Source organism: Paenibacillus sp. FSL H8-0548 (assembly GCF_038630985.1).
Lineage (GTDB): Bacteria > Bacillota > Bacilli > Paenibacillales > Paenibacillaceae > Pristimantibacillus.
Genome location: NZ_CP152049.1, coordinates 2,543,686 through 2,601,356, shown reverse-complemented (window position 1 = coordinate 2,601,356; position 57,671 = coordinate 2,543,686). Strand labels below are relative to the sequence as shown.

At 46.1% G+C, this 57,671-nt stretch carries 41 protein-coding genes (2 of these 41 only partly in view); 10 read left to right on the top strand and 31 right to left on the bottom strand.

Annotation, left to right across the window (positions count from 1 at the left end; translation table 11 throughout):
• The 6 genes from MHI37_RS10795 to MHI37_RS10770 all read right to left on the bottom strand — a co-directional run.
• On the bottom strand, positions 1 to 1,356 hold the 5' portion of the coding sequence (locus tag MHI37_RS10795) for an AraC family transcriptional regulator (protein WP_076334974.1). It extends 591 nt beyond the left edge of the window; 1,356 of the gene's 1,947 nt are visible here — the first part of the coding sequence; the start codon lies at positions 1,354 to 1,356; its stop codon lies beyond the left edge, outside the window.
• A gap of 176 nt (positions 1,357 to 1,532) precedes the next feature.
• Positions 1,533 to 3,128, bottom strand: a complete 1,596-nt coding sequence (locus MHI37_RS10790; RefSeq protein ID WP_076334973.1) for an AraC family transcriptional regulator — start codon at positions 3,126 to 3,128, stop codon at positions 1,533 to 1,535.
• Between the two features lie 56 nt (positions 3,129 to 3,184).
• Positions 3,185 to 4,174: an iron ABC transporter permease gene (locus tag MHI37_RS10785; RefSeq protein ID WP_076334972.1), complete on the bottom strand. Its 990-nt coding sequence runs from the start codon at positions 4,172 to 4,174 to the stop codon at positions 3,185 to 3,187.
• Complete coding sequence (locus tag MHI37_RS10780; RefSeq protein WP_306010653.1) at positions 4,171 to 5,178, bottom strand: iron ABC transporter permease; 1,008 nt, start codon at positions 5,176 to 5,178, stop codon at positions 4,171 to 4,173. The genes MHI37_RS10785 and MHI37_RS10780 overlap by 4 nt, the downstream gene beginning before the upstream one ends.
• 166 nt (positions 5,179 to 5,344) lie before the next feature.
• Positions 5,345 to 6,358: an iron-siderophore ABC transporter substrate-binding protein gene (locus MHI37_RS10775; protein ID WP_076334971.1), complete on the bottom strand. Its 1,014-nt coding sequence runs from the start codon at positions 6,356 to 6,358 to the stop codon at positions 5,345 to 5,347.
• A gap of 156 nt (positions 6,359 to 6,514) precedes the next feature.
• Complete coding sequence (locus MHI37_RS10770) at positions 6,515 to 7,084, bottom strand: nitroreductase (RefSeq protein ID WP_076334970.1); 570 nt, start codon at positions 7,082 to 7,084, stop codon at positions 6,515 to 6,517.
• 680 nt (positions 7,085 to 7,764) lie between these two features.
• Here MHI37_RS10770 and MHI37_RS10765 point away from each other — a divergent pair.
• Positions 7,765 to 8,019: a helix-turn-helix transcriptional regulator gene (locus MHI37_RS10765; RefSeq protein WP_083676054.1), complete on the top strand. Its 255-nt coding sequence runs from the start codon at positions 7,765 to 7,767 to the stop codon at positions 8,017 to 8,019.
• 142 nt (positions 8,020 to 8,161) lie between these two features.
• Here MHI37_RS10765 and MHI37_RS10760 read toward each other — a convergent pair whose 3' ends face one another.
• From MHI37_RS10760 to MHI37_RS10725, 8 genes are all read right to left on the bottom strand, one after another.
• On the bottom strand, positions 8,162 to 11,614 hold the full coding sequence (locus MHI37_RS10760; protein WP_076334968.1) for a glycoside hydrolase family 2: 3,453 nt from the start codon (positions 11,612 to 11,614) through the stop codon (positions 8,162 to 8,164).
• 132 nt (positions 11,615 to 11,746) lie between these two features.
• Complete coding sequence (locus MHI37_RS10755; protein ID WP_076335034.1) at positions 11,747 to 13,807, bottom strand: alpha-glucuronidase family glycosyl hydrolase; 2,061 nt, start codon at positions 13,805 to 13,807, stop codon at positions 11,747 to 11,749.
• Between the two features lie 315 nt (positions 13,808 to 14,122).
• A complete protein-coding gene (locus tag MHI37_RS10750) occupies positions 14,123 to 15,796 on the bottom strand; it encodes a sugar ABC transporter substrate-binding protein (RefSeq protein ID WP_076334967.1) in 1,674 nt (557 codons plus the stop codon).
• A 72-nt stretch (positions 15,797 to 15,868) separates the two neighbouring features.
• The gene (locus tag MHI37_RS10745) at positions 15,869 to 16,744 is read right to left on the bottom strand and encodes a carbohydrate ABC transporter permease (RefSeq protein WP_083676046.1); all 876 of its coding nucleotides are present in this window, start codon (positions 16,742 to 16,744) and stop codon (positions 15,869 to 15,871) included.
• A 15-nt stretch (positions 16,745 to 16,759) separates the two neighbouring features.
• Positions 16,760 to 17,695: an ABC transporter permease subunit gene (locus tag MHI37_RS10740; protein ID WP_076334966.1), complete on the bottom strand. Its 936-nt coding sequence runs from the start codon at positions 17,693 to 17,695 to the stop codon at positions 16,760 to 16,762.
• 317 nt (positions 17,696 to 18,012) lie between these two features.
• Positions 18,013 to 19,515 carry an extracellular solute-binding protein gene (locus MHI37_RS10735; RefSeq protein WP_256709666.1) on the bottom strand — a complete coding sequence of 501 codons (1,503 nt, stop codon included), beginning with the start codon at positions 19,513 to 19,515 and terminating at the stop codon, positions 18,013 to 18,015.
• 163 nt (positions 19,516 to 19,678) lie between these two features.
• A complete protein-coding gene (locus MHI37_RS10730; RefSeq protein ID WP_076334965.1) occupies positions 19,679 to 21,964 on the bottom strand; it encodes a helix-turn-helix domain-containing protein in 2,286 nt (761 codons plus the stop codon).
• A gap of 164 nt (positions 21,965 to 22,128) precedes the next feature.
• Positions 22,129 to 23,283 carry a serine hydrolase domain-containing protein gene (locus MHI37_RS10725; RefSeq protein WP_076334964.1) on the bottom strand — a complete coding sequence of 385 codons (1,155 nt, stop codon included), beginning with the start codon at positions 23,281 to 23,283 and terminating at the stop codon, positions 22,129 to 22,131.
• A 539-nt stretch (positions 23,284 to 23,822) separates the two neighbouring features.
• Between MHI37_RS10725 and MHI37_RS10720 the strand changes: the two genes are divergently transcribed.
• Positions 23,823 to 24,470 carry a transcriptional regulator gene (locus tag MHI37_RS10720; protein ID WP_342556560.1) on the top strand — a complete coding sequence of 216 codons (648 nt, stop codon included), beginning with the start codon at positions 23,823 to 23,825 and terminating at the stop codon, positions 24,468 to 24,470.
• Between the two features lie 1,501 nt (positions 24,471 to 25,971).
• Here MHI37_RS10720 and MHI37_RS10715 read toward each other — a convergent pair.
• From MHI37_RS10715 to MHI37_RS10685, 7 genes are all read right to left on the bottom strand, one after another.
• Positions 25,972 to 26,853 (bottom strand): carbohydrate ABC transporter permease, encoded by an 882-nt coding sequence (locus tag MHI37_RS10715; RefSeq protein WP_076334962.1) that lies wholly within the window; start codon positions 26,851 to 26,853, stop codon positions 25,972 to 25,974.
• 13 nt (positions 26,854 to 26,866) lie between these two features.
• Entirely contained in the window at positions 26,867 to 27,748 is an 882-nt protein-coding gene (locus MHI37_RS10710) for a sugar ABC transporter permease (protein ID WP_076335031.1), read from the bottom strand.
• Between the two features lie 92 nt (positions 27,749 to 27,840).
• Positions 27,841 to 29,166, bottom strand: a complete 1,326-nt coding sequence (locus MHI37_RS10705) for an extracellular solute-binding protein (protein WP_076334961.1) — start codon at positions 29,164 to 29,166, stop codon at positions 27,841 to 27,843.
• 111 nt (positions 29,167 to 29,277) lie between these two features.
• Positions 29,278 to 30,066, bottom strand: a complete 789-nt coding sequence (locus tag MHI37_RS10700) for a response regulator (RefSeq protein WP_076334960.1) — start codon at positions 30,064 to 30,066, stop codon at positions 29,278 to 29,280.
• The gene (locus tag MHI37_RS10695) at positions 30,044 to 31,819 is read right to left on the bottom strand and encodes a sensor histidine kinase (protein WP_076334959.1); all 1,776 of its coding nucleotides are present in this window, start codon (positions 31,817 to 31,819) and stop codon (positions 30,044 to 30,046) included. The genes MHI37_RS10700 and MHI37_RS10695 overlap by 23 nt, the downstream gene beginning before the upstream one ends.
• 261 nt (positions 31,820 to 32,080) lie before the next feature.
• Complete coding sequence (locus MHI37_RS10690) at positions 32,081 to 32,611, bottom strand: chromate transporter (protein ID WP_083676045.1); 531 nt, start codon at positions 32,609 to 32,611, stop codon at positions 32,081 to 32,083.
• A gap of 24 nt (positions 32,612 to 32,635) precedes the next feature.
• A complete protein-coding gene (locus tag MHI37_RS10685; protein WP_076334958.1) occupies positions 32,636 to 33,256 on the bottom strand; it encodes a chromate transporter in 621 nt (206 codons plus the stop codon).
• Positions 33,257 to 33,514: 258 nt separating this feature from the next.
• On the opposite strand from MHI37_RS10685, the gene MHI37_RS10680 reads away from it, so the two are divergent.
• Together MHI37_RS10680 and MHI37_RS10675 are read left to right on the top strand one after the other, a co-directional pair.
• Positions 33,515 to 35,050 carry a sulfatase-like hydrolase/transferase gene (locus MHI37_RS10680; protein ID WP_218638916.1) on the top strand — a complete coding sequence of 512 codons (1,536 nt, stop codon included), beginning with the start codon at positions 33,515 to 33,517 and terminating at the stop codon, positions 35,048 to 35,050.
• Positions 35,051 to 35,222: 172 nt separating this feature from the next.
• Positions 35,223 to 36,065: an AraC family transcriptional regulator gene (locus MHI37_RS10675; protein ID WP_076334956.1), complete on the top strand. Its 843-nt coding sequence runs from the start codon at positions 35,223 to 35,225 to the stop codon at positions 36,063 to 36,065.
• A gap of 109 nt (positions 36,066 to 36,174) precedes the next feature.
• Here MHI37_RS10675 and MHI37_RS10670 read toward each other — a convergent pair whose 3' ends face one another.
• From MHI37_RS10670 to MHI37_RS10625, 10 genes are all read right to left on the bottom strand, one after another.
• Positions 36,175 to 37,941, bottom strand: a complete 1,767-nt coding sequence (locus tag MHI37_RS10670) for a glycoside hydrolase family 2 (RefSeq protein WP_076334955.1) — start codon at positions 37,939 to 37,941, stop codon at positions 36,175 to 36,177.
• Positions 37,942 to 37,951: 10 nt separating this feature from the next.
• A complete protein-coding gene (locus MHI37_RS10665) occupies positions 37,952 to 39,973 on the bottom strand; it encodes an alpha-L-arabinofuranosidase C-terminal domain-containing protein (RefSeq protein WP_076334954.1) in 2,022 nt (673 codons plus the stop codon).
• Between the two features lie 38 nt (positions 39,974 to 40,011).
• Entirely contained in the window at positions 40,012 to 40,908 is an 897-nt protein-coding gene (locus tag MHI37_RS10660) for a carbohydrate ABC transporter permease (RefSeq protein WP_076334953.1), read from the bottom strand.
• 16 nt (positions 40,909 to 40,924) lie between these two features.
• The gene (locus tag MHI37_RS10655; RefSeq protein WP_076334952.1) at positions 40,925 to 41,881 is read right to left on the bottom strand and encodes an ABC transporter permease subunit; all 957 of its coding nucleotides are present in this window, start codon (positions 41,879 to 41,881) and stop codon (positions 40,925 to 40,927) included.
• Positions 41,882 to 41,914: 33 nt separating this feature from the next.
• Positions 41,915 to 43,483, bottom strand: coding sequence for an extracellular solute-binding protein (locus tag MHI37_RS10650; protein WP_076334951.1), 1,569 nt, complete (start codon positions 43,481 to 43,483; stop codon positions 41,915 to 41,917).
• Positions 43,484 to 43,607: 124 nt separating this feature from the next.
• Positions 43,608 to 45,248: a helix-turn-helix domain-containing protein gene (locus MHI37_RS10645; RefSeq protein WP_076334950.1), complete on the bottom strand. Its 1,641-nt coding sequence runs from the start codon at positions 45,246 to 45,248 to the stop codon at positions 43,608 to 43,610.
• Positions 45,249 to 45,251: 3 nt separating this feature from the next.
• A complete protein-coding gene (locus tag MHI37_RS10640) occupies positions 45,252 to 47,048 on the bottom strand; it encodes a sensor histidine kinase (RefSeq protein WP_076334949.1) in 1,797 nt (598 codons plus the stop codon).
• Positions 47,049 to 47,124: 76 nt separating this feature from the next.
• Positions 47,125 to 47,979 (bottom strand): AraC family transcriptional regulator, encoded by an 855-nt coding sequence (locus MHI37_RS10635; RefSeq protein WP_076334948.1) that lies wholly within the window; start codon positions 47,977 to 47,979, stop codon positions 47,125 to 47,127.
• A 1,369-nt stretch (positions 47,980 to 49,348) separates the two neighbouring features.
• A complete protein-coding gene (locus MHI37_RS10630) occupies positions 49,349 to 50,056 on the bottom strand; it encodes a DNA alkylation repair protein (RefSeq protein ID WP_076334947.1) in 708 nt (235 codons plus the stop codon).
• Positions 50,057 to 50,128: 72 nt separating this feature from the next.
• Positions 50,129 to 51,361 carry a multidrug effflux MFS transporter gene (locus MHI37_RS10625; protein ID WP_076334946.1) on the bottom strand — a complete coding sequence of 411 codons (1,233 nt, stop codon included), beginning with the start codon at positions 51,359 to 51,361 and terminating at the stop codon, positions 50,129 to 50,131.
• A gap of 315 nt (positions 51,362 to 51,676) precedes the next feature.
• On the opposite strand from MHI37_RS10625, the gene MHI37_RS10620 reads away from it, so the two are divergent.
• The 6 genes from MHI37_RS10620 to MHI37_RS10595 all read left to right on the top strand — a co-directional run.
• Entirely contained in the window at positions 51,677 to 52,315 is a 639-nt protein-coding gene (locus tag MHI37_RS10620; protein WP_076334945.1) for a cell wall hydrolase, read from the top strand.
• A 48-nt stretch (positions 52,316 to 52,363) separates the two neighbouring features.
• Positions 52,364 to 52,552 (top strand): hypothetical protein, encoded by a 189-nt coding sequence (locus MHI37_RS10615; protein WP_076334944.1) that lies wholly within the window; start codon positions 52,364 to 52,366, stop codon positions 52,550 to 52,552.
• Positions 52,553 to 53,098: 546 nt separating this feature from the next.
• Complete coding sequence (locus MHI37_RS10610) at positions 53,099 to 53,797, top strand: response regulator transcription factor (RefSeq protein ID WP_076334943.1); 699 nt, start codon at positions 53,099 to 53,101, stop codon at positions 53,795 to 53,797.
• 21 nt (positions 53,798 to 53,818) lie between these two features.
• Positions 53,819 to 55,255, top strand: coding sequence for a HAMP domain-containing sensor histidine kinase (locus tag MHI37_RS10605; RefSeq protein WP_076334942.1), 1,437 nt, complete (start codon positions 53,819 to 53,821; stop codon positions 55,253 to 55,255).
• A gap of 95 nt (positions 55,256 to 55,350) precedes the next feature.
• Complete coding sequence (locus tag MHI37_RS10600; RefSeq protein ID WP_076334941.1) at positions 55,351 to 56,109, top strand: ABC transporter ATP-binding protein; 759 nt, start codon at positions 55,351 to 55,353, stop codon at positions 56,107 to 56,109.
• 5 nt (positions 56,110 to 56,114) lie between these two features.
• Positions 56,115 to 57,671, top strand: partial view of an FtsX-like permease family protein gene (locus MHI37_RS10595; RefSeq protein WP_076334940.1) — the 5' portion only. It continues 855 nt past the right edge of the window; only the first 1,557 of its 2,412 coding nucleotides appear in the window; its start codon is at positions 56,115 to 56,117; the stop codon falls past the right edge of the window.

Here is a 57,671-nt window from a genome sequence, read left to right as displayed (position 1 = left end):
GTCTGGTTCCATAGCAGCAATAGCTTCCAAGTTGGGTTCATCCCTCGTTCCCAACAATTTTACGTCTGTAAGCTTATCCATTAAATATTCTGGAAAATCCGACTTATCTGCCGCTGCTTTCACGCTGCCTGCTGGCTGTTCATTTAAAGTAACCAATTGATCGACAAATTTGGTATCGAGCACCCCAATCTTCACTGGTCGCTGCTCCAGCGTTAGTTCTCCCTTCATATGTTTAATAACGACTGGATACACTTGCTGTGAAACCTGCGATGCATTCGTATTTGAAGATACTGCTGCTGTCGGACTCGCTCCTCCCGTATTGTTTCCAGCACTGTTGCCCGTCGCACACGCACTCAGCAACAAAATCATACTCAACATTAAACTAACCGCCAAAACTGATCTCTTACTCCTGTTCATTCCGATAACTCCCCTGTCGATATATTGATAATGATTATCACAATCATTATTATAGGAGAGAACGTTATCCGAGCCAATGGAATAACGCGACATATAGGATGAACTTATGCGACGGTTTTGCCTGAAATAAAGGGGTGAGACACCGCAATGCTTCTTAAATGCCCGGCTGAAATAATAGCTGTCACCATAGCCTACCGATTCCGCAATTAATTTAAGCGGTTCATTCGTGTTCAATAGCAAAGCCTGTGCTTGTTTCATACGGATTTGTATTAAGTATTCCATTGGCCCTAAACCAAGCTTGGCCTTAAATAATCGCTGCAGCTGTCTCTCACTGCAATGGAGTGCATCAGCCAGATCATGAAGACTAATAGGATCAGCATAACGATCCTCCATAAAGCGGATCGTTTGACTTACGTAATCAGGCTGAGTCGTCGTTCCTTCTTGTGCATGAAGCTGCTGTAGGAGGTCATACACCATCTGGTGGAATAAGGCTCTTACATGAAATCTCTCCAATGGGGCACCCATTATCCAATAAGAATGCATCTTTTCTATTCTGGATAGGAGACCAAGCGGATATTCAGGAACGAAGCCATATTGCATTTGGAACGGGTTATTGTTCCTATACACATGCAACAGCTCTTGGCGGCAAGGCAGGGCAAGAACTGCTTTATAAAAAATGAAATAATAATCAAAGTTTTCAACAACTTGGACAATGTCTATCGTCGCACCTTTGCCAGCATGGCATACGTAACAGCGATCTACGATGTGCTCGACTCCGTCGATACGTATCTTTGCATCTCCAGTAACCGCTAACAAGAAAGCACTCGCTGGTAAACGAAAGCCTTGCATAGTCTCTCTCGATCGTAAAATAGACCGACGAACATCAAGCACCCTAATAGCCGCATGATTCCATAACGGTAATTGTTCCAGTAGCGTCATTATGTTCCCCTTCCAAGTCTATTTACATCATCCAACTCTCTAATTATAATAATAATCATTCTCATTATCAAAATGTTTTTGTTTCGACGCTGATTTACATCTTTCCGATTCTATTCTATAAATAATAAACAGGCGCCTATTCTCCCAACTCAGGAGAATAGGCGCCTGTTTTAGCTCTAGCTCTTACGAAGAGCCCCCGTCATCGTTAATACTTCATCCACAATCACTTGTCTCCCCAGCGGATTCCAGCTCATCCGAAGCCAATGAGGAACATGCATCACTTGATTTCTTTTCACAGCCTCCATGTCATTCCATGCATCGGTTTTGACCATACGCTCAAATATTTGATCGCTGCCTGCACGAGGGTTCTTCTTAAGCACGAACAAATAATCTGCTTCCAAGGGCGGCAGCCATTCCGGCTGAAGCTCCAGCATTTTGATATGCTGCGGTACATTTCCTCCAGGCTTTAAACCAAGCTCTCGGAATAGCAGCTCGTTGAGCGGATGATCGACTGTTCCTTGAATTCTAATACCAAGGTGATTGATTTGCATGACGCTCACCATCTTATTATCCATGCAATGGCGCAGCTTGTGCCTAGCGGCCTTTACTTGATAGTCCAACTGCTGGATTGCCTGCTCCGCTTCCTTCTGCCGTCCCAGCATTTCAGCTAATTTCCGGTAATTCATCAACCAATCCCGATCCTGCGCCAGCATCACCGTCGGAGCTATTTCGTTAAATTTAGCTTGAAAGTTCTGATGGTACTTGTCTCCGATAATCAAGTCCGGCTTGGCGCTGATCAACTCTTTCCATTGGCTCGCAAGAATATGCTCGTACTCCGCATCGCCCATTCCTGGATATCGGCAGCAATTGACAGCCGCCACAGCCTGAATGCCAAATGACGAAAGGCTGTCCTGAAACCGCAAGCAGGAAGCGACCGCTACCTTCATTCGGTTTCGCTTCATATAAAAGGTTGGAGAAACGCCCACCATACGATGAAAGATTCGGCTAAAATAAAATTCATCGTCATAGCCAACAGCTGTCGAAACCTCTTTAATACGGCAATCCTGCTGCGAGAGCAGCTCTTTAGCGCTTTCCATTCGCAGCCTGGTCAAATATTCAATCGGGGGTTCGCCCATTATTTTCTTAAAGGATCTTGAAAATGAACTGGCCGTAAGCTTGGCCATGGATGATAATGTGCTCATATCAAGCTTGCCGTGAAAATGTGTTTTCATATAGGTAATCGTTTGTTCAAGGCCGTGAGAAGGAGCTTCTTGAGTCGCCAAGGGAAAGGAGTCATGCGTAATCGTATAGAGTAATTCTTGAAATTTTAATTGTACTTTATCGAGATCGTAATCTTTGCGGCTGCTTTCCTCAATCTGCTGGATCCGCTGCAAAATGTGCTGGGGCTTAGAATTGAGCTCGACATGGCCAATCTGCAAGACTGGCTTGGAAGTGCTGCGCAATTGAATGCTGTCCCTATGGGATGTGAAGTTTCGACCTGTATAATGCTGAAAGGACAGCATGTATATCTCCAAGCTTTCAGATAGCAGCGTCACGTCCACGCTCGTTTCAGGGGTCAAATAAAACAATTGTAAAGGCTTAAAATCAATATCTGCATCACCCATACGCAGCTTGCCATGTCCGTCCACAATAAAGCACAGAATATGGGTAGAAGAAGAACGAACAAACGGGACCTGATCTCTAGCATAGCTGCGTTTATCAATATCGTTAAGTATAAAAACTGAATAGTTGGATAAGGATTTTGCGTTCATATGACTCTCCCTTCCGTAAATCCCATTGTTTTAATGACAACCATTCTCACAATCATCTATCGAACATGCCGCCTTGTGAAGAGCAAATAAATGAAAAATGGCGCGCCGATCGCCGAAGTAAATACACCTACGGGAATATCAAGCGGCAGCAAAATCGTTCTTCCAACGAGGTCTGCCAGCATAACGATAATTCCACCCAATAAAGCGGATGCCGGAAGCACGTTCCTGAAATTCGAGCCTACCAGCTTGCGGGCCATATGGGGCGCAACTAAACCGATAAATCCTACTCCTCCTGCAACGGAAACGGCTGATCCCGCCAGAGCGACGCTGATTCCCAGCAGGATTACGCGATTGCGTTGAACATGGCTACCTGCCCCGATTGCGATATCATCGCCAAGCTGCCCGATATCGATGTGACGGGAAAACCCGTAAGCAAGCGGCAGTAATATGATCGTCCACGGAAGAATGGACAGCACATTTTCCCAGTTCGCTCCATAAACAGAGCCTGTTAGCCAAAGATAGGCTTGGCCGGGATCATTTTTGGGGCTGAAGATAATCATCATCGTGGTCATCGCAGACATGAGCGATGCCATGCCGATCCCGACGAGAATGAGCCTAAATGGGGAGATCCCCTTTTTCCAAGCCAATACATACAAAATAACGGACACCAGAATCGCACCGATCATCGCCGCCGCAGGCAGCCACCGTATGCTTAATGAATCCGAGAAATACGTAAGGAAAATGACTGCTGCAACGGATGCGCCTCCAGTAACGCCTAATATATCCGGCGAAGCCATTGGATTGCGGATCACACCTTGAAGGACAGCTCCGGCAGCTGCCAGCGATGCTCCCGCGAGCAAGGCTACCACAATACGTGGAAGCCGCAAATGTCTAATGACCATCGTATGATCCGCTTCCCCTATTCCTAACGCACCGCGTATTACTTCCATTGGCGTAAGGACCATCTCTCCCAAGGATGTGCTAAAGATGACAGCCAGCAAGCCGAAGAGCAGTATCGCAATTATAATGGCAGCAGGTCTTGTCATTTGGCCAGTCTCCTTCGAGCGATGTACATAAAGAATGGAACACCGATAATAGCTGTCATGACTCCGACTGGAATCTCTTCAGGTATCCTAATAAATCTAGCAACAAGATCAGCTAGAATGAGTAGAATGGCTCCTAGCAAAATACAGTAAGGCAGCACCCAACGATTATCGATACCAACAAAAAATCTGGATATATGGGGAATAACGATTCCAATAAAGCCAATAGGTCCCGCAACAGAAACCGAAGCGCCCGCCAATATGATGACGATTATTCCCGCCAAGACCCGAATTACGGCAATCCGCTGACCAAGGCCTTTGGCCGTGTCCTCACCCATCAGTAACACATTCATATCTCTGCCAAGCAGCATGGCAGCTACCCAGCTAAGAAGAACATACGGAAACACAGTAATCAGCATATCCGGAGAACGGCCAGCAATGGACCCTGTTAACCAGAACAATACACTGTTCAGACCTTCCTTGTTAAGAACGAGCAGTCCTTGTGTAAAAGATGAGAATAATGCCGCCATGGCTGATCCAGCCAAAATAACTTTCAAAGGCGTCATGCCGTCCCTTCCGATTGTGGCTAATGCGTACACCGTAACCGCAGCTGTCATTGCCCCAAGAAAGGCAATCCACATCAGTGTTTGCATGTTAGATACGGAGAATACAGTCGCAGCTGTGACGACAAACAAGGTCGCTCCAGCATTGACACCAAGCACACTTGGAGAAGCCAATGGATTACGAGTCAGAATCTGCATAATCGCCCCGGCAACAGCCAAGCTTGCTCCGATCACCGCTGCGATTAAAGCACGTGGCACACGAGTCGTCCTTATGATCACTTGATCGCTCACGGTGGGGTCATACTGAGCAATCGCTTGCCAAGCTGTATGCCAGCCGAAGTTCGTAGCGCCAAGCATGATGCTTGCAGCCAGACTGCCGAGCAACACAATGACACAAATAGCAGCACCAACCGCTCTAGCGTAGGCTGAATTCATTACGTTCATGTCAGAATCTCTCCATCATCGGGCCGATTTAGGCCAATAATTTGTTATAAACGAGCCCATTCCCAGCCCTAGTCACAGCACAAAAGAATGAGCAGATGCCCATTCTTCCTTGTACTTAAATCTATTGGCCATCTTATTGCCTGCCATTCTATTGCTTCTATTAGGACTATTGAAGCTCAAAATATTCGTATAAGTCATCAAGCAGAGCATTGGCAGCAATGCTTCCCGCACCAAGGTTCCAATCAATAACGTTAACCATGTAATAGTGGTTGTTCTTTACGCCCGCAAGCGTACTCCAAAGCGGATGCGAGGTCCAGTCGGTTTGATTTTTGAGCGAGTTCGTCCCGTCATCCTTTTGCGGAGTAATATCAAAGATATAATCGCCATCAAGCTGCATAATTTGCTCTTTGGAAGCTAAGTTAATCGTTGATTTGTCTCCCTGCTGCGCGGCTGGTCTAGCCAAACCAAGTTCATTAAATATGGAGCCGGCAAACCCGGTCACATAGATTCGTGCGGTGCCATCCTTTTCGAAGCGAATCATAGAAACTTCCGTGCTTGTTAGCCGATCTCCCATTTTCTGCTTAAAATCGGCAACCCGCTCATCCCAAGCTTTCATAATGTCAGCGCCTTGGTCATCCTTGTACAACGATTGGGCAGCCAACGTCATGTTATCCTTCCAATTGAAGGCTTCCTCTACCATAATCGTTGGAGCAATTTCCGAAAGCTGCGGATATATTTTCTCATGACGTCCTTTTGCTCCGATAATAAGGTCAGGCTTCAAGGAAACGATCGCCTCGATATTCGGCTGCGATTCCTCGCCAAGGCTGGTAACATCGGTCATCTTGTCCCGCAAGTAGACAAACCACGGCTTCTCATCCCATGACTCGATGGCTCCTACAGGCTTAACACCCAGTGCAGCCGAGATGTCGACCATACCGTTAAACAGAATAACAACACGCTCGGGTGCTTTCTCCAACGTTGTTTCTCCCATTGCATGTATAATCGTTCTTGGCTCTTCATTTGCAGCCCCAGCTGCTGGAGCCGGCTCTGTAATTGCTTCTGTCGTACCTGCTCCGCTCGTTACAGTCCCATCATTGTTGACTTTCTTATTCTCTGCGGCACCGCATCCTGCGATGACGAATATTAGAATAATAGCTAACCAAATCTTTACTGCCTTCATCTTTTAGCTCCCCCTCAACCATTGTAAATGATAATCATTTTCATTTATAATCCTATAATTTGTTTAGTCAAAAGTCCATGTAGTAATTTGTCCATTGTCCTGCTTTTTTTTGTCCGGTTCAAAGCGGCAGCGGCAGGCAGCCCGCTTCGAATCATATTATTCCTCATGGATCGTTAGAAACTGGCTTGCATCGGTTCGAGGGCGGGGCGCCGGTATTTTTTCTGGATATCCCACATGCAGAAGGCCCACGATTTTCTCGCCACCTTGAACATTGACCGCTTCGCGAAACGCAGGGTGATAAATAAATGGATTCGTCTTCCACACGACACCTAATCCTTCTTCCCAAGCGGCGAGCTGAAAGGTCTGAATCCAGCAGCAAACCGCTGCATAGTCTTCATCCCATTGTCTTTGACGGGGATCTTCTATTTGCACAACGACGATATGAAACGGAATATTCATAAAATAGTCGACTTTGCTTTGCGTGTAATGCCCCCTCTCCTCTGGCGTACTTGCTTTCAGCATCGCATGGGCAAGTTCTCTGCGTGCTTCATCCTTGTACAAAATGAACCGCCATGGCTCTCTTACGCCATGTGTTGGTGCCCACACTGCCACATTGAGCAGATGCATTAACAATTCCTGCGATATCGGATCACTCTTGAACTGACGGATTGATCGCCTTTCCATAATCAAATCTGCCATTCTTCCTGATCTATTCCATAACGTCATTACTTTCTACCTCCGATTTACTGAACGCGATGGCCCAGGTTCTCTCTTAGCATCCTGCATCCCCTCACATAAAATGAAATTGATTTTCATTATCAATGTTATCCAACATCTAGAATATCGTCCATGTACATTTTTATCTTCTTTCATGGAGTATTGCTCTCTAGCAGTGGACATTAAAAAAAATGACACCCTGACGAATCCAGAGGTCATCTCCTCGATAGCTAATTATAGGCACATATTATTATTACAAACATTACTTAAGTCATATATTTAGTCGAAAAATGACGAAATACCTGATTTTTAGTGAGTTTCTACACCTAGAATAAGTCTTTGTACTCATTTATAATGAGGGATATAGGATAATTTGAGTAATTAGAACTATTTGATATAAGTCACACCACTTGGATTTTATATGTCAAAAGGATTATTTTTTGCAGATGAGAATAAAACTTCAAGGGAGACATGTAGATATGTTATTAATATTATGGAACGTATTAGGTTGCTTTCTTCTAGTTTCAAGTATTTTTTTCTCTATTCGTTTATTCCTAGAAAGTAAGCATGAGTAGGTGGAACTCTCATATAAAGACAGAAAAACATCGCACGAAGAGATAATCATAAATAATTATGACATAGAATACGTGGCTCTGAATGATTTGCTCATTCGAAGACTAAAGCCTGCAATGCAAGATTTTTCAAATGTACATCGGCTTACACAGCGAGAATCAGAACTTCTTATACTATCCGTTGTGTATGGCTTTTCCAATCGTGAAATTTCCAAAAAGTGTGTGATCAGTGAAAAAACAGTGAAAAATCATCTTGCAAATATAATGAATAAGATTGGCGTTCGATCCATTCGGAAACTATTCCCACTGCTGCTCTGTCACGTACTATCCTCTTATGACAATCATTCAGAGGACTTTCAACATCGTCAGTAAAGCAGACTCCCTGTTGTCCATAGATATGTATCCGCAATTTCAAATAATTGGTGACCTAAACAACAAAAGAACACTTTTGGCTTATCTCCTCAAAAGTGTTCTTTTTGCTAGTCGTTGAAAATTAATACATTTCAAGTGAAATCTACTCTATCGTTTCTCCCCGCACAAAGCGGAACGAGTCGAAGTCGAAGCTGCTCCCTGGCAGGAAGATGAAGGTCACCTTCTGCAGCCCCGTTACCTGTTCCAATTCAAACACCCGTTCTTCGTATCCATCGGATCTCTCAAATTCCACGAGTTGATTGTTTTCACCACTCTCGCCAGCAAACCGGATATGGATCGTGTTCTTGTCGATCAACGATCTCCCGTTTACGACTAGATTCAGAGCACCTTCGCCTGTAAACTCCATATGTGTGAACTCAAGCGAGACGTTATTTCCGATGCCTTCCACACGATCCTCTGCAAAGGTAAACGTATCCCCATAAATCCGATCGCAGGATGCCGCCGAATTCCGATCGAAAGCTCGGTTCTGACGTTCAAAGGAAAAACCTTTGATGTGCACCTTCTGACGCAGCACGAAGCAGATCGACGTAATGCCGCTAAGTCTCTTGGTTAAGCGATACGTTTCTTCTTGATATACATTCCACTTGGATGGCCTCTGATAAATTACGTCGGCCACTAAGGAGCTGGACTCTTCGCCCGGCATCCCTTCCCAAATTTGCAGCGTATATTTTTCGCTGGATAAAGCGAAGATCGGAATCGTGACGGTGTCGGAGCCATATGGACCGAAATCAAGGTCGCTGAAGCCTACATGCGTTTCACCATCTCTGCTGGTCGCAACACCTCTTTCATTGCCGTTCCCCACATCGCCTTTGCTGGAATCGTAAAGTCCCGCCGAGATGAATCCATAAGGATCCTTATAAGCTGTTCCTAGACCTGTTGCCTTAAACTCCAACTGCGAGATAAGCTTCGTCTTGTCCGTACCATTCTTAGTCATACAACGCAGACGGAAAGCACCATCGCCAATAGCAGAAATCCTTGCCTCATGACCATTCGCTACGACCTTGGCAATATTCGAGTCGATTCCTTCATCCGTTACGGCGCGCCACTCTACCTCTCGATAAGTGGCATTTTTCGGCCATAATTTGGCGCGAACGATAATCTCCGTGATAGATGCATTTAAGTCTTGTCCCGAGTTGCTGACGATTTCGACCTTGCGAAGCGGAATTTCATCATCGCCCCCTATCACGCACGTCAGCTCTTGATTTCTTACGTTCGCTGAAATTCCATCTAGGTTTCCGCCTTTCACTGGATGTGATTCATATTCCGCAACCTCGGTTTGCATGCCCTCAGAGGACACTTCTATGCGAATTTCACCTGGCTCCAGCGTCGCACCGATGATCGCCATCAGCTTTCCGCTGAACAACCTTCTGCTTTTTCCCTTATACGGATCATAATCTGTACTGTCGCCATTATCCAGCCCTAGCAATCTTCCTGCCCCCGTCACCTCGACGTGTACACGATTGTTCGCATTGTCTACTGGATGACCTTTACAGTCAAGCATACCAATTTCCACAAAAATCAAATCAGTACCATTCGCCGCAAGTACCTCTTTATCCGCTTGGAGACGAATCTGGCTCGCATCCCCGAATGAGCTTCTAACATCAGTCGCTATGACCTTGCCCGTTTCGTCATAGGCGATGGCCTTGATTTCCCCTTCTTCATATGGAACCTTCCACCAGCCAACAAGCTGCGAGCCATGCTCATGATCGATTTCGTGAGTTCCAATCGTAGTTCCATTGAGCTGCAGCTCTATCCTCGGCGCATTCGAGCAAACACGAACATCGATGATTTGCCCAGCATTGAAATCCCAGTATGGAAAGACATGCACCATTGGATTCGTTCTATAATCGGTCCAAGCGGCTTGATAAATGTAATAGGAATCTTTCTTAAACATAGCCGTATCGATCTGACCGAAGTAGGAATTTTTAGTATGGTAAGGCGTCGGTTCCCCGATATAGTCGAATCCAGTCCATAAAAATTGACCAACAGAAAATGGCGTATCTCTCTCCGACAAAATGCAGGCTTCAGCCGATTTGGCTCCCCAGCTTGTTGAACTGTTCCCAAGAGCTGAACACTGCTCGTCATCGTCGGCAAGAATCGATTTCTCGAATGGAAAGTGATAAATCCCTCTGCTTTGGACGACCGAAGCGGTCTCGCTGCCGTAGATGATCCAATCCGGATGCTCTTCATGATGTTTACTGTAATATTTCTCCGCATAATTGTAGCCGGCTACCTTCACGATATCCGCACATTTCTGCGCATTTTCCCACGGCATATAATTCGAGCCAATTGTAACCCGCCCATTCTGCTTCGGATCAAATTCTAATACATATTCCATGAGCATTCTGGTGACTTCCTGTCCTCGATCGTCTGCATGCGTGTCGTAAATCTCGTTCCCGATGCTCCACATCAGCAGACTCGGATGATTCCGGTCTCGCATCACCCAGCTTTTCACATCAAGATACGCCCAATCTTTGAAAAATCTTGCGTAATCGTACGTAGTTTTGGAGCGTTCCCACATGTCGAAAGCCTCCGTGACGACGAACACCCCCATCTCGTCCGCCAAATCCATGAGCTCCGAAGCCGGCATATTATGAGCCGTGCGAATTGCGTTGACGCCCATTTCTTTAAGAATTTCAAATCTTCTTCGCAGTGCATGGATGTTAAATGCTGCTCCTAAAGCACCCAAGTCATGATGCTCGCAAACGCCATTCAATTTCAGCTTTTTCCCATTCACCTGAAGCCCCTGCTCCGGATCGAGAACGATGCTCCGGAAACCTAGAGGAAGCGTGATCGTCTCCAGCTCTTCACAGCGCTGACCCTCGGACTCGATCAATTCACGGGACATTCGTGTCACGATCCGGTATAGATTCGGCTCCTCTGGACTCCATAATAAGGGATTATTCACGATTAACGTTTGACAGTTCTTCCTGATCGAGCCGCCGCTTACTGTTACCCGCTCCGAAACAGCAGCGACCGTCTGGCCCTCGTAGATGATATGATGCGAAATAAGTACGTCTTCTTCGATGTGCACGTCCGTGTCAATTTCCACCAACCAGCCTTCAACCTGCTGCTTGGCTGCAGCATACACGCCGCCAGTGAGAATGTGATTTTTATCCCGTTCCTTCAACCATACATTTCGATATATGCCTGCTCCCGAATACCAGCGGCTGTTTGGACTCTGGTACACGACTTTCACGACGATTTCATTTTCTCCGTCAATGACAGCGTCCGTAATCTCGTGTTCGAAGAAAGAATATCCGTATTTCCATTCGCCGGCAAGCTGACCGTTTAGGTATAGGGAAGAATCCATGTACACGCCATCGAAGCTGATCAGGAGCTCTCGGTCGTTCCGTGTCCAATTCAATTTCTTGCGATACCAGCCAATAGTGTTCTCGTAAAGTGCCAATGTGTTATAGATCAACCAATCATGAGGGAGATCCACCGGCTCGAAGCTCAGCCCCGCATGATCCGTAACATCCAGCGCGCTTTTGGCAAATTCCCATCCGTCGTTGAAAAGCAATTTCGTATTCATAGTCGAACAGCTCGCTTTCGTAGGTATTAGGTTAGGGTGAATGAATAGAATATGACTGCATCCTAATATTCCAAGGCTGAATGCGGGGCTTCGCACGATTGCGATGCCACCACATTTCTTATTCATGCTGCGTCAATAGATCAGGCGATCTTGCAAGTCCGCAATGCCTGACTTGCGATAGAAATACGTATTGATCATGTCCCGCCATTCTTTGGCATGTTCAAGCTGCTCTAATAACCGCGAGGCAACAAGCTCAAAATACTCCTCGTTGACCTTGCCTCTGACCGATCGCCAATCGTCTAGCAAGGCCGCCGCCGCTTGCGCCCCTTCAAAATGCGTGTCGTAAATATGCTGGATTACCGTCTTCCCGCTATGCAAGACATGGGTGTACGGAACATGATGGAAAAACAACAATAATTCATCTGGACAACTTTCTAACGAGTTATATATCTCACGAAGAGGCGAATGGTATTGCGCAGTGTATCCGGTCCCTGTTTCAATCGTTCGATCGACCCCGATGCCGCGGTGGTCCGCAAAATGATACGTCCCCCACTTCGAATATTCGTATCCGTCTACATTCGGGCCGTAATGATGATTCGGATTCACCATCCAACCGACGCCGAGCGGAGCGGTGTAGCTCTCGTATATGCCCCAAGACTTCATTAAAATGCTCGAGACGACTTCTTCGACCGCCCTATCGCAGCTGAGACTGAGCCGAATCCATTCCGACGTGATCCGCTCCGCAGATAACGAAGTGCTCCACGTCAACCGTCCATAACCATACAGGTTTGCTTGAGCCAGCGGATGTCCAGTCCAGCAAGCATCGTTCCCGATGTTCGATACGGCCGCAATTCCGCCGTACGGGCGTCCCCAAGTGGCGCCCTTCGCGATCTCGGTGACAGTAGCTCCTTCGCCGACAGCATACGTATCGTTATCAAGAATTTCTTTCCACTGCGGTACAAGATAGCAGAGATGCTTCTGCTGTCCAGTATATTCCTGCGTGATTTGCAGCTCCAGAATCTGGTTCGTTCTGCTGAGTCCACCAAACAACGGCGATACCGGCTCGCGAACCTGAAAATCCATCGGTCCATTCTTAATTTGTAAAATTACGTTGTCGGCGAAACGTCCATCGAGCGGCATAAAGTGGTCATAGGCCGCCTTTGCCCGGTCCGTTGAACGATCGCGCCAATCCTGAAGACAGTTGTATACGAAGCAGCGCCAGATGACAAGTCCACCATGCGGTGCAAGCGCCTCGGCCAACATATTCGCTCCGTCCGCATGGTTCCGTCCGTACGTAAAAGGGCCGGGACGAAATTCAGAGTCGGCCTTTACTAGAAAACCGCCGAAGTTGGGAATTGCAAGGTACAGATCGGTTGCTCGCTCAGCCCACCATTCTCTAACCGATGGCTCCAAGGGATCCGCCGTAGGCAGACCGCCAATCACGATCGGGCTCGCGAAGTTAATGCTAAGGAATAATTGGATGCCGTACGCTCCGAATACGTCTGCCACTTTCTTTAATGTCTCTTCATACTCCGCCGTAATCAATTTTGTCTCTTCGCGATGAACGTTCACATTATTGATAGAAATCGCGTTAATTCCAACGGAAGACAACAGCCGGGCATATTCCCGAATACGATTAAAGTTCTCCACGAAACGATTGTTCCTATAGAAAATAGACTCCCCCGCATAGCCTCGTTCGATCGATCCGTCCATGTTGTCCCACTGATTAATCATTCTCAGCCCATTGGCAGGCGTCTCGATAATATGCAGCTCTTCAATCGGTTCCCTCATCTGGATTAACCGAATCAAATGAAAGGTTCCATATAATGCTCCGCGATCCGACTTCCCGACGATCAAGATTCGGTCCGAATCTCCCGCCCTGCCGTTCAGCGACCGAATGACATAGCCTTCGATGCCGATCAGTTCGGCTTCTGCTCCGACTTCGCGGTCGATCTCGGCATCCCCGCTCCCTAAAACCCCAATGATTACGCGTGGAACCTGATGATGTTGAATCGCAACTATATCTGGCGAGTGTCCCGTCATGGCCAGTAAAGCTTCCTTTAATTCTTTTTCTGCGGTGCATAATATGTTGGTTCGCTCCGTGATTGCAATAGCCGAGCAACGAGTTTGATACGATTCCCGCAGCGACTCGTTCTCGACCTCTTGATATCGAAGCCACGCTTCGTTCCCCATCTTTATGTTCAACCCAATCACCACTCCAGTCAAAAATAATGGTTTCCCTCTATTTCAAAAACAAAGGGCTAGATGCATCCTCCTTGGGAAGACCACACACCTAGCCCATTATTCAAGGTGAAACGGCTGCCGCTATCCTTATGACGGTGGCGCGTTTCATTCCGGAGAAATATAGAGAAAGTATAACGAAATGATATACTTTCCTATATTTCAAGGTGAAACGGCTGCCGCTATCCTTATGGCGGTGGCGCGTTTCATTCCGGAGAAATATAGAGAAAGTATAGCGAAATGATATACTTTCCTATATTTAAAAAATTAATAGCCTAACAAGCTCTTAGTCTTCTGAAAAATATCATTTGACATGTCTGTAAACCGCGTACTTCCATTCCCTTCAACCTGCTTCAAATATTTGTCCCAGTTTTCAAAGCTTTCTTGACCGGTAATGAACTTTAATGTCATCGTTTTGACGTAATCCATAAGCGGCGTTGAGATTAATTTCATCTGTTCGCTTTCCTCAGGCGTTGCCATGATTGGCGGCGCCAGCTTGCGCGGCTCTCGTGTCGACTGGACACGGGTCACGAAGTCCTTCTCACCTTCGGTCATTTTGGACATTTTCAGCTTCTCAGAGCCTCCGTAAGCAAACATCCCTCCGGCGAAGCCAAAATCCACGTTCAACTGCTTCGCAGCGCCTTCGTTCATCCCGTTAAAATAGATATCCGAATTAAGCTTGACGTTTCCGTCTCCTTCAAGTGTATAGGTTTCACCTTCTACACCCCACAAGCTGAGCATTTGGCCTTCATTAGAATACCAGAACCAGTCGACGAAACGCAGCATTTTGATAAAGCCCTCTTCGCCCAACTCATCGAGCGCGTTCTGGCTGATCATGATTCCGTTCTCCAAACGGGAAGTCTCAACCTGAAGCTTTCCTTTCGGTCCTCCCGGTTGTGTAATCATATATAATTCGCTGTTTGGATCTTGCATTTTGCTCTTGAAATCTGCCAGTACCTGATAGATTCCGCTTATCACGTAGGTATCGCCTTTGAAGAACTTCGCTCTTGCTGTATCGTCTTCTTGGGTGAAGGATTCAGGATCCATAATGCCTTCGGTAATCAACTTATTGAAATAACCGAGATAGTTTTTGAAGTCATCCGATGCATTGGCAAAAGTGAACTGCTGCTTCGTATGGTCGAAGTCCAGGCCATTGGACAACGCCCATCCTCCAGTGACACCATATTGAACTGAAGTAATGCCTAATGCCGACTCACCCTTGAATTGATCAGAGAAGACATATTCCGCGCCGGTATGCTCTTTGACCTTCTTCATCGCTGCATAGAAGTCCTCGTAAGTCCAGTTCCCTTCTTGGCCCGTGACATCAACTCCCGCCGCTTCAAATACATCCTTACGTATAATATAGGAATAACCGCCGCCGGCGATCTCCCACATGCCTGGAAGAATATAATATTTCCCGTCTTCCTTCAGCTTAGCCTTGAGATCCGCTTCCATTCCCCAATCCTTCACTGCTTTCATGTAGTTCGGCATGTATTGCACCCATTCGCTGACGGGTACGATCTGACCAGTAGCTACGAAGGCGGATTCATCGTACGTCTTAGGAATAATATAAGGCGCATCACCACTATTCACCAGTAATGACTTTTGATTTTCGTATTCCGTTCTTGCTGTGACGGCCAAATCAAAAGTCACATTCGTTTTTTCTTGAATGGCACTCCATAATCTCCAGTTCTTATTTAAAGGATAATTCTCATGGTCGCTGTACATCATGGAGTAGGATACCGCTTCATTGGAGTGGAACGTCTGGTCTTCTCCAAAGGTGTAATTCGCCGTCTCGGCTGCCGCTTCATTCGTGCCTGCGCCATTCGATGCAGCAGGTGTGTCTTTACCCGATGAGCCTTCGTTGGCGGATGAGCATGCCGCCATAAACACGAGCATAAACGCCATTGTAACCGTTACCATTACTTTGCTGAATCTCATAGTACTGCCTCCCTTTTTTTGGTTCGAGCCTATATATAACGGAAACGTCTTTAGCCCTTCCGATTATATCGATTACCCCTTGACAGCCCCAATCATCATCCCTTGCACGAAATACTTCTGCACGAACGGATATATGCAGATGATAGGCAAAGAGGTGAGTACCATAGCTGTCGATTTAATGCTTGCCGCGATTTGACTGGTCTGATCGGAAGTAGCCCCGATTTCGGTCGGACTGACCGCGTTGTCGATAATTTGTTTCAAATACAAGGCGACAGGCCATTTCTCCTTCGACTGCAAATAAAGTGAAGGTCCGAACCAGTTGTTCCACATGCCAACCATGACGAATAACATAATCGTTACCAGAATGGGCTTGGATAAAGGAAGAATAATTCTTGTAAATATGCCGAACACACCCAGACCGTCAACGCGTCCCGCTTCTTCCAATTCGTTTGGCAGGCTGGCGAAAAACGTCTTCATCAAGATGACATTGAAGGCGCTGATCGCCCCTGGAACAACGATGGCCCAGATCGTATCTCGCATATCTAATGTCTTCGCAATCAGGATGTAGTTCGGTATGAGACCACCGCCAAAATACATCGTAAACAACACAAACGGGATAAAAAACTTGTTAAGGCGCAGCTTGTCTTTCGAAAGCGGATAAGACATAACGGCCGTCGCTGCTACCGCAATAAGCGTGCCTACCACCGAATAAACAATCGTATTCCAGTAGTAACGGAAGAAGTCAGGCTTGCTCAATATGACTTCGTAGGTCTTCGTCGTAAACTCCACTGGGAAGATGGTTACCTTGCCAGCATAGATGGCTGCTTCCGAACTGAAGGACTGTGCTACGAGATAGACGAACGGGTATAAAGTAAGCAGCACAATCAGAATCATGAATAATCCGTTTAGAACATTAAACATGTTAAAGGTTAATGAGATTCGCTTCACGAGATCGTCTCCTTTCTACCATAGGCTGGAATTTGTAGTCCTCTTCGATACTTCGTTCGCAATCGTCACCAGGATCAGTCCGATGATGCCTTCGAACAACCCGACCGCTGTCGCATAACTAAAGTTGCCCCCGGTGATGCCCATTCGGTAAACGTAGGTTGAGATGACGTCTGCCGTTTCATAGGTTAAAGGATTGTACAAAAGTAAGATTTTCTCAAAATTCGAGCCCAGAATGCTGCCGATATCCAGGATCAAGAGCACCATCACCGTCGGCAGAATGCCGGGAATTGTAACGTGCATTGCTAATCGCAGCCGACTCGCGCCATCGATCTTTGCCGCTTCATACAGTGCCGTATTGATGCCGGTCATCGCCGCCAAATACAGAATCGTTCCCCACCCTAAACTTTGCCAGACGCCGGAAGTAACATAAATCGTCGGAAACCACTCCGGTAAGGAAATAAACGAAATCTTCTCGAATCCGAGATAAGAGAGCACATTGTTGATCGGCCCCGTCAAGGAGACCATCTCCTTGACCATTCCCGCTACGATGACCACGGAAATAAAATGGGGAAGGTACGAAACCGTTTGCACAAACTTCTTCCACTTGATTCTCTGCAATTCGTTCAACAACAACGCGAATATCAAGGTAAGCGGAAATTTAACCACGAGATAGCTTACGCTTAAGGTTAGATCGTTGAAGAAGGCTCTCCAAAACGTTGGATCCTTCATAAACATCTCGAAGTACGTAAATCCGACCCATTCCGAGCCTAAGATATTCGGTCCGCCTCTATACTTCCGGAAAGCAATAATGTTCCCGATCATCGGCGCATACTTAAAAATAATAAAGTAGATTACGGGTAGAATTAGAAACGAATATAGCTTCCATTCCTTTTTAACATGTTTCCAGAGCGGAGTTGTATCTACACCCTTGACTTGCGCATGAGCTGCCATATCGTCATCACTTCCTTATGAAAAATTTACCCTAGCAGGACTCGAGCCTGACGCTCCGTCACTCCATCAATGTATCGAAAACGCTTCCTGCAAACAATGTTCAATAACGGAAACTGATGTACGATAACGAGGAAATAGCGAGTGTCAGCTTGAAACGAATGAACCATTTGAAGAATTTGACCTATGAAACAAGGTGAAACGGCTGTCGCCGTTCTTTGGTGGCGCCAGCCGTTTCATTCCCAGAAATATAGAGAAAGTATGGTGAAATGATATCCTTTCCTATATTTTAAAAAAAGACGACCTCCGAGGGTCGGAGGTCATCTGTTTACATATCGTTGGTATGCCGCTTGTTTAATTTCTAAAATCCGTTCGATCCCGAGCAGCTTTAGCTGCTCCACCATATTGTCGTAAGCGTCGATGGGGTCCACGCCTAGAATGATCCGAAGCTCTGCATCTCTTACGTATTCGCTAATCCCGTCCATTAACGTGGACAACTCGCCCACTTCCTCAGTCGTAGGTGTTATCGGGGGCAGCAAATAGTCTTCATGCTTCGTCATTCTCCAAACTTCAACGGCCTCATTCGTTTCTTCAAACTTCCACGCCAGCTGCGAGTCCCTCTGGATCATTGGAAAGTTCGTTTGGTGCGCGTATTGAAGCATAACCTGATCACTTGATAATCCGTCCGGGTTCGTTGTGACCAAATCCGTATACACTACCTGTCCGTTCTCCAGCGTATACGTTAAGTCTTCAATACCGAACGCATTCAGCAGGCTGCCTTCTTCCGAATATCCATAATCCAACCACCGAACCGCTGCTTCCAAGTTTTTCGTCGTGGCTTTGATTGCAGCAGAGCTAGTACCCGCATACGCATTGTCGAGCTGCCCGAATTCCGGGACCTCCCCTTCTCTCAGCGTCGGATAGGGAGCGGCTGTATAATGAGCTGCTGGGTCATTGTACGGTGCCGCGAGGTTATATTTCTCGATGTAGGCGTTCCATCCGATCGTTGCACCACTTGCCCCGGAAGTCATCTTATAGTCCACGGATTCCAAATCTAGAACGGCAAAATCTTTATCGATTAATCCTTCAAGGTACCACTTGCTCATCGTCGCCAAATATTCCCGATATTCTGGTTCTAGGTAACCGTACTTTACTTTCCCATCCTTGACGTAGAAATTCCCCATGACACCAAACGCCCCCGCGAAGCCGGCTGTTCGCTCACCCATGAATAAAGCTCGCAGCGTCAACGGTGCTTTCGCCCCTTTTTTCTGCTTGAATGCTGTCAAGGTCACGTACCATTCGTCGATCGTAGTAGGAATAGGGAGCCCCAACTCGTCAAGCCAATCCTTGCGAACGATTGGCCCGCCGTATACCTTCCCCTCTTCCGAGCGTATAAAGGGGAAAGCATAATAGATGCCGCTGTCCGTCTTCACCATTTTATCAATCTCAGGATTTTCTTCAAGCATTCGCTTAAAATTTGGCGCATACCGATCGATGACATCGTTAAGCGGCAAAATATATCCCTGCTCGATCGCCTTCTCAGGACCTCCCGGAAATTGAAGCCAGTTATTCATGAAGATGTCCGGCATGTTTCCAGAAGCAAGAAGATATTTGAATTTATTATCCTGCATGGGGACGCCACCGAGATGTCGAATCGCGATTCCCGTTCGTTTCTCATATTCATCGTCGATAAGCCCTTGATTCGGCGTCCCCATATCGGGGAACTCCGTCATTAACGTCAGTTCGGGAAGTCCTTCCATCGGATATTCGAATGGCTCAGCAGATGCTGCTGGACTGCTCTGTTCTTGATTCGAGGACTCCACCCCCCTCTTCTTCGGCGTGATATCTTCTGTTCGATTCACTATAAAAAAAATGATCGTTAATAAGATTAAGCAGATGATTATGATCCAACTCTTCCTCAGCAAACCAAAATATCGTGTTTCCGTAATATGTGCCCCCTTGCTTCAGCATAGTGTTTCTTAGCCGTTACTGGATCGTCTTGTATTTCCCTGGCGTGATGCCTTCATACTTCTTGAATACGCGAATAAAAGCATGGCTGCTTGCGAATCCGACACGAGCCGACGTCTCTTCGATGCTGGTTCCTTCTAATAATAGTGCCTTCGCGGCTTCTATGCGGGTCTGGCTAATATAGTCATGCAATCCCACTTGCCCCGTCTGCTCACGGAATAATCGGGATACGTACTGAGGAGATAGCCGGAATTGATCTCCGATCAATGACACGCTCAAATTCTTGTCGCTATAGTTCTCTTGCACGAATTCGATAACTTTCTCACCGATTCCAACGCTCATTTGTCCGTTCTGCCTGCTGCGGAGCAGCGTGCATACCCGATCAAATATATCGAACAGCTCTTGTTGGAATTCCAGCTTCGTAGAGCATGACAATAGTCGCTTGAGCGGCCGCCATTCATCCCATGCGATGCCAGCCTGATCTTGGTCGGGAATCATCTTGATCAGTGTCGTCGCTACGTCAAGCAGGACGCATCTTGCGATTTCATGCGATCTATCCCTTTGGAACGCTTCTTGTATGACGTTGTCGATCATCTGCTTCGCTTTCTCGAACTCGTCGGCTTTCAAGAAATTGATCAGAATCATCTGGTCGTTCACAGTAAAGAAATAACTGCTTTCAGTCGGTTTTATGTTTCCGTACCAGATCAACAAGCTTTCTCCCAGCACGATACGGTATTCTTGGGCTTCCAAGGCTTGAAGAAAGGCCAGATGTACATGGTCCAAGCCAGTTTGCAGTTCGCTGCCCACCGTCGTGAAGCGAAGCTTATAGCGGACCGTGATAAATTCGTAAGCTTGTGCTAAATTATCCTCTATATCATCCTTCCATTGCTGAGTCCGATCCGGATCGACGTTCACAACCGCCGCGAGCATACCGTCTACATCCGTAAAATGTATCGTTAAACGGTCGCCGACCATATCCTTCACGATATTGGACACAATAAACTGTGACAAGGCTAGATCCTTTAATTCTCCCTCGACGCTCTCAATATAAAACAACAGCACCGCGAAATGATCGGTCCTCCAAGACAGCTTGTGCGCCTTCGCCAGCTCCGCGAGCGGGACGTTCCGGTCACCCTGTCCTTTCAACAATCTTCCTAAATAGTAATCCTGTAAAACTCGAAGCTGCTGAACGTTTTTATTATTCATGTCGTCCCGCTCTTGAATGGTCTCCAGCACGCTTCTCCGAATGAATGAATATTCGTCCAAGTACGCTCCAGTTCCCTGCGAAGAACTCCGGGAAAAGACGCTAACCAATTGTTTAATCGGATCGTAGTTTTTACGCGCGAAATAATAAATAACCGTGCCGCCAATTGCAAGGCAAAGCAAAAGCCCGAATACATTCATCGTCTGAATGACCCCTGCGCGCTCCCAGAAAACTTCGATCGGAAACACGCTGATGTACTTCCAGCCCGTCGTAGCAGACGACTCGATCGTAATCATCGACTCCATTCCTTGGAATATGCCGGTAAAGGTGCCCGTCCCGCGATCACTCCACTCCTGGTACGACGAAGGAGAAATTTGCGATTCTTCGGCATTCTGAATCAGGATTTGGTCATTCGAATTCATAATGAATACTTGACCTTGCTCCACCCAATCAATGTTTTCCAGCATCGTCATGATCTTCTCGACATTGAGCGGTATGATCAGCGTACCCGCCGAATCGGCAGTCGCCTGCATCGGCAATGAGCGAATATAGGATGGAGTATAGATAATCTTCCCTTGATTCTCGAGTGGAAGCAGCACATACTCCCCCGTCTGGTACCGATTTATCAACTCCAGCCAGTCCTCGTAGGCAAAATTGTGCGTCTGATGCTTTATCTCGTAAAAAGATTGTTCCTTTAGATAGGTTTCACTTGAGAGAACCGACTGTAAAGGCTTTGAATAAAGATAAATTTCCTTAATGAAATCGTTGACGGATAACAATTTGTTTAGTTCCTGTTTCATCCCATAGATATTGTAAGCGTTTACCTTAGCGTCCGAAGCCAGCAATCTGCGAACATCCGAATGAATGGCTAACTGCGCAGCCAGACTCTCCGTCTGAAGCAGCTCCCCGTCCACAATATATCTTACTTGCTGCAGCATTGCGCTGCTTGCCCGTTCGATCTCGTATTTCACGATTCCCCTTGTTTGGCCATATATGATTACACTAAGAATAACAGGGATGCATAAGATCACTGCATACGATAGAATCAATCGAAACGCCACACTTCGCGTGAAGTTTCCTCTTCCCCAATTCAATACCATTCCCCCAAATCACTTTACTTTTTGTACATACTATCATAGCACGAACCATAAGGGAGCTTCATATGTACAAAATGAACCTCCATGTACAATTACATGGAATCCATGATTTTTTAAACAAAAAAAAGACCTGCAGCATCAATCTGCAGATCTTGCCAAGCAATGATCTATTCTAAAGAACCATAAATGACAGCACGCATACGAGGATGAATGTAGGGCTCGAGACTTGGCAGCATCTGCTGCATGTAAACTACGGAAAGCTGCTCCTGAGGATCGATCAATACCCATGATCCAGCTAGACCAGCCCAGCCAAATTCGCCTATTGATCCATTATTCCCCCCCTCTGCGGGATTCGTCATAACACGGACCCCCAACCCATAGCCATAACCTTTCTGTTGCGGCCAATTGTAATCTTTAAGCTGCTGTGGCTCTAAATGATTCATTGCCATCAGCTCCACCGTTTTTCTGCTTAAAATCCGGGTACCATCCAACTCGCCGCCTCTTGCTAATGCCTGCGCAAATCGGCTGTAATCCCTGATCGTTGACAGAAGGCCGGCTCCACCGCTCTCATACCTGCACCCTGGCTGATACGTCGCATCCATGATGAAGTTTGGAGTCAGGATGCCTTCCTCCGTGCGGTTATACATCGTACAAAGTCTATCACGCTTATCTTCAGAAATATGGAATGAGGTATCGTCCATTCCTAAAGGACCGAACAGCTCTTTTTTTAGAAATTCCCCGAATGTCTCACCGGACAGCACTTCGACCAAAGCGGCAAGGACATCGTGGCTTGTACCATATTTCCAGTGTGTACCCGGATCGAACGCAAGCGGAATGGCTGCAAGCGCTTTCGATAAAGCGCGCATGTCCAACGTTTCAGCGGCATTTTCCATAATTGCACGTGTCAGCTGTTCGGTCTCCAAGTTGTCTCCACCGTAAGTAAGCCCTGAAGTCATTGTGAACAAATCTTTGACCCGTATGGATGCGGACGCTGGCGATGTAGTTCTTTCGCCAATTTCGTTATACCGATAGACCAGAGGATTTTTAAACTCCGGCAAATATTGTTCCAGTGGATCATCCAATAAAAAAAGTCCCTTTTCATACAGCATGAGGGCAGCTACACAGGTGACGACTTTGGTCATGGAATAAATTCGATAGATGGTATCTGGTTCTATTTTTGTTTTCTTTTCCAAATCTGCATATCCAAAGCGCTCCTGATACAACACTTCTCCGTCTATGACCACCGTGCAAGCACATCCGGCGGGTCCTTTGTCGACCCATTCCTTAAGCAAAGGGGTTAAACGCTCTTGTAACCTTGTCATTATTACATAACCTCCATTGTATGCTTTATTCATTTAGACGCTGTACATCACGAGCTTACTGCATGGTTGCTATTCTGGATAATATTGCAACTATTCTCGTACCACTACGAGTTCTTGGCGCAAGTTTAGCATAATATCTGGATAATGGGAAGCCATATTCACTGTTACCCACGGATTGGATAGAAGATCAGATAGCCGCTCTTCTTCCTTTTTGGAAACGATCCATTTCTGATCAACAGCTCTGCCGAAAAAATAAGATTTCGACGCGCCAGAGATGATTAATATAATGGAGAGTATTGCCGAATGGATCAGTTCCACGATATACTAGTAGTATCAAAGTTGGTCGTGAAGCACATGCCGCTTTAATACGAATGCTCGTAAGAGTATTTTCGTATTAAAGCGGCTTTTTTTTTTCAAAATATAGGAAAGTAGATCATTTCGCCATACCTTCTCTATATTTCTCCGGAATGAAACGCGCTAGCGCCGCCAAAGGACAGCGACAGCCGTTTCACCTTGTAACTGCGAATAGAAAGTGAGGAATTAGCTTGTTCGAACATACTTATGATCTATGGCTTGAAAATCATATTACCCGAGAGAAAAACCCAAGAGTCAGGGAGCTTCTGCAGAATGGCTTGGGACATGGAACCGTAGAATTTCTACGTTCGATCTGGTATCCAGCAGTAGGAAATCTGGATCATTTGTATCCCGAGCATGAGGTTCGCGATTTTAACAACGGATACCGCTACCTTGATCTTGCCTATCGGCCAGGCGGAGCAAAGGGCTGTATCGAAATTCACGGATACCGGTCTCATGCCAGGGATATCGAAGTCAGTCGCTTTAAAGATCTATGCATGAAGCAAGCACTGCTTGTGCTTGATGATTGGATATTTCTTCCCATTGCTTATCTTTCAATTAAAGACGATCCTGGAGTCTGTAAGCAGCTGGTGCTCGCATTTGTTGGGAAGTTTTTATCAACTACATTGCCTGGCGAGCTGAACTGGGCGGAATCAGAAACCTTGCGCTTTGGCCGAAGACTAATGCGTCCTTTCACGCCACAAGAGCTTTCCACTCATCTGCAGCTCACCGATCGACATACTAGAACTATTTTGCTGGAGCTTGTAAAGAAAAATAGGATTGATGTGGCGAGTGGGTCTCTAAGATACCGTACTTTTCGGCTACCGAAGTGAATGCAGCTCATCAACGATTTTTTAACGGAAATCACGGACGCTATTCTCAAAGATAATCAACATATGAAAATGTAACGGAACCCAGCGCAACTATGTGTGAACAAAATGTCCAATCCCACAGAAAAAGACCAAATAAGGTCACTCATTTCCGTTACACTCGAAAAAAAGATGTTTTCGGCAAAATAAGACCCGTGAGTTCCGTTAGAACAAATACAGCAGTATGATTTCCCGCGCGCAATCGTCCAGTATATTAAGGAGCTCATAGTTCTTCAGACTTTAAGCTGTCATTGGACACAAGAACAAAATCACTCTTACGCTGGTGCTCGCATTTGTTGGGAAGTTTTTATCAACTACATTGCCTGGCGAGCTGAACTGGGCGGAATCAGAAACCTTACGCTTTGGCCGCAGACTAATGCGTCCTTTCACGCCACAAGAGCTTTCCACTCATCTGCAGCTCACCGATCGACATACTAGAACTATTTTGCTGGAGCTTGTAAAGAAAAATAGGATTGATGTGGCGAGTGGGTCTCTAAGATACCGTACTTTTCGGCTACCGAAGTGAATGCAGCTCATCAACGATCTTTTAACGGAAATCACGGACGCTATTCTCAAAGATAATCAACAGATGAAAATGTAACGGAACCCAGCGCAACTATGTGTGAACAAAATGTCCAATCCCACAGAAAAAGACCAAATAAGGTCACTCATTTCCGTTACACTCGGAAAAAAGCTGTTTTGGGCAAAATAAGACCCGTGAGTTCCGTTAGAACAAATACAGCAGTGTGATTTCCCGCGCGTAAACGTCCAGTATATTAAGGAACGAATAAATCCTCAGACTTTAAGCTGTCATTTGACATAAGAACAAAATCACTCTTACGCTGGTGCTCGCATTTGTTGGGAAGTTTTTATCAACTACATTGCCTGGCGAGCTGAACTGGGCGGAATCAGAAACAGTGCGCTTTGGTCGCAGACTAATGCGTCCTTTCACACCACAAGAGCTTTCCACTCATCTGCAGCTCACCGATCGACATACTAGAACTATTTTGCTGGAGCTTGTAAAGAAAAATAGGATTGATGTGGCAAGTGGGTCTCTAAGATATCGTACTTTTCGGCTACCGAAGTGAATGCAGCTCATCAACGATCTTTTAACGGAAATCACGGACGCTATTCTCAAAAATAATCAACATATGAAAATGTAACGGAATCCAGCGCAACTATGTGTGAATAAAATGTCCAATCCCACAGAAAAAGACCAAATAAGGTCACTCATTTCCGTTACACTCGAAAAAAAGATGTTTTCGGCAAAATAAGACCCGTGAGTTCCGTTAGAACAAATACAGCAATATGATTTCCCGCGCGTAAACGTCCAGTATATTAAGGAACGAATAAATCCTCAGACTTTAAGCTGTCATTGGACACAACGAAAAAAGCTGATTACGGAGAATTCCCCCCTAACCAGCTTTTCTATCCGCTCTTTCGCATAAAATTTCCCAATAACTTTTTATCCCTTTACCGAACCCGCAGCGATACCTTCGACAATTCGATTGCTAAGGAAGAGGAACGTAATCAAGATCGGCAGGATGCTAATCATAAGTGTTGCGCCGATCGCGCCCCAGTCCGTCGTATATTGCCCAATGAAATTTTGCACGCCAACGGTCAACGTCTTATAATTATCCGAGCTTATAAACGTGTTGACGAATATAAATTCATTCCAATTATAAATCATATTAATAATCGCTGTTGTAGCGATCACCGAGCTGGTCATTGGAAACACAATTTGTATGAACATACGATTGACCGAACAACCGTCTATGATAGCTGCCTCTTCAACCTCTTTCGGCAGTGCATAATAAAAACCGAGCAGGATCATAATCGTAATCGGCATATTAAATGCCACGTACGTTAAAATCAACGACAACGGATGGTCCGTTAATCCTACCTTGCTAAAAAGGCTAAATAGCGGAATAAGTGTAGAATGAACAGGAATCATCATCGCCACCATAAATAAACCGAGTACGAAGGAACTGCCCTTCCATTTCATCCTTGTCACCGCATAGGTGACCAAGCTTCCCAATACGACGGTTAATAGCGTAGCCGCAACTGTAATCCAAACGCTGTTAAAAAAATAAACATCAATATTTCCTGAACTCCATACCTTCGCATAGTTTTCCCAGCGAGGATTCATCGGCAGTGATAAGGGAGGAAGATTAAATACCTCTTGATTGTTTTTTAGAGAGAAAAACAGCAGCCATACAAGCGGGAACAACTGCATAGCAGCAACCGCAATCAATACAGCATATAGTAAGGTATAGCCCAGCTTCGAGACAATCCCTGCCTTTGATTCAGCTATTCCATGCCTATTCCTAGTATTTATAGAAAACATGAAGCGTTCCTCCTTACGAGTATTGAATCGTATCCTTCGTGGCGGTTAATTTGCGAATGACCCAAGTAACAGCCAGACAGATGACTAGCAGGAAGAAACCAATCGCGCTTCCGTAGCCAAAATCGTATGCCCGGAACGCCTGGTGATACATGTAGGATGCCATCACTTCACTCGAACCATTAGGACCGCCGTCTGTCATAACAAAAATGAGATCGAAATATTTCAACGAACCGACAACGGCAAGAACGATCGTCACTTTGATCACTTCCATAACGAGCGGAAGTTTGATCTTCCAAGCGATTTGGAGCGCATTCGCCCCATCAATCTTTGCAGCTTCCTCGAGCGATGCCGGGATATTTTTTAGAGCCGCATAATAGATCAAAATATAGAAACCCGCATATTGCCAAAGAATCGGTATAAACAGAGCATATAATACGAGAGAGGACTCTGCCAGCCACGCGGGAGGGTTTGCAACACCAAGCGATTCCAAAACACTATTCAAAACGCCGTTAGTTGGATGATAAATTTTGAGCCATAACTGTGCAATCGCGACAGAGGACAACAGCATTGGAATGAGATAAATTTTGCGAAACAGATTAGCTCCTTTGATTTTAGCAGCCAAAACCATGGCAACAACGAGATAAAGAATAAGGCTTATCCCTGAAAATAAAGCTAACAGCAGTGAATGCCCAGCGCTATTCCAGAATGTTGCATCCACAAACAAGGCCATATAGTTATCAAGTCCAACGAATGTCATTGCGCCAATGCCATTCCAATCATTCAAACCGTAGTATGCAGTCAGCACGATCGGAATATATACGATGGCCAGAATAAGAAGCAGAGACGGCAGCACGTATAGTGCGATTATTTTTTTGTTCGAAAGCACTTTGTCCAATTGGGCCGGCTCCTTTCCTTTATAGGTAATCATTTGGAAGACATATTCGGCATGTTGAGACGAATATGTCTTCCACTTCCCATACAAAAATCTTATTTTCCTGAAGCTATAGCCTTGTCGTGTTCTTCAGAGAACTTCTCCGGTGTTGTCGCTTTTCCGAACAGAGCCTGGATCATGTTGAGATGTGTTTCAGCAGCATTCGCTTGCATTTGAACATCTGCAAATAGAGTAATACTGCTTGCTTGATTCATTTCATTAAAGAGATCAATGTACAGCTGCGGCAGTTCAATACTTGAAGTATCAACCTTTGTGGCAGGGATAACTCCCGCTCCTGTTACAGATTGCTCTCCCCATTTGGTAACGAAATACTCAACGAATGCTTTCGACTCTTCTTTGACCTTGGAATTCTCGCCAACAAACAATCCGACGCCCGGGCCGCCTACCCAGCTGTTAATGTCACCTTTTCCGCCCTCTACTGTTGGAAATTTGAAGAAACCAACGCTGTCTCGGAAGTCCTTCGGTATATCTTCATTAGTCGTAAAGTTCGGCAGCTCCCATGTACCCATCATGTACATTGCGGCTTTGCTGTTTAGAAACTCTGACTTCGCCTCTTCGTTCGACAAGCCGTTAAATCCTTTCACGAATGCATTACTGTCGACGAGCGTTTGCACTTCAGTTGCAGCCTTCAGCAGTCCTTCCTCTTTAAATGAATCGGAGCCGGTAATCGCACTGGATAATGCTTGTTGTCCTGCATTCCGATCAGCCAGGTACATATACCAGAGAGAACCGGTCCAACGATCCTTATTGCCAAGCGCTATAGGAGCGATCCCATTCTCAGACAATGTTTTTACAACTGCTTTAAACTGCTCATAGGTTTGAGGAACTTCCAAATTATATTTTTCGAAAATGGCTTTATTGTAGTAAATCGGCGCGATGTTGAATTCCAGTGGAAGCGCATACGTTTTACCGTCAATGGCATAGGCCTCTGTAGTACCAGATACAAACTTGCCATTAAGCTGACCGCTTAATAAATCGTCTACTGGCGTGAACAGCTTGCCATCCACATATGGCTGCAAAAATCCCGCTGCCCATGTAACGCCTACATCCGGCAATTTATTAGAAGCGGAAAGCACCTTCAGCTTATTCTTGTACTGCTCATTGTCCAAAACCTCTTGCTTGATCGTCACATTCGGGTGCTCATCCTGATACTCCGTAATGATTTGATTGACGATTTTGTTTTGTCCTGCGGAAACACCTTCCGGCCATAAATGCATGAAATTTATCGTGACCTTATCTCCGGCTCCGGCAGATTCGCCGTTTGTACCGCCAGTTCCTTCATTGCTTTTTTTACCGCAGCCGGCAACAACCAGTACAAGACAAATAGATAATAGCAGTATTGCCCTTTTTTTGTTGAACACGTTTACATCCCCTTTTATTCCAGTAGTAAGCGAAATGCAATCGCTTTAAATAGATTGTAACAAGTTCCTGCAAACGTCGTAAGGACACAGCCATTGGGAGTAATACCACTATTATTGGATTGTCTCCTCCGGATCTAAAATACTTTGACGATATTGACCTGGACTTACAGCTTCAAACGACCGAAACACCTTCGCGAAATATTTTGCGGTTTGGTATCCAACCTGCTCTGCGATTTCGGCAACTGAGAATCGTGTATTTGCAAGCAGCTCCTTTGCCCGCTGTACTCTTCTCCTGCTCAAATAATCGCTGAATGTTAGCCCTGTCTGCTCCTTAAACAGAACACTGAAATAACTAGAATTCATATGCAAATGATCGGCAACGGAACGCAGCGACACCTGCTCACCTAGATGCTCGTCCAAAAAACGAAGGGCTTCCTGTACCTGAATGCCATACTGTTTATCTTCCTGCAAGGTTTCCAGCAGCTTCGGATCAAAGAGCTTCTCCATCCTCTCGATCCGATTCATATCCTCTTCCCGCTTTAATGCCATTTCTACCGCCTGTACCAGCTTAATCTTGTCCAAGGGCTTTAATAAATAGGTGACGACACCAAGCTGAAGCGCTTTTTGCGCATAGTCGAATTCGGGATGCCCGGAAATAATGACTACAACCGGCGGATGCGGCATTTCGTTTAGTCTCTCGACCAATTCGAGCCCGCCAATCTCAGGCATTCTAATGTCGGTGACTAGTAAATGGGCTTCGTTCTGCTGCAGCCAGGATAAAGCTTCCACGCCGCTGGAGGCTGTCTCGATATGGTGCCGTCCGGATGACCACGATTCCAATGTTTTTCGAATGCCCTGTCTAGTTCTTGGTTCATCATCAACGATTAATATTGTTTTCACGTTTACTATTCCCTCCATTTCCATTCGGTATGCTAAAAATAATGCTAGTTCCTCGGCCTAATTCACTTTGAATTTCCAATCCGCCGTTTTCCAGATAATATAGCCTAAGTCTGCGATCTACGTTGGATATTCCAACACCAGTCCCCTTGGAGCCGCTCACATGTCCTTCCTTCATCGATGCATACAAGGCCAAAACAGTATCCTTATCCATGCCCGGTCCATCATCCGTTACGGTTACCCGAATATAACCCTCACGGCTCGAGGGCTCGGCGTGTAATCGAACAGTGCCTGGTCCAACACGCTGCTCTATACCATGCAGAATTGCATTTTCGACTAGCGGCTGAATGAGCAGCTTCGGAAGCGGTACCTTGCGGCATTCCTCATCTGCTTCTATACGCCACATAAGCCTATCTACCATTCGCATCTCCATTATTTTCAAATATCTTTCTGCGTGTTCAAGCTCGTCCCCTAGCGTAACCCATTCATCATCGTCTGAGCGATTAATCACATAACGGAAGAGACCAGACATCGCAACGACAATTTGCGCGAGCTCCTCTTCCCCTTTCTCATCCAACTCCCAATAAAACGCTTCCAGCGTGTTGAACAAAAAATGTGGATTTATTTGGGATTGCAGAGCTTTTAGCTCCGTGCGGCTTTGAATGATTTCCTTCTGGTAAACGACCTCAATTAATTCATTTAATGAATCAACCATTTGATTATAGGTGTTGTTTAGCTCGTTAATTTCCATCGTTGAGGATGAATTCGGATTTGTCTTCAACGTACCGAGTCTGGAGCCGCGCATGGCCTTAATCAGAGTTAGAATCGGACGCGTGATCATCGTTGATAAAATAAAGGTCAACACGAGAAACAACAACCCGCCAACAGCACCTGAAACAAGGATAGCCGTACGCAGGACGGATATACCTGCAGTCGTATAATTCACGGGCGTCAAAATGACCAGCTTCCAGCCTGTCTCCGCCGACTCCTGCTGTACAGCGATATAAGATTCGCCATCAACTGTAATTATTTCTCCACCATGGCCCAGCATCATTCCCGCATCGACATCAGCCGGGAAATCCGAATAAATTTTCTGTCCCCTCCCATCAAAAAGCCCCATCGATTCACCGGTTTTTTTCTCGTTGCCCGTCAACTTATCTGTCAGCTCAAAATAACCTTTTTCAATATAGACCATTAAATAGCCAGCATGGATAAAAGAGCGGTCAATTAGACGAACATGACGCATTGCAACAACCACATTCGGGTCCTGCGGGTCAAACCCGAGCCAGACAAGGCGGCCCTTTCCGCTATCTGCACGGTTAATCCACTCCATCGGCACCCTGTTTTCCAGACTAATGTCATCGAGTGGGAACAGCCTCCTGTAATCCGGAGTATACATTTCTATGGACCGAATCCCCGTTGCGTAGGCCTCATACTTACGCGCATCCTGCTGCAGCGATTGCCGCTCTTCAAAGCTAATCCGCGTTCCATCGATTTCTTGTGCCAATAACCGCTGAATGGACGCGTTCGTAGTCACTTGCATCGTAAGGGTATCTATTTGCCCAAGAAGCACATCTAACTTTCCCATAGCCTGAACTGCGGTTTGCTGTATATGTTTTTCAGCATTGTTGCGAAGAAGTACAGAAACTTGGTCAAACGTAAAAAAACCGACAGATGCCAAGACGATGACCATTACTAGCATAAAGCCAATAAATATCTGATTGCGCAGCGTATTCAGCTGTCCTAGTTTTTTCAATATCTACATTCCCTTCTTTCGTTGCTGTATCGGAACTACTATACACAAAATTCGAGAAAAAAAGAAAGTCCCGATTTAAAGCATTCACTTTAAATTTTTGCTGTTGACAAAAAAAAAGCTCTCTGCATATGAAAGCTAGAGATACGACGATAAGATCCGTGGCAGAGCGATCAGTATCACGTAAAACAAGCTGTCGAGAGCTTTCTCGACAGCTTGAAGAGTATCTGAATTTATTTGGAATCCTTCGACTGTCCTGTTTTGTTACGCATAGAATGCCGCCCCGCATATCCCTGAGAATAAGAGAATCGCAAACGGATGCATTCGTAAGCGCAATAGCATGAATAGACATGTCCCTACAATTAGTAAGGCGGGCAGTAATTCACTGGCAGGCGAGCTTGTGGATAGATGGACTCTGCACAGCTGATATGCGGCAAAAAATATAAGAGCTGTAACCACAGGCTGAACCCCATACATGCAGCGCTTCAGGTAGTTTTTATGATCCCTAGTGATGAAATAAATCAGCCCGGCAGTCATCAGCATGGAAGGCAGCAGCAAGCCTAGCACGCTAGCAATGGCCCCGGTCGCCCCATATGTTTGATAGCCGACAAGCATACCTAAATTAACAGCAATCGGACCGGGAGACATGCCTGCGACAGCGATCGCGTCTACAAGCATGTCATTACTCATCCAGGCTTGGCGTTCCGTCTCCCTCTCGATCAAAGGGATTAACGCATACCCTCCGCCAAACGACACGAATCCCATTTGCAGAAAGAACCAAAATAGCGCTATCACGATTTCACCCCCTGATGGATTCACTTAAATAAAATACATATAGGAGCTGTCGACGCCAGTCTCCGAGCTGCGTGTTTGCGAGCATGCTGCACTCCGTACTCCGTCATGTGTGGCAACGGCACCGGCAGCAGCGCCTCCGACTATAAGCCATATGGGATGCGTCTCTATGAAAAGAAGAATAAGGCTTATAATCGCAATGGCTAAAGTAAGTGTATCTTTAATTGATGTCCTCCCTAGCCTAAAAACGGTGTATAGGATCATTGCAACAATCCCCCAACCTATACCTCTTAACGCACCCTTTACTTTCAAGCTGTCACTAAAGCTGTGATAGAGAAGAAAGAGGCCGATAACGACGAGACAGGTCGGTACGATAGCACCAATAGCCGCTGCGGCCGCCCCCTTCAACCCGCCAAGACGATATCCGATCAAGAAAGAAGCATTGATTGCTACTCCTCCAGGGGCTGCAGCTGCAAGAGAAAGGGTTTCTTGTAATTCCCCTTCGTTCATCCATTTTCTGCTGACAACAATCTCGCGCTCGAGCGCAGGGAAAGTAGCATATCCGCCGCCAAAAGAAACAGGTGCAAGTTTCAAAAAACTCCAAAACAGGGATATTAACCGCGGAGAGCTCGACTCAGAACGATCCATTTCCCACCACCACCTTCCTATAATTGTCTTTCTAACAACAAGTCACTTTATTCCGATTTGGTATTAATTAAAGCTATTTTCGAATTAGGTTTGCAGTTTCAACCTTTTTCTTGCTCCTTCATCTTACAACTTAATTCCATAATGGTAAAAACATTTTTTAAACCACATCTTACAAAATAACAAATCCCGATGACACATTATGTCATCCAACTTACTGCCAATCTTGTCTATAATGAAAACAAAGAAGGAGATGAATTGATGAAAAAACCAAATATTCTACTGATTACGAGCGACCAGCAGCATTGGAATACGATAGGCGCATTTAACGATGAAATCCATACTCCCAATCTGGACCGACTCGTTCGTGAAGGTACAACTTTCAACCGAGCCTATTGCCCTAACCCTACTTGCACGCCGAGCCGTGCATCCATAATTACTGGCATGTATCCAAGCCAGCATGGAGCTTGGACGCTTGGAACGAAGCTGCTTGAGGATCGTCATACCATTGGTGAGGACTTCCAGCAAGCCGGATATAAAACCGCGTTGGTTGGCAAGGCGCATTTTCAACCCCTGCATTCAACAGAAGAATATCCATCGCTCGAATCGTACCCCATTCTTCAGGATTTGGATTACTGGAGAACAAGCAAGGATTCTTTTTATGGCTTCTCCCATGTCGAGTTAGCACGAAATCACACAAATGAAGCACATGTCGGGCAGCACTATGCAGCTTGGATGGAGGACAAAGGATGTGCCAATTGGCGAGATTATTTCTTGCCGCCGACAGGCACCATGGATCCAAACCAAACTTACAAATGGCCAATTCCTGAAAAGTACCACTATAACACCTGGATCGCTGAACGAACGAATGCGTTATTGGAACAATACAATCAGGATGACGACAGCTTTTTCTTGTGGTCCAGCTTTTTTGACCCACACCCTGAATACCTAGTGCCGGAGCCATGGGATACGATGTATGACCCCGATCAGCTTACCATCCCTTCCCTCGTTCCAGGTGAACACGACAATAATCCACCGCATTTTCGGATGACTCAAGAGGAGGCTCCTGACTTCTCGAATTTGAGGGAGAGCGGATTTGACATTCACGGTTACCGCTCCCATCACTATTACGAGTACGGCAGCAAGTTCAAGCTGACGGAAGAGGACAGAAAAAAGCTGGTCGCTGTGTATTACGGCATGATCAGCATGATGGATAAATATATTGGCACTATTCTTGATAAATTAGACGAGCTGGGTATTGCCGACAATACATTAATCGTATTCACTACCGACCATGGCCATTTCTTTGGGCAGCACGGCCTACAGGCTAAGGGCGGCTTCCACTATGAGGATTTGATAAAGCTGCCGTTCATCGTGAGATACCCGGGGCATATTGCGGCAGGAAAAACCTCTGCGGCATTCCAATCACTCGTCGATCTTGCCCCTACCTTCCTGTCCTTCTCAAATCTGCCTATCCCTCATGCAATGACAGGAGTAGACCAGAAGGAGGTTTGGCTCGGGACGTCAGATAAAGCGAGAGACCATGCCATTTGCGAGTTCCGGCATGAGGCAACTACCATCCATCAGAAAACGTATGTGGACGAACGATATAAAGTTACGGTTTATTACAACCAGACTTACGGTGAGATTTTTGATCTGCAAGAGGATCCGAACGAGCTTCGTAACTTGTGGAACAATCCTGATTTCTCCAGCCTAAAATCAGAGCTTCTATTAAAATACATATGGGCTGAACTCGGTAAAGAAGCGATGCCAATGCCTAGAATTTGTCACGCTTAACTTGTCCAAACGGAGCCTTCAAGCCTGCAGCCGAGCCGAAACCATTGGATCATGGCAGTTCACAGGCTTGAGCCCTTTTCACCCTGAATGACGGGTTGCTATTCACCTATCGCTGACGATGTTAAAATGATAGTGTCTTTCATCAACTTTAACTTCGGAAGAGGTCGTTTCCATGATAGAGTTTACCCATGAATATGCGGAGCATTTGTATCATACTCCAAATGCGCTCGAAAAACATAACGGCGTTATACCCATCCGTATAGGCCATAATGAGGCAAAGCCAAATTATCATATCGGTCCGCGCTTTATTGCTTATTATAGCTTGCACTTCGTTCTTGCAGGCCAGGTTACCCTGCGTATGAATCAGGAAGAGACCACGCTTACGCGAGGTGATCTATTCGTTTTATTTCCTCATAGCATTCATGAATATTATATTACTCCTTGTGAAGAGCCTGCTCTCAAGATGTTTTGGGTTGCTGCCGAGGGCAAACAGATGCCGCTGGTCACCCGCCGCCTTGGACTTACACTCAAACACCCCTATATCAAAAATTTTTTTGATCAGGATCTGGAGCAGTCCTTTTTGCAGTTTGCATCTGAATGGAAGCATCTCGTGAAACAGGATGACTTCTCCTTAACTCAAAGCTTTTATTCTTTACTGAATCAGATCGTTCGATTATCTAAACCAATTAAAGCATCCACAACAACCAATGATTGGGTTGCTACAAGCATCGACTACATTCATTTGTATTATAAGGAAGGAATAACCGTCACAGACATTGCTGATCATATTGGGATCCACCGGTCGCATTTTTCGAACGTCTTTCACCAGAAAGTCGGCATTCGGCCACATCGTTACCTGACGAACCTGATCATGACAGATGCTATGAAAATAGTGAAAACGACGGTTCTTCCAATTTCTCATATCGCCCTTTCGCTCGGGTTTTCAGACGTGTACTCCTTTACTCATGCATTTAAAAGGTACCATGGACAGCCACCAAGCTTTTACCGAAAATGATCTACTTTCCTATATTTTCAAAAAAACAATCGTTCTGCCGAATACGGCGGAACGATTGTTTTTAATATGCGAGCAATTCCGACGATTTTTGAAGATTCAGGGAATCATCTCAGGCTAAATTAATGGCTTTGATCGTAGCCAATGGAATTTTCGGCTGACGATCCTCCGTCAGAAGCCCGTTGATTTCCTGCTGAACATCCGAAAGCTGCGTATAGCAGTATCCACTAATATACTTGACGTCCTTAATCGCTTGGGTGATGCTGCGGAAACGACGAATGAAATCCTCCTCCGAAACAACTTGATCACCGTAGCCCCAGCCTTTGTCCGACTGAAAAGCGATGCCGCCGAATTCACTGATGATAATCGGCTGCCCTCGGTATGCATAATCCTCCGCAAACGCGTACTTCCATTGATTGCAAGTCTTTTCGTTGTTCACGATCGCTTCCTTGCTCGCATAACGCTTCAAGAAATCGTCTCCTGAAGCGACATAATCATGCAGCGTTAGGATGTCCGACACGGTGTGCTCCCAGCCGTCGTTCGTAATAACCGGACGATATGGATCGATGGCTTTCGTCAGATGATAAATGCCCTCCGTGAACTTCTGCTGCCGCTTATCGTGTAGAATGGACGCTACGCCCCATGATTCGTTAAATGGAACCCAAGTAATAATACTTGGATGGTTATATTGCTGCTTCACAATCTCCAGCCATTCTCTCGTGAACGCATCAACCGCTTTGTCATGAAATTCGAAGGTGGCCGCCATCTCGGACCACACAAGCAGACCTTTCACGTCGCACCAATAGAGAAAGCGGGCATCCTCGATCTTCATATGCTTACGCACGCCGTTGTAGCCCATCGCTAGAATATGATCGATATCTTCGATCAGAGCTTCCTCACTTGGCGGAGTTAAATGGCTGTCTGTCCAATATCCTTGGTCCAGAATCAATCGCTGATAAATTGGCACATTGTTCAGCAGCACCTCCCCGTTCTTAATGGAAACTTTCCGCATGCCAAAATAGGAGGACACTCTGTCTACGACCTGATCCTTCGCATACAGCACAAATTCCACGTCGTATAAGTTCGGATGCTGCGGAGACCAGAAGCTTCTTTTCCACGGCCCGTTTGCCTCATGCAGCAGATCAACCTCAACGGTTAAGCAAGGGCGATCGATCACAAGGCTAACCCGTTTTACAGGCTTGCCTTTGAATGTAACGATAGCTTCCAGCCTTAAATCACCGGCTCCTGCTGCCTCCGCCCCGATCACCTCGTAATCGAAACGGACGATGGAACGGTCGAAATCCGGTGTGATTTTGACAGCGTCAAGACGCTGTTCCTCCACGTATTCCATCCATACCGTCTGCCAAATTCCAGTCGTCTGGACATAGAAGCATTCGAAATTGTTCTCCGTCCAGCGCTGCTTGCCGCGGGGCTGATAGCAGCTATTGCTGTCTTCTGCCTTCACCGTGACTTGATTTTCAGCCCCGAATTCGAGATACGGGGTTATATCGAACGAGAAGGCCGCATAGCCGCCCTGATGTGTGCCTGCTAATATTCCGTTTACCCACACTTTGGCTTCGTAATCCACCGCTTGGAAATGAAGGATGACCCGTTTCGCTTCAGCTTCCTTCGGGATGTGGATAGCTTTGTTGTACCATACCTGCGGATGGAATTCTTCGATCCCAATTCCACTCGCTTTGGTTTCGTACGTAAAGGGCACGATTATTTTGTGGGTCTCTTCAAATTTCTCGTGCCACTTCTCGATCTCCCCCATGCTGCGATCATCGAAGCGAAAGCTCCATTCACCGTTTAAGCATAACCAATTGTCGCGTACAAATTGAGGCCTGGGATAATTTTTGATATATGCCTTAGTTGTCATGCCACTCCTCCTAATTCTTGTGCTCCGCTTTAAACTCCAATACATAAACGGATGTAGGGCGCAGCGGGTAGCCGAGCTTCCATTCTTCGGCAGGGACGACTCTTTTCTTACAGATCATCCGTTCTGGCTCGAACACGGAATTGATATCGTCGTAGGAATCTCCCGTAATTTCGTATAGAATCGTTTCTTCCGAGGCTTCGAACGCTTGCAGGTCTAGTGCCGCCTTCACCTCATTCAAGCTGCGGTTCACGATAAATACGATGACGGAGCTTCGGTCATCATTCGTGCCTGCCACAATGTCAAGATCAGGCAGCGCGTTAAGCGCAATAGGAGTCTCCTTGAGCGACGGAACGGCAAACGTCCCGCACTTGGCTTCGATGGGAAGAATATGCTTCACATCCCGATTCGCGTAAAGCTTCATCACTTCATAAGTTGGCGTCCCATATATGGTAAGCGGCAGTCCGCTCCAGCCTGGCTCCTTGCCGCAATATTGATCTGCATAATTATCGCCAACACGGATGCATCCACCAAGCCAGCCGTTCACCAGATCGGAGAAGCTGCCGATATGAACCATATCGCTGCAGCGTATCATTTCATTCAAGTTAGCAGCGTTGGCTACCGCCGCACCCAATGTATGCTCGTTCAGCAGCCCTTTCCGAATCGTGTTCGGATAATACATCGTATTGTATTCGGTAATTGCCAGCTTCACATGGCTATGCTTCGCATCCGCTTGAATATGCTCTGCCGTCTGCGCGATGTGATGACGGGTAAATTCGGGATAAGAAGCAATCGCCTTATACCGATCCTCCGCCGGCGTATTCTGGTTCATGCCGAAAGGACCGTAGCCGTGATACAGATGTAGGGTAAGATAATCAAAATGCTCACCGGCTAGATCGAGGACAGTTTTGTTCCACTCCTGCTGGAAGTGACCGCAAGCCAGAAGAACGATAGAGGGATCAGCTGCCTTCATGGCTTCGGCGAAGGAAAGCGTACGCCTAGCAAACTGCTCCGCGGAGCAAGTACCGACCTGCCATTGTCCCCATACCTCGTTGCCAATTTCCCAATAGCGGACATTGTAAGGCTCAGGATTCCCGTTCGCTGCACGCTGCGCTCCCATTGGCGTATCGACGCCGCCGTTACAGTATTCAATCCACTGGGCAGCTTCCTCAGGTGTACCCGATCCGTCATTTACGCAGATGAGGGGTTCCACCTGAAGCTCGCGGCAAAACTGAATAAATTCGTCCGTGCCAAAATATTTGCTGGTCCAGCCGCCCCATGCTTCGTTATACATGACCGGTCTCTCAAGGACCGGGCCTACGCCATGCTCCCAGTGGTAGGCACTAATATAGTTGCCGGCTAACCTCATCATTCCCGCGTTCAGATCCCGAGTCATATCGATTACTTCACGCTTCACCATGGCGATGCTGTCTACCGATAAAACCGACACATGGTCGATCCAAAGCATTCCGGTGGACACATGATCGATCCACCTCGGGTGATCGGCCGGTACATATACGCGGATTTCGGCGTCAACGCATTCGCGGGCAATAGACAGCTGCGCTTCGTACTCACGCCAGTTGTGACTTTCGAGTTCGATCCGGACTTGTCCAAGGAGCTCTTCCGAGCGCCGGTCCACCGCTTCGACGATGATCCCCTTCAGCTCGACGGAGGCACGAGCCACGAGCTTGACCGCGTAATCCGCTGGCCCCTTGAGCGCAGCCTTCTGCGCGATGCCAGCATAGGCTTCATCATCGCTATGCAGGCGGATACGCTGGGCACGCCCCGAATGCTTCGGTGCAGGCGCCTCCAGCACGTACTTGGTGTTCCTCCCGTTCGTATAGGCGTACCACTTTCCAGATATCTCTTTCTTCGTCTCAGCTTCGCTCTCGAAATCCATGTCCTTAAGCGGGTACGCAAGCATCGCTTCCATATGATCCCGAATGTCTTCGACGAAATGGCCAAATAAATAAGGGTTAACCGTATGCTCGCTCGCTTTGCTGCAATCAATCGTAATCTTCGCGTTAGTATTCATAATTTGCCTCCAACTGGTTTGTCATAATGGTTTCGGATTTAACCTTTAATCGATCCGATCATAACGCCCTTGACGAAATGCCGCTGCACGAACGGATACATGATCAATACCGGCAAAGTGGATACGATAATGACCGCGAACTTAATGCTTTCGGCAAGCAGAATCTGATCTTCTAGCCCGACGCTGCCGCCCTCGACAGCTGCCGATTGGCTGATCATGAGTATTTCGCGAAGTACTAGCTGAAGCGGATGAAGAGCTTCGTCGCGGATATAGATCAGCGCGGAGAAGTATGAATTCCAATGGCCCACTGCATAAAATAGAACCATAACAGCCAGTATCGGTTTGGAAAGAGGCAATATAACGCTAAACAGCAGCCTCCAGTTGGAGCATCCGTCCATGTGAGCGGCCTCCTGCAGCTCCCATGGAATGCTTGTCTGGAAGTAGGTCCGCATAACAATCAAATTGTACGTTGCGATTGCCCCTGGAACGATCAACGCCCACATGGTGTTGACCATCCCTAGATCCTTGACCAGCAAATAGGTTGGAATCAATCCTCCGCCTAAAAACATAGTAAGCGTGATCAAAACCATAATCGCGCCTCTTCCTGGGAGATCTGGACGTGACAACGGATACGCTGCTAGAATCGTCATGATGATATTGATAAGCGTGCCGACCACAGTATATACGATCGTATTGCGGTATCCCGTCCAGATTTTGTCATTTTGCAAAATGTTCGTGTACGCTTCCAAAGACACGCCCTTCGGCAGCAGCCATACTTCTCCATTCAGCACCTTGGCTGGATCACTGAAAGAGGCGCTGACGATAAAGAGCAGCGGATATAACACAATAATGATGATGACTGCTGCAATCGCGTACACGATGGCGTCGAATACTCGTTCATCCGACGTTTTTCTTATGGCCTGCTGCTTCGACATCCCTGAGTTCTCTCCTTTACCATAAGCTCGTCTCCGACGTCTTGCGCGCAAATCGGTTCACCATCAACAGCAAGATGAGATTAATGACTGAGTTGAACAACCCGATAGCCGCGGTGTAGCTGTATTCTCCCTTCAATATGCCTGTCGTATAGACAAACGTGGAGATGACGTCGCTTGATTCCAGGTTCAAGTTATTTTGCATGAGCAAAATCTTCTCAAAGCCGACGTTCATAAAATGGCCGATATCCAAAATGAGCAGGATAACGATAACCGGAGCTATGCCCGGCAGCGAGACATGCCATATGCGTCTCAGCCTGGACGCTCCGTCCATCTTGGCCGCTTCGTATAGCTGCGGATTCACGCCGCTGAGCGCCGCAATGTAGATAATCGATTGCCACCCCATGTTCTGCCATATGTTCGAACTGATGAAGATCGTTTTGAACCACCCGGCTACCTCAAGGAATCGGATTGATGTGCCGCCGAATGTCTCGATCAGCATATTGATCGGCCCTGTCGGTGAGAGGAATACGTTCAATATGCCTACAATAACGACAACCGAAATGAAATGAGGGATATACGTAATATTTTGCAGCCATTTGCTGAAGGTTTTGCTTCGAATCTCGTTAACAAGCAGCGCCAGCATAATCGGAACCGGGAATGCGATGAGCAGCGAGAACAAGTTGATGGACACCGTGTTCCATAGCAGCCTCCAGAAGTAATACGAGTTGAAAAACCGTTCGAAATGCCCGAAGCCTTCCCAAGGACTGCCGATAATGCCTTTGGCCGGGTTGAAATTTTTGAATGCAATTTGTAGCCCGTAGAGCGGACCGTAGTGAAAGATCAAGTACCAGGCAATTGGCAGAAGCAGCATGAGGTACAGATCATACCGCTTGGCTATATTCCTGAGCAGGCTGGAGCCGCGCTTCGGCTGGATATGGGACAGAGCGGCTGCACCTTCTTGCGCGCTCTTCATGAGCATTCACTCCTTATCTATGCTGTGTCGGAATTATTTCTCCATCTTGTCATACGCTTCTTGATAGATCTTCTCCAGCTCATCGATATTCATTTTTTTCAAAGTAGCCAGGAATGCATCCCATTTATCGAAGCTGAGCGCTCCGACGATAAACTTCGTGCTTTGCTCGTCGATATATTTGTCGATGTCGTTGCGCAGAATGTTAACCTTTTGGGCGGTCTCTTCATCGAACATCGGAGCAGCATAGCGGATCTTCGGCATGTACGGCTCCAGCTTCGCGTACGCCTCTTGAACTTGCGGCGGATTAATGAAAGATGCTACCTTGTCGCTGATCAAGTGAGGCGCGCCGCCGCCCGCGTACGGTGTCATTCTCCCCTGTGCGCCTGTTACTGTCAGAAAATCCTCTTTGTAATACGGCATGCCGTCCTTCAGCTCGTAATGCTCGCCCTCTCTGCCAAAGCGCAGCAGGGTGGAGCCCTCATCGCTGTAGAAATAATCGATCCACCGCATCGTCGCTTCCGGATTTTCGTTCACCGAAGTGATGGCGAATGCTCCATAATCCCGTGGAACCGGTGCAGCCGGGCTTTGCATCTGGTCCCCATGCGGGCCAGCTGGAGGTGCGGTGCCTTCATACTGATCGGCGATCGGCAAGAAATTGTTGTTCGTTTGGTCGAAGAATAGTCCTGTATTGCCCGATCCTTGCTTAGCAAGATATTGCGCTTCTGTATGTGAGAATATTTCTTGGTCCAGAAGCTTCTCTTTATAAAGCTTGTTCAAGTACATCAGCAGCTCTTTGTATCGCTCATCGCCGCTCCAAATATGCACCTTATCATCTTCGATGTTAATGTTATAGCCCAGTTGCAAATCCAGACCGAACGATCCGCTCATAAATTGTACGATAGGCAACCCTATCCGCGCGGTCATCGGAACTTCATCCGCTTTCCCGTTGCCGTTCGGATCACCATCGCGGAAGGCAAGCAGCACTTGATAAAGCTCCTCCGTCGTCTTCGGCTCTTCCAGGTTCAGCTTCTCTAACCACGCCTTGTTGATCCATCGTTTATCCGTACGTGCCGAGCCTGTCGTAACAATGCCAGGAATCGCATAAATATGTCCTTCTGGAGTCGTGATAGCGGAGCGGATTTCAGGGTATTGCTCCATTAAGATTGCTAGATTAGGTGCATATTGCTCGATTAATTCCTCGAGCGGAATCAGTTGGCCTGCGGAACCGTATCGGATCGTTTCCAGCTGCGATAGGCCTGAGCGGTACAACGCATCAGGCAGCTCGTTGGATGCGAATAGCAGATTCTTTTTCTCTGCGAAGCCGTCTGTAGGGGCCTCAGTAAATTCAACCTGAATGTTGCTTAATTTCTCATAATCTTGGAAAACCGGCATATCCTTGAACGGCCCGTTAACAGGCGCGATGCGAGTAAACATTTTCAGCTTTAGCGGTTGGTCCACGATTGGGAATCCCTCCGCTTTAATAGCGCTTTCAGATGAAGGGTTATTCTCTGTCTTAGAGCTTCCATCGTTGCTGCAGCCGGCCAGAATTAGACCAGAAACAATCATCGTAGTAAGCGCGTTTCTTCCCCAGTGTCTACGCATGAATCTGTGACCTCCAATGTTCTATTCACCGAGTTTTGTAAACGTTTACCGCCGGTGTTCACTCATTATAATTCAACCATTTCGCCATGGAGTTATAATAATATGACTATTTACTCCACATATTTTACAACTTCGCTACCACTCCCCCGCTTCCCAATCCATTCAAATAGGCTTGGGGCGTCACGCCCGTCATTTCCTTGAACACTCTGAAGAAATAGTTATAGGAAGAAAAGCCCGCTTGACTGCTGATTTGCTTGATCGAGTATTGACCGCTCTCTAGCAGCTTTCGTGCTGTATCGATTCGGACCCGGTTCAAATATTCCGAGAACGTCGACTGCGTCTCTTCTTTGAATATTCTGCTTAAATACGATGGATTCAGACCGATGGCGCCTGCCGCCAGCTCCAGCGTAGCGCTGCCCGAATACTTTTCCAAAATAAATACTATCGCTTGCGATACATGCCTGGAATACGGTCCCAACGCATGTCTCTCCTTAAGCAAACTCAGAAGGCTGCTATAGAAGGCCTGCAGCCATTGCTCCATCTCTCTGACACTTCCCAGCTTCCCGAGTTCACCGCGCTCAGGAAGTCCAGCCAATACGGAGTCGACCTGAGACATCCATTTCTTCAAAGCTTTATCACCGATATGCAGCAGCTCGCCGATGATCATCTGCACCGAATGGGAATGAACCGGTTGCTCCCGGATGCTTTCGAATACGGATGCAATCAGCCGATGCACACCTTCCTTGTCGAGCATCTCAATGGAGAGAAACAGCTGCTTCTGCTCTTCGATGGTTAATGTAACGCGCTGACCGTATATGCCGCCTCCCCATCCCGTCGCTTGGCCACTCGGTTCCGCTACGGATGAAGAGTCTAGCGCCCGTTCGGCAGAGCCATAGCTCGCTCCAAGCTGAGACAAGCTGCGGCATATATGGCCTACGGCATAGACACACTTCAAATTCAGGAACAACTCTAACGTATGGCGAAGCTTGCTCATCATTCGGTCGGCCTCGCTTGCAGCAGCATGCTCGCTTCGTTCCTTGAACGCAAATATGACAACAAGACGTCCGTTCTCAAGGTAAGCGGCCGTGCGCTCCTCTATATCACCCAAACTCTGCTGCATAATCTCGACGGCCTGCTGGACGAGTCGATTCGTCTGTACGTCGCTGTAGGATTGTGTCAGCAGCAGGAAAGAGACAATCTGAAGCGAAGCTGCCGCAAAGCTGACCGCCTGAGGATATGATCCATTCTTCCGCGCAAAGGCTTCAAGCACCTGGGTTGACTCTGGTGTCCCTCTTACCAGATCGGCGATATAACCACGGATAAGCACGGGATTCATTCGTTCAGCCATTGCCTTCTGGGCGTTGCGGTCCTCCAGCATCCGATCCTCCTTGCCCAGCTCCATGACCGCCTTGTTCAACATGCTGATAAGCGTTGCGCCATCGAGCCGATGCTTCAGCAAATAATCGATGGAGCCGTTCTTCAAGCAATCTCGTACATAATCGTAGTCGTCAAAGCTGCTAAGCATAATTGTCTTTATGGCTGGATATCGTTCTTTGATCGTTCGATTAAGCTCCACGCCGTTCATCTCAGGCATATTCACGTCAATAATAGCGATATGTGGCGAAGATTGCTCGATCATCGACAATGCCATGACCCCGTTATGTGCTTCGCCACATATTTCGAAGCCGTGCTTTCGGAGATCCACTAACGTCCATAAATTGTTGCGAGCCAACGGCTCGTCGTCTACCAGCAGCACTTGAAACATAATCTATATCACCTCTTGAGCGGATTTTCCCTTCTCCCGCAGAACGGGAAAAGTGATCACAACCTTCGTATACAGTCCCGGCTCGCTGTACAGCTTCACGCCGTAGGGCTCCCCATACATACGAACGATTCGTTCATGCACATTGCGCACCCCCATGCCGCTGAAGCGGGAGGGGGCCTCTTCTTTACTTTTCTCGCCCAGCAGCAAGTCCATTTGCTCCTGAGTCATGCCTTTGCCGTTGTCCATCACTTCGATTTTAAGGTCGTGATTTTCTTCGCAAACGCGAATCATGACCGATCCCCCTTCCTCCAGCGGACCAATTCCATGGATGATAGCGTTCTCTACAATAGGCTGCAGCATTAGCTTGGGGACCTGACACTCCAGCAAGGCTTCATCATTAATCTCCTCATATACTGGAATCGGCTGCATATACTTGTATTTCACGATGGAGATATAGCTTCGTACATAGTCCAGCTCCTCACGAACCGTAAGATATTCATTAGAATTCCCTAGAACCCCACGCATCAGCTCGATTAATGAGCCAGATACCTCCTCAATATTGGGCACCCCATTCAGCTTTGCCAAATATTTGATGGTATTGAGGGAGTTGTATAGAAAATGCGGACGTATCTGAGCCTGAAGAGCAGTCAACTCGGCTTCGCGCTTCTCCTTCTCACTAATTCGAATCCCTTCAAGCAGCCTCTTCAATTCCTCCACCATGCTGATAAAGACATGGTACAGCTGGCCTACCTCGTCCTTCGTTTTGATTTCCTTCATTGGGAACGACAAATTCCCGTCCTTCACTAGCATCATCATGGACTTCAGACGCCTAATATTAATAGTAATTCGGGATGATACCTGCAGTGAGCAGATTAACACGACGATCAGGACCAGCACCGATACTTCAGCCATCAGCTTGCGAAGCTTCACGGATTCGCTAAGCAGCGAATCCATCGGTATAAGCGCCAGCGTAGTCCATCCTGTATATTCGGATGAACGACTAACGACGGTATAGGATCTTCCGTCAATAATCATTTCAGCCGCATCGCCGGGTCCTGTAAATTCTTGTCTGATGCTTACGATCTTCTCGATGGAAGGAGCGAAGGACGGAGCCGATTCAGACTGATAAACGAAGCCTCCTCCCTTATCGAGCACATACAGCATGCTATCGGCGGTGGGCTTCACTCCATATGTTTTTTTGATGAAATCATAATTCAAATCTACCAAGACAATACCGATCGTCTCGCGGTTATAACGGATCTCACGGCCTATGATAATGGCATCCGACACGCCCGTCTGCTTCAAATAGGCATGGCGCGATCCATTTCCCAGCATATAATCCATCATCGGCGTCCCAAGGATCGTCCGATCCAGCCAAGGACCTCCGGAGAAGAATACCTTTCCGTTCAACCCAACAACGGCAATTCGCGAAATATAAGGCTTATAATCAATCAATACCGATAGAAACTCATCGATTCGCTTCTGCTCTAGAAACCATCCATAGCTGATCTCTTCCGACGGACTGAGCAGCGTATCAATCACCGTGTTTTTGTTGGTCACCACCACGGTGTTCAGCCGGTCGATTTCTTCCAGCATGATATTGAGGGACTCATCCGCTTGGCGAATACTATCCGACACCGAGGTGACCGCGTTATCCTTTATTGTCTGGCGCATATTCAAATAGACGATGCCAGAAATCGAGAAAATAGAAAGAAGAGCGACCAAACTGAATGCGATGAATATTTTTCCCTGAATGCTTAAACTGGGCGAAATCCATCGTTGAAGGGTGGACAGCTTCATATTGAGAAATCTCCTTTACGCGCTCTAGGAAACCCTATCTTGCAATTGCTTTCAAATCTAATTCACCTAATCGCGGCTAAACGATCGTCTTCCGCAGTGTTAGTGGGGATTGCTTATAATAAATCTTGAAGGCTCTGGTGAATGTGTAAAGGTTCGGATAACCAAGAGACAGAGCGATCTCCGTAATCGTAGCGTCCGTGTCGATCAACAGACGCCTTGCCTTGTCCATGCGGATCTTCTGTATGTACTTCATCGGGGGCATACCCGCCTGGCTCGTAAATACTTGAGTAAAGTAGGAGCGATGCACACCCGCGAAATCCGCTACTTGTTGGACGGATATTCCCTCCAAAGCGTGCAGCTCTATATATTTCATGCATTCATGAATCCAACCTGCAAGCTCAGCCGCTGGGGCAGGCGCAGTCTCTGGAATCAATCCCGCGAATAGTGCACAAACAAGGCTTTGCAGCTCCAGTGCGACTGCCGGATTCCACCGCTGAACGCCCGCCAGCGTATGAATGACTTGATCCGCCGATGCCTTGACGCGTGCGGTAACTGCTTTCTTGCGAAACGGCTCCTCCTCTGTCACCCCCGCAAGCTCTAGCAACGACCTTGCCCTATCGCCATCCACCGCCAGCCAGCTCATTTGAAGCGGCTTGCCGGAGGGGAGCATGTCGTAAAAATAGGTGCGGCCCGGAAACAAACAAAACATATCGTCCTTCTGCAGCTCCACCTGCTTGCCTTCGTATTCCAGCCGAACCCCTCCCTCCTGTACAAAGTGAAGACTGTAGCATTCGATCCTTTTGGGTCCTACTTTGTAGTTGGGTTTGGCCAAACAGCGACCCGCCCGCACCGGCCATATCCGTCCTTCTTTATCCAGATCCCCCGGCGTATAAAAAATGAAATCGGCAAACTCATAATCGTATTCCTGCATCGTGACTCTCACTCCCACCCTATGTTCATTTATAGCTATATAAGTTGAACTAAAAATTTACGTATTGGGCGCTGTGCGAGAAGATCATTCTTACGATCGCTGTTGCAGCCAGATTCTTTGATTTCCTAACACATTTAAAGGTAAGAATATGGCTGCAAAGGCGAACACTTCGTTTCTCCAGAACGATCCTCTCACTTCGCTAAATCTTCATTTTTCAAGTTCAAGTTATATAGTTACAACATAATGACAACTATATCAATTCTACCAACTCAATATAAAGCGCTTTCTTATAGGTATTATAATAATCGCAGTGAATTGTTCTTGTCTAGTACACCTAACATTTTGCTAATATTATTTCCTCAGATGAACCAGCTGCAAAGGCGAACACTTCGTTTCTAGAGAAACGATCTTCTCGCTTCGCTTACACTTCATTTTTTAAGTTCGACTTATACAATGCGCCGCTATCCTTGCAGCATCCTTAGCTGCGTACGTCCCGAAATTCCCTATATCCTACACTAAAGTCTCCACTAGATGAAGGTGAAGCGCCTACACTGCACTAAGTACAATGAAAACCTCACATGAGAGCTGTTTCATACGGCTACATTGTACGATTGCACTAGAATGAGCTCCAAACCTACGAATATCGCCCTAGAATAGGCATTCTATTGCACAAACTACAGTGTACATGCCCTAGTTAGGCGAGTAACGTCGATTACGTTGTACAAACTGCAACGTAGCCTCTTCCTATAGCACTATTTCATAAGTTAACCAATCGGACTAGCACGCAGAACCGAGGAAAGAAAACTAAAGTAACCCAACGAGATAAATTGAACTAGGGATTCACGTTTTGGGCGCTGTGCGAATAGATCTTTCTTAAGGACTGCAAAGGCAAACACTTTGCTTCTCCAAAATGATCTTCTGCTTCGCTAAAACTTTATTTCTAAGTTCAACTTATATAGATTGCCAACAGACTTAGAAAAAGAAAAATCACCCTTACGGGTGATTGGGAATCGCAGACGAGTCAGTTCACACTTCTAACGGAAACACGAGCCTCTATTTGTATCCTACCGGTTAGACCCCCTAATGCCGGATCTCGCTTCATTTCTGCGTAATAGCGTCTCCCTTTTCCATTAAAATGTGACGTTAACCAAAAATGGGACTTTAGCGCCACTGGTTTCCGTTAGCTTTCGTTATCAACAAGTTCGGAGAATACATAGTTTCCTATACAAAAAAAATAAAGGCCACGCAACAAAAACGTGGCCTTTAAATCTATGGAAGAGCTTATTCAGATATTATTAATAATGATCCGTCATCACTTCATTATATTAACTTTAAGCTAAAGCTTCATATTTTGTGGCTTATCCATCGTCTAACACCTTACATGCTTGCGTTTGAAACCAAGTCTCTGTTTATCTACTGCCTTCTGAATATCGTCGGAAGCGAGTAGAAACTTGCTTTTTGTCTTGTCCCGTTTGATTTCTACTGGGCCTACCGCCTTTGCTGTCTCGACCGCCTCACTATGGAGCGGCAAATAGGATACCCCTACTGTGTAAATAAAATTATTCATAGCGGATTTAGTTCGTTTTGGAGAATCGTGAATCGTATTCCGCAAAATTTCAAGCATATTAGCAAGTTTGCTTTCGGAAAATTCTCTATCCGGTCGATTACCCAAAAGCCAGCAGTAACAACTCCAGCCCGCTGACATTTTCAGCTCTTCGCCGCTTGCAATCCATTTATCAGCAACCTCTTGTGCAATATCTGTTTCTGACAAGGTTACTGCCACCACATAATCGGATAGCATATAAAAGTAAGCCGCATCTATCCATCGCTCAAAATCAGCTTCAGTCATTGCTTTAGGGTCTGCAATGACGCCAGCAAAGTACATGGCGTCATAATTCCCCGAAGAGTAAAGCTGCTCAGCCAAAGGTTGATTGTTTTTAATTTTCTTGGCGATGGGCTTCATTTCGCCGGTAGCCACCCCAAAAAGCGGTTCGTGCGCCCCATTGGATACGTATATTTTCTTGGTTCGTTCCTTGCCGAGAGCTTCAAGCTCCTGCATAACCATTTCAAAATTCATTGTTTAACACTTCCTTATTTTGATGGATTTCATCAAGCATATCACTCCATTATTGATTGAAAACCAGGGCTGTTATTGCGAAACCTTTGATGAAATATGATTATTAGTAAGCTTTATTTGCGGCTTGTGTGCGAGTCCGAAGAAAGCGATAAGAGCTAGCAGACTGGTCGACAAGATAATAATCCCCATCGGAACCGCTGAATTTTCTCCTGCAACTCCGACTAATGGTGAAGTAATTGCTCCAATCAAAAAAGGCAACAAGCCAAGCAGGGCAGCTGCACTTCCAGCCCTTTGACCTTGCGAGCCCATCGCCAGCACAAAAGAAGCTGTGGCCGTCATACCGATTGACGCCACGAAGAAGAACAACGGAATAACTAATGCCAGTAAAGGACCGTGCAATAAAATAACGAGCAAGGCTGCCAAACTGGACGTACAAGCCATCAGCAAACCAAGAATAACAAATTTGCGTTCCGAAAACGTTCTGCTGAACCGTCCCACGACCTGTGAACCAATAATTAAGCTTATTCCATTGGATGCGAACAACAGCGCGAACATTTGTGGAGAAGCGCCGTAAATATTTTGATAAACAAATGGAGTCCCCGATACGTAGGCGAATACGCCCCCAATCATAATGCCTTGTGCAAGCGCATAACCGATAAACTGCCGATCTTTAAGTAACGCTTTAATACCGCCTACTAGCTCGCCGAAGTTACTGGATACCCGATTTTCTACAGGCAAGGTCTCTTTTAAGTTCATCGTTGCCAAAATAACGAGTAGTAAACCAACAATGCCAAGTACAATAAACACGCCTACCCAAGTGGTAAAGGAGATCACACCACTGCCAGCCAAAGGCGCAATCATAGGGAACAGATTATTTACAAGCATGAGCATGGAGAAAAACTTCGTTAATTCTGTTCCGCTATATACATCGCGTACAATTGCTCTGGAGATAACAATTCCCGCAGAGGCAGCAAAACCCTGAACAAAACGTGCAGCTATAAACCAATAAATATTTGGGGAGATCGCACAGACTAACGAAGCAACCAAATAGAGAATAAGTGAAATAATTATTGGCTTGCGTCTCCCGTGAACGTCACTTAATGGTCCCATAATAATTTGGCCCAACCCTAAGCCAATGAGGCATGCGGTCAAACTGAGCTGAACAAGAGACGCCTTGGTCCCAAAATCAGCTGTAATTTGTGGAAATGACGGCAAATACATGTCAATCGTAAGTGGACCAAGAGCTGAAAAGGCACCTAATAGCAATACTAATCTTAGCCGATCATAATTTTTTGCTGCAGACATCGTTTGATCTTCTCCTAAACTTTTCCAAAGTGATGAATCGTAGTTATCGTATAAACTTGCTTCATTATAGACCAATATAGAGATAAACCCAATAGTAACTTAATCCTTTTAAGCAACTTTCCTATATTATTCATCCTACACTGTACTCCATCGGTTAGTTCAACTTATATAATGCTTCGATACCTTTCCTTTTTTTCAGGGGGAATGTAGATGAGAAATTCTTAACAAGATTATCCTATTCATGCATGCTAGAATAAACGCTCTAAGCCCTATGACAGCTTAGCTATTATTCGCATACGGAGGGATTTAATCATCATGTACAGATTTTTGGCTCTATTCGCTCTACTCATATTGGTTACCGCTACAGCAGCAAATCACAAAGCAGATGCTTCTCCTATCTTGAAATTCGGCAGCGAGGGACAGGACATTCCGGATCTGCAGTTCCGGCTTCAGACGATCGGTTATTACCATTTGCCCATAGATAAAAATTTTGGCAAGGCCACTCTTAGCGCGGTTCAACGTTTTCAAAAAAATAACGGGCTCCAGAGTGACGGCGTTGTAGGTCCGAAAACATGGGCGAAGCTCAAAAAATTGTCGGTCAACAAAAAGGAGCTTTCCATGCTTGCGCGTGTCATTTATGCCGAGGCCAGGGGGGAAGATTATAAAGGTCAAGTGGCGGTCGGTGCGGTCGTAATGAATCGACTCCAGTCTTCAAAGTTTCCGAATACAGTAAAGGAAGTTATTATGGAGCCAAATGCTTTCTCAGCCGTAAAAGACGGTCAGTACTGGCTTATTCCGAATCAAACGGCGTTCAAGGCAGCAAAAGCTGCTGTAAAAGGGACGGACCCAACCGGCAATGCGTTGTTCTACTTCAATCCGGTTATCTCCAAATCGGCTTGGTTCAAGACCCGTACAGCCACTGAGAAAATCGGAAATCATCTATTTACACTATAGGCATAGCCAACAGAGAAGGACATTTATCTAGAACAGGAGAACATAGGAATGAGTATAGATACTACGGATCGGCATCAGGCTAGAGTAGAATTGGTAATCGATATTATCAAAGGTATTTTTGAAAAAGAAACTATTCCGGAGGCATTCAAAGAGAAACTCAATACAATGAGTTATGATGATTTAGGAATTTATGTTATGAATATCGTAAAAAAACGATCCTTTGATGAAGTTCTTTAATTGAATATCTGGCTCCAGAACAAAAAGCGACCGTTCCAGAATGCTCTGGCATACGGCCGCTTTTTTTCAATTTTTATACTTCCTTTGGTTCGTATTCCGATCCCTCAAGCTCTGGACAAATGATTTCATCAGCTCATCCTCTTGAACAACGATAGGAGTTATGCTGCAGCCCTTTAGAAAACCCGCTATCTCTTCAACCGCTGCGAGGATTCCCCCGGAAAAACAAAAGCACACTCCATTCAGCCTTCACTCACTTCCCATTGGTAAATTACTAGTATTTCCTATTATCTATTAAAATTAATTCACAAAATAAATATAATAAAAATGAAACATCTGGATAATAAAATGAAATCCATAGTCGCTATCGAAGTGCCGACTCTATTAAAAAAAAAGCATATGAAGTAGAATAATTAAGAAATTCAACAGGTGTATCTGGACCTAAATACTTCCCAATACGCATGTATAGAAGTGCTTCCCGAGGTTTCTTACATGGTGTGCGATATTGTAAATTCGATTAGAAACTAACATTGAAGATGGTGAATGATAATGAAACAACAAAAGAAAATTCTTATCATAGAAGACGAGAAGGATATTTCCCGAATTTTGCGGGACTATTTGGCTAAAAACAGGTACGAGGCTGCGGTCGCAGGGAATGGGAAAGACGGTTTGTATATGCTGGAGCTTGTCCAGCCCGATTATATTATTCTTGATATTATGCTTCCGGATGTGGACGGAATAGATCTTTGTAGAGAAATTCGTGAGAAAAGCAACGTGCCTATCCTTATTTTGAGCGCAAGAGGCAGTGATACCGATAAGGTACTTGGCCTTGGCTTCGGTGCGGATGACTATATGACAAAACCTTTCTCCTTAACTGAATTGCTAGCACGAATTAATGCCCACTTCCGTCGTTATGAAACCATGGTCGCTGCCCCGCAGGATTCTGACTTCTTACGTCTAGGAAACCTCGTAATCGATAAAAAAGCATATAAAGTGACGGTAAACGGTTCAGAGGTTTCCCTCTCAGCAAAAGAGTTTGAGCTTCTTTATTATCTTGCCAAGCATAAAAATCAGGTGTTTTCCAAAGCTCAATTACTTGATGCAGTCTGGGGATATGACAATTACGGCGATGAGAATTCAGTAACGGTTTATGTCCGGAGATTGCGTGAGAAAATCGAGAAAGCCCCCTCCAATCCTAATTATTTAAAGACGGTATGGGGCGTAGGATATAAATTCAGTCTAGACTAAGCGTGCGATTGGAGATGACATATGTCTTTGAGCTCTTGGTTAAAAAATTGGTTAACAGCAGCTGCACTTATGCTTGTCTTCATAACACTAAGCAGCGCTGGCATGCTTCTATATAGTTGGAATAATGACAATGAGTCTAGTCAGAAATACGTGATTAACCAGGCACGATTGGCTGTGAACCCTTTTCTTCTCTATCTGGAGCATAATAGCGAGGAGATCAGGAATGATCATGTGCAAGAGACCTTGGACAAGATGACAGCCAGCAGCGGCATGGACCTGATTTATGTGGAGTTGGACGGCACGGTTGCTTTCACCACCTTCAAATCGATGCCATCGGCACCAGTGAACCTCAAGACGTCTTTGCACTATGATTTGTATGATGCGCAGCAGGAGGATCAATTTTTCAAAACCGCTTTTCCTGTCATAGACGACGGCTCTCAAAATCAGGTCGGAAATGCCCTATTTTACCTGCCTAAAGACATGATTTATGCCAAAAAATCGGATCATACTCCTCTTGCTGCTTTTGCTCTCACCGTGTTTTTAGCGCTACTATTATCCGTTTTGCTCATTATGATCAGAAAAAAAATCAAGCATCATCTTATCTCGCCTATTATCACGCTGAAGCATCACTCAGAAGCGATTTTGAAGGGCAATTACGAGGAGAAAAGCCAATATGCCCGAATGGATGAGCTGGGCGGCCTATATGCTATGTTTGACCAAATGAGAATGGAGATTATGCATTTAAGCACGCAGAGAGTCGATCAGGAGAAAGCTCAGAAGGAGCTGATAACGAACATCTCCCATGAGATTAAGACACCCCTTACCACTGTAAATGCCTACATTGAAGCGATACTTGAGGGCGTGTGTCCAGATACCGAAACGATGATGGAATATGTGGAAGTGATGCGCAGTAACACGGACAAAATGACTAGACTTGTTGAAGACCTGCTCGTGCATGCCTTGCAGGAGCTGGGACAAATTTCTGTAGATCCTACGGAGCAGTATAGCTCGAATGTCCTTCAGGATATTTTAAAACCGATAGGCCATTATGTGCGCACAAACGGAGTGACCTATATGGAGTCCCATGACATTCCCAATGTGCTTATCCCGATTGATGCGGTCCGTATCGAGCAGGTAATTACGAATCTCGTATCTAATGCATTAAAGCATACCTCTCCTGGCGATACCATCCGGATCGGCATAGAGCTGGCTTCCGCGCAGCTTACATTCACCATTGCGGATACAGGCAGAGGCATAAAGCCTCAGGATATGCCTTTTCTATTTGAGCGGTATTTCAGCGGGCAAGGGAAGTCAACTGGCACAGCCGGATCGCAGAAGGGAACTGGACTTGGACTTTCGATTTGCAAGACGATTATTGAGGCACATGGCGGCTCCATCTCCTTTCAGAGCAAAGAGGGGCAAGGAACTACGTTTCAATTCACACTTCCGTTATGTTGAGTTTTCACTGTAATAGTTTATTAATAACTTGATAAGCCTTTTTAAAGATCAAGGAATTATACTAGGACTTACATAGAAAACGGGAGTGATCATACATGGCTAAAAAAGCAATTATACAAGCAAAAAATCTTTGCAAAACCTATAACACCGGCAATGAACAATATCATGCCATTCGAAATCTTGATTTGGAAATTCATGAAGGGGATTTCACCGTCATTATGGGAAATTCCGGATCGGGCAAATCTACTTTGCTTTATCTATTAAGCGGTCTCGATAATGTTACAGCTGGTGAGGTGTATTTCCGCGATCAACGTATTGACCAATATAACGAGAAGGAGCTTTCCAATTTTCGCACCAGAAAGATCGGTTATATTTATCAAAGCATCAACTTGGTTCCCGATCTTTCGATTCTGGACAATGTATCGTTGCCCGCCTATATCGCCGGAAACAAAACAAACAAAATAAAGGCCAAAGCACATGAGCTCATTCAAGCTATGGGCATTGAAGGCCAAAATAATCGCCTCCCCTCTCAAACCTCGGGCGGTCAGCAGCAGCGCGCCGCCATTGCCAGGGCATTAATTAATTCTCCTGAAATCATTTTTGCAGATGAGCCTACCGGAAGCTTGAATTACGACCATGGTAAAGCCGTTCTAGACATCCTGACCAAAATGAACCGTCAAGGCCAGTCAGTCGTCATGGTTACCCATGACATTAAGGCCGCATGCAGAGCCGACCGGCTAATCTTTATTAGAGATGGCAAGATCGGCGGCATTCTTGAATTCGAGAAATATGACGAAAAAAGCACCCAAGACAGAGAGTCCATGATCTTTTCTTTCGTTTCAGGAAAGGAGTAATCATAATGACTGCTGTTTGGACACTTTGCTTGTCTTACCTCAAAAAAAACAAAATACAAAACCTCTTTATTTCACTGCTCATTCTGCTATCTACGCTGCTTGTCGCTACTGCAACCATTATCATTTCTAATACTGGAAATCTGTTCACCGACATGCACAACCAGACCAATGGCTCTCATCAAATTCTGACGTTTGAGAAAGATCTTCATAATCCTGAAGAAGTCCACCAATGGTGGGAATCACAAAAAGGCGTCGATGTATCCAGTCTCATGCGATATCGTACCTTATCGGGAATTACCCATCATGAGCAAAATATTCCGAATCTATATTTATTCATGATGGATACGCCGAAGCTTCCTAAAAACGTCGATAAGCTTGTTTTTGCAGAAGGAGAGAATAGCGCGCAACCAGAGAAGGGCACGGTATGGATTCCGACCTCTATGGCTTACGGCTATAATATTAAAGTCGGCGATACCATTGCTTTTAATACCGGCAAAACTCCTTTGGACTTAACGGTTTCTGCTATCGTGATAGATGTTCCCTACGGTGCTCCGTTTACAAACACAGCACGAGTATGGATGAGCAATGACGATTATCAGAGCAAGCTCACGGTGATAGCAGGAAAAGACAGCTATCTAATGGGGCTTCGTTTTGAGGATTATTCAAATAACAGCAGTTATTGGGATCGCTTCACAAGTGAGTTCGGAACTCCTTTTCTAGAGTCTAAAATGGAATTTGAAGGCATCGCCTCCTTCTATCTAATCATTAATCAAATTATAGGCTTTGTTATGGTTTTCCTTGGTTTAGTCATGATGCTTATCGCTTTAATCACAATCGGATTTACGATTTCTGATGCTATTCTAGCCAATTACAAAACGATAGGCGTCCTTAAGTCACTAGGGTTGACCTCTCATAGAACCATTAGCACTTATGTCATACAGTACGGTTTGCTGTCAGCGATTGCGATTATTCCAGGCTTAGCGCTAAGCACCATGCTGTCCAAAGTAATTATTAATCTATCTGTATCTTCACTTCGCACGAGCCATTCTGAGCTCAATATACAAGGAACCGGCGCTGCTATACTTGTAGGGTTGCTATTATTTGTGCTCGTTCTCCTGTGCGTCGTCTTATACGCCAAGAAAGCCCGTTCCGTACAGCCCGTGCAAGCGATTCGATACGGCATGTCCGAGATGGAAAGCAACAAAATAAAATCGAGGATGGACTCAGCCGCAGCGAACAAAATTGGCTTTGGCAATCTGCCCGTCATCGCTGTTATCGGTTTGCGGAATTTAATCAAAAATCTAAAGGGCTCTGCTTTAATGCTTGTATTGACTCTGATGGCCTCCTCTGTGCTAGTGCTCGGCTACGTGGTGCTAAGCAGCATTATTGGGATCCAGCAAACTGCTGCAAAATGGGGCTATGATTCTGCCAATATCGTAGCCATGGTTATCAATAAGTCCACGTTTCCGCGAGCTGAATTCGACCAAGTATTAGCCTCCGAATCCCGCATTAAAAATTATGGGTGGCAGGGCAATATGACGGCTATCGTCAATTCAGAGCCT

Bases quoted from the DNA above. Each gene is read 5' to 3' on its own strand.
- MHI37_RS10625 (WP_076334946.1), bottom strand. From the start codon at position 51,361: ATGTCTGCAGCAAAAAATTATGATCGGCTAAGATTAGTATTGCTATTA.
- MHI37_RS10635 (WP_076334948.1), bottom strand. From the start codon at position 47,979: ATGCAGGAATACGATTATGAGTTTGCCGATTTCATTTTTTATACGCCG.
- MHI37_RS10660 (WP_076334953.1), bottom strand. From the start codon at position 40,908: ATGTCGAAGCAGCAGGCCATAAGAAAAACGTCGGATGAACGAGTATTC.
- MHI37_RS10680 (WP_218638916.1), top strand. From the start codon at position 33,515: ATGAAAAAACCAAATATTCTACTGATTACGAGCGACCAGCAGCATTGG.
- MHI37_RS10610 (WP_076334943.1), top strand. From the start codon at position 53,099: ATGAAACAACAAAAGAAAATTCTTATCATAGAAGACGAGAAGGATATT.
- MHI37_RS10715 (WP_076334962.1), bottom strand. From the start codon at position 26,853: ATGTTTTCTATAAATACTAGGAATAGGCATGGAATAGCTGAATCAAAG.
- MHI37_RS10655 (WP_076334952.1), bottom strand. From the start codon at position 41,881: ATGAAGAGCGCGCAAGAAGGTGCAGCCGCTCTGTCCCATATCCAGCCG.
- MHI37_RS10790 (WP_076334973.1), bottom strand. From the start codon at position 3,128: ATGAACGCAAAATCCTTATCCAACTATTCAGTTTTTATACTTAACGAT.
- MHI37_RS10730 (WP_076334965.1), bottom strand. From the start codon at position 21,964: ATGGTATTGAATTGGGGAAGAGGAAACTTCACGCGAAGTGTGGCGTTT.
- MHI37_RS10760 (WP_076334968.1), bottom strand. From the start codon at position 11,614: ATGAATACGAAATTGCTTTTCAACGACGGATGGGAATTTGCCAAAAGC.
- MHI37_RS10780 (WP_306010653.1), bottom strand. From the start codon at position 5,178: ATGAACGTAATGAATTCAGCCTACGCTAGAGCGGTTGGTGCTGCTATT.
- MHI37_RS10665 (WP_076334954.1), bottom strand. From the start codon at position 39,973: ATGAATACTAACGCGAAGATTACGATTGATTGCAGCAAAGCGAGCGAG.
- MHI37_RS10685 (WP_076334958.1), bottom strand. From the start codon at position 33,256: ATGGATCGTTCTGAGTCGAGCTCTCCGCGGTTAATATCCCTGTTTTGG.
- MHI37_RS10650 (WP_076334951.1), bottom strand. From the start codon at position 43,483: ATGCGTAGACACTGGGGAAGAAACGCGCTTACTACGATGATTGTTTCT.
- MHI37_RS10675 (WP_076334956.1), top strand. From the start codon at position 35,223: ATGATAGAGTTTACCCATGAATATGCGGAGCATTTGTATCATACTCCA.
- MHI37_RS10765 (WP_083676054.1), top strand. From the start codon at position 7,765: ATGCAAGATTTTTCAAATGTACATCGGCTTACACAGCGAGAATCAGAA.
- MHI37_RS10640 (WP_076334949.1), bottom strand. From the start codon at position 47,048: ATGAAGCTGTCCACCCTTCAACGATGGATTTCGCCCAGTTTAAGCATT.
- MHI37_RS10755 (WP_076335034.1), bottom strand. From the start codon at position 13,807: ATGGGGAACGAAGCGTGGCTTCGATATCAAGAGGTCGAGAACGAGTCG.
- MHI37_RS10740 (WP_076334966.1), bottom strand. From the start codon at position 17,695: ATGGCAGCTCATGCGCAAGTCAAGGGTGTAGATACAACTCCGCTCTGG.
- MHI37_RS10630 (WP_076334947.1), bottom strand. From the start codon at position 50,056: ATGAATTTTGAAATGGTTATGCAGGAGCTTGAAGCTCTCGGCAAGGAA.
- MHI37_RS10770 (WP_076334970.1), bottom strand. From the start codon at position 7,084: ATGACGTTATGGAATAGATCAGGAAGAATGGCAGATTTGATTATGGAA.
- MHI37_RS10725 (WP_076334964.1), bottom strand. From the start codon at position 23,283: ATGACAAGGTTACAAGAGCGTTTAACCCCTTTGCTTAAGGAATGGGTC.
- MHI37_RS10670 (WP_076334955.1), bottom strand. From the start codon at position 37,941: ATGACAACTAAGGCATATATCAAAAATTATCCCAGGCCTCAATTTGTA.
- MHI37_RS10785 (WP_076334972.1), bottom strand. From the start codon at position 4,174: ATGACAAGACCTGCTGCCATTATAATTGCGATACTGCTCTTCGGCTTG.
- MHI37_RS10775 (WP_076334971.1), bottom strand. From the start codon at position 6,358: ATGAAGGCAGTAAAGATTTGGTTAGCTATTATTCTAATATTCGTCATC.
- MHI37_RS10605 (WP_076334942.1), top strand. From the start codon at position 53,819: ATGTCTTTGAGCTCTTGGTTAAAAAATTGGTTAACAGCAGCTGCACTT.
- MHI37_RS10620 (WP_076334945.1), top strand. From the start codon at position 51,677: ATGTACAGATTTTTGGCTCTATTCGCTCTACTCATATTGGTTACCGCT.
- MHI37_RS10645 (WP_076334950.1), bottom strand. From the start codon at position 45,248: ATGTTTCAAGTGCTGCTGGTAGACGACGAGCCGTTGGCTCGCAACAAT.
- MHI37_RS10615 (WP_076334944.1), top strand. From the start codon at position 52,364: ATGAGTATAGATACTACGGATCGGCATCAGGCTAGAGTAGAATTGGTA.
- MHI37_RS10600 (WP_076334941.1), top strand. From the start codon at position 55,351: ATGGCTAAAAAAGCAATTATACAAGCAAAAAATCTTTGCAAAACCTAT.
- MHI37_RS10750 (WP_076334967.1), bottom strand. From the start codon at position 15,796: ATGAGATTCAGCAAAGTAATGGTAACGGTTACAATGGCGTTTATGCTC.